This window comes from Nocardia aurantia, assembly GCF_009604425.1.
GTDB lineage: Bacteria > Actinomycetota > Actinomycetes > Mycobacteriales > Mycobacteriaceae > Nocardia > Nocardia aurantia.
Genome location: NZ_WEGI01000008.1, coordinates 403,700 through 451,059, shown reverse-complemented (window position 1 = coordinate 451,059; position 47,360 = coordinate 403,700). Strand labels below are relative to the sequence as shown.

Here is a 47,360-nt window from a genome sequence, read left to right as displayed (position 1 = left end):
GTAATCGCCGCCACAGACCGGCCTCGGTCCACACGCTGAACCGCCGATGCGCCGTCGGCACGGTCACCCCGAACGACGGCGGCAGCATCCGCCACGCACACCCGCTGGTCAGCACAAACACCACCGCGGTGAACACCGCCCGCTCATCGGCCGGGGCAGTCCCGCCACCTTGCGGACGCGGAACGAACCCGGGTAGCAACGGCTCGATCAGAGCCCACAACTCTTCCGGCACAAGACGTTTCGACAACCGGTCATCCACAAGTCGAACATCATGCCGCACAACCGATCACAGCACACCATGAACGAATCACAACCACGTAAGACACGTTCTTAAACCACGTCTCACATGGGTGTGATTTGTTTCCGGTGCGTTGAGATCGGTTGTGCTGCATGATGTTCAGTGGTGGATGCGTTGTCACCGCGGTTGGTATCGGACGAGTTGTGGAAGCTGGCCGAGCCGCTGCTGCCGGAGTTCCGCCGGCGCCCGCAGGGCGGCGGGGTGTCCCCGGTGGATCAGCGGGCGGTGTTCACGGCCGTGGTGTATGTGCTGACCAGCGGTTGCGCGTGGCGGATGTTGCCGCCGTCGTTCGGGGTCACGGTGCCGACGGCACATCGCTGGTTCACGGTGTGGACGAAGGCGGGCGTGTGGCGGCGGCTGCATCGAGCGGTGCTCGACGAACTGGGTGCGGCGGGGTTGATCGACTGGTCGCGGGCGGTGGCCGACGGGGCGAGTGTCCGAGCGAAAAAAGGGGCGGCCTGACCGGGCCGAACCCGGCCGACCGTGGCAAGCCCGGCTCGAAACTGCATGTCCTCACCGACCGAGCGGGAATCCCTGTGGCGGTGGCGGTTCCGGGCGCCAACGTGCACGACTCACAAGCGTTGAAACCGCTGGTGAAAGCGATCCCGGCAGTGCGGTCACGGCGAGGTCGTCGGCGGTGCCGGCCTGGCATGTTGCATGCCGACAAGGCCTACGACCAACTGGAGCTGCGACGGTGGCTGCGCGAGCGCGGGATCGCAGTGCGTATCGCGCACAAGGGAATCGAGTCCACCGAGCGCCTCGGCCGGCATCGATGGGTGGTCGAACGAACGATCTCGTGGCTGACCGGGCATCACCCTCAGTGAAATAAGGTGAGTTCTCGAGGTTTTCGGCGGGATCGGCGCCGAGGAAGCTCCCGAGCCGATCTGCCACACCGGTGTCGCCGGATGGTCTCCGGACGCACTGCACTGTCTTCGGGCAGCGAGATCAGCGCTGTGGTGGATCGTCAGGCGAGGCAGGTATCTGGATACTTCGAGTATTCAATACCTTGGGTATGCTAGTGTGGCTCGCATGACTGCGGCCGAAGACCAACCCCTGGAACCAATCCCGCGCATGCCGCGTGAGGAGGTGCGCCGTCGTCTGCTGGACGCGGCCGCGCGGATCTTCGCCGAACGCGGCTATGCCGACAGTCGGCTCGAGGACATCGCCCACGCGGCCGGCTTCACCAAAGGCGCCTTGTATTCCAATTTCGGCGGTAAACAGGATCTCTTCGGCGCCATCCTCAGCGAGCGCGCCCACACCGAACTCGCCACAGTGATGGTCGAGACCGAGGACATCGGCGATGCTTCCGCGATGGCCGCCCGGGTCGCGCACCTGGTGGCGCAACGGATCGTCGAGGACACAGCACGCGGGCGGCTCGGGCTGGAGTTCGCGGCCCGCGCCGCCCGGGACGAGCAGGCCAGGTCGGTTGTCACTCCCATGCGCCGCGCCCAGCGAGAGGCGGCGTCCCGGGCGATCGTCGAGGTCACGACTCGCTGCGGTGGCAGCCCGCCGGTCGGCCCTGACCTCGCCGCACTGATCCTGCACTGCCTGACCAACGGCCTGTCGATGGAACACCTCGCCGACCCTGAGGCGATCAGCGCGGATGTGGCCGAGCGTGCCCTGTCCGCTGTCCTCCAATGGTTGACAGCTGGCGCCCCGGAGAACTGATAACGAGCGTCAGCCGTCCAATTCGCGTAACGATGCGCCGCAACTGCGGCTGTTTCTCGGGTCGCTATCCTTGATATTTCAGGAGTCGCACATTTATGCGCAAAAACTACATAGACTGGCTAAGAAATCTCGGAATCCTATTCCTTTTCCCATATCACACAGCAAGAGTTTTCAATGACAACCCGTCGTTTTATGTGAAAGGCGTGGAGAACACCTTCTCGTCCGTTCTGGTGTACTCCTCGTCGTTCTGGTTCATGCCCCTGCTGTTCCTTGTCTCGGGGATGTCGAGTTTTTATGCGCTACGCAATCGGTCTGCGAAGAATTATATCCGGGAACGCTTATCCCGGTTGTTGGTGCCGTTCATCTTCGGCTGTATCTTCATTGTCCCGCCACAGGCGTACTATGCGCTGAAATTTCAAGGCGACTATCAGAGCGGCTACCTGGAGTTCCTGCAAAGATACTTCACCGACTTCTCCGGTTGGACGGAGACCACTGGAATCTCACCGGCCCACCTGTGGTTTCTCCTCTTCCTGTTCATCATCTCGGTCGCACTCCTGCCGCTGATGCGCACACTCATGACGAGGCGGTACTCGCCCACATGGCTGCGCCATCCCCTCCTTGCCCTGCTGCCGTTCGCGGCGCTGGCCGTCCTTTCCTTTCTTCCGGCGGTCGGCGGGCAGAACATATTCGTATACGGCATGTACTTCCTGCTCGGTTTCCTCATCGCAACCGATGATGAGATCGTCACCATGCTCGAAGAGCAGCGGCGAATTAATCTCGCAATCGCCCTCGCCGGGACCACGGGACTACTGATCGAAATCTACAGTATCGGGAAGCAGGCGGGCCCACTCTTCGCTACCTGGCACTATCTCTTCGCCTGGGCCGCGTTGCTCGCGATCCTCGGGTACGGCAAGCGGTATTTGAACAGGATGTCACGTTTCATGGACTATTTCGGTCCAGCAGCCTTTCCGGTCTACATAGTCCACCAGACCTTCCTGGTTGTCATCGCGTATTACGTCCTGCGTATCACCGACCACGGAATAGCGCCTTTCGCGCTCATCCTCCTGCTGTCATTCGGCTTCAGCCTCGCGACCTACGAGGTCATCCGCAGGATCAGACCGCTACGGTTCCTGTTCGGATTGAAATAATCGGACAGGCCCACTGCCCGTCCACCGAGGTCACCACCGATGATTGTGCCGGAAGCGTCCAGAAATGCATCGACCGATGGACGGGTGTTCCAGGTCGTCGGCGAACTCTGCGATCACCGCGCACCGGATGGTGTAGGCGAGTGCGGTGGTGGGGATGATGTGGTCGAGGTCGGAGGCGACGTACCAGGCCAGCTCGCGACCGCCATTGCTGATGATTGCGCTTCCTACCTCAGCGCACACCGAATCGTTCGAGCCCGGTCACGCGTAGCAGATCCAGCGCCGAGGCGGATTGCGTACCGGGGGCGGTGGAGTAGACGACGACGGCCTGGTCGGCTTCGGGCACCAGCAGGACATCGCAGTCGAGTTCCAGAGTGCCCAGGTCGGGGTGCGCGAGTGTGACGGCGCGGCTCCGCAGTTGCCCGGCGCGGCCGGCCCGCCACAATTCGTCGAAGCGCGAGCTACCCGTACGCAGTTCGGTGAGCAGCCGGACCAGACCGGGATCGTCCGGGTATTTCGCGTGCGCCGTGCGCAGGCATCCCACACAGTCGACAGCATCGGCTGCCTCGGCTTCCTGCGTCGTTACGAGCCGGTCGATTCCGGTGCCCAGAAATCGCTGCCACAGCAGGTTTCGTTCACCGGGTGGATAGCCGGAGAAATCGCCCAACAGCGCCGTTGCGAGCGAATTGCACGCCAGCACATCGGATTTGGCGGAAAGTACGAGCGCGGGCAGGTCGGCCATGCGGTCCAGCAGCCGCAGGACGCTGGGCCGGATCACCAGGGGAATGCGCCCGGCCTGCGGGGGCTCGACGCCGGCGAGCCGGAAGATCAGATCTCGATCGGACTCGCTGACCCGTAGCGCCCGCGTGAGTGCGCGCAACACCTGCTCGGAGGGTTTCGGCCCACGCCCCTGCTCCAACCGGACGATGTAGTCGACGCTGAGTCCGGCCGAGTGGGCGACCTCCTCGCGCCGCAATCCGGGCACCTGCCTGCGGTGCCCACCCGGCAGGCCGACGTCGGCGGGTGTGAGGCGGGAGCGCGCGGTGCGCAACACGATAGCCAACTCAGCCTTGTCCACCCTGCCCATCGTGCCGCAGGACCGCCGGCCGGGGGTGGTACCGGCGCTCCCATGCCGCACAGGCCCTGGAGGCGGCGGGCGATCGGGATCAGGGTCGGAAGCATGACGACATCGACAATCGCCCTGGTGACCGGGGCGAACAAAGGGTTGGGACGCGAAACGGTGCGTCGCTTGGCCGGATCGGGGTGGGAGGTCTTCCTCGCCGCCCGCGACGCCGATCGCGGCGCCCGGGCGGCGGCGGAGCTGTCCGCGGACGGCGCGACGGTGCGCTTTCTTCCTCTCGACGTGACCGCGCCGGAGTCCGTCGACGCGGCAGCCGAGCTCGTCCGGGCCACCGCCGGACGCCTCGACGTACTGATCAACAATGCGGCTGTCGCCGGACCGGACACGCATCCGGCCGAGACGCAGGCCTCGGACTTACGCGCGGTATTCGAGACCAATGTGTTCGGCCCGGTCCGCGTGGTCACCGCGTTCCTGCCGCTGCTGCGGGCTTCCGCCCATCCGCGCATTGTCATGGTGTCCAGCGGTATGGGCTCGATCGCGACGATCACCGATCCGAGGTGGAAAGACCTGGTGCGGCCGACGCTGGGTTATCCGGCGAGCAAAGCCGCCCTGAACATGCTCACGACCGTGTATGCCCAAGCCCTCGATGGAATTCGCGTCAACGCCGTCGATCCCGGATTCACCGCGACAGACCTCAACGGCCACACTGGAATTCAGACCCTGGAACAGGGTACCGATGCCATCGTGCAGCTGGCGACCATCGGTCCGGAAGGGCCCACCGGCGGCTTCTTCGATCGCAACGGAATTGTCCCGTGGTGAGAACCGCGGCCTTCATCCTCGTGCTCGCCGGCACGAGCTGGGCACTGCTCACATTTCTGTCGAAACCGAAGGATCATGTGATGGACCACCACGATTCGAACAACACCGTGCTATCGATCGGGCTGCATCCCGGTGCGGTCGACTACAGCCGCTACCCGGGGCTCGACGCGGCGATGCTGACCGCCCGCATCGAAGCCGGTGAGGCAGCACTGCGCGCCGCCGGATTCGACCTCATCTCGTGCCGGCTGCCCGCCGACGCCGATGCGGCTGTCACGACGCTGCGCGAGTGCGTGTCGCGGGGAACCTTCCGGGTCGCGATGATCGGTGCGGGGGTGCGCATGGCGCCCGAGCACACTCTGCTGTTCGAGCGGCTGGTGAACGCGCTCATCGATATCTCGCCCGGAATCCGGTTGTGTTTCAACACCTCACCGGAGACCACCATCGATGCTCTGCGCCGCTGGATCCAGCCGCGCTGAGCCCACTCAGTCGTGCAGGGTCCGGGGCAGGCCGAAGTGCCGCAGGCTGTCGGTGTCCATGAAATGGGTGATGGCGGTTATTCCGCGGTCGGCGATGGTCAGGACGTCCAGTCCGTGGGCGTGGGCCTGGCCGCTGTGCGGGTCGTAGGCGTAGACCCCGTATGCCGGTTGGCCGTTGGCGCGGGTCGGGATCAGCCGATAACGCGGCGCGCCGTAGAAAGCGATGGACCGCAGGAAATCTCGCACGGCTGCGCGGCCCTGGTATTCGACCGGCAGGGGCGGCATGCGCAGCCACACGTCCGCGGTGAGCAACTCGACGACAGCATCGACGTCGCCGCGGGTGAACGCCTCGGCGAACCGGTCGGCGAGTTCGCGTTCGCGCGCTTCCGGGACGGTCTCCTTGGTTGATTCGCCGAGCGTGGCGCGAGCGCGCTGCAGTGCGCTGTTGACCGAGGGCTCGGTGGTGTCGAGGGTGGCGGCGGTCTCACGGGCGCTGTAGCCCAGGACGTCGCGCAACACCAGCACGGCCCGCTGCCGCGGCGGCAGCACCTGTGCGGCCGCGACGAACGCCAGGGACACGGACTCCTTGCGCTCGAGCCGCACATCCGGTCCGGGATCGGTGGCGGGCAGATCGTCCAGCAGCGTGTCGGGATAGGGCTGCAACCAGGTCACCGCCGCTCGGCGGGTCGGCTCGGGCAGGCCCGACTCCGCGGCCGGTGGTGCGGCCGGGGCGCGGCGCCGGTGGGCGCGCAGCGCGTTGAGGCTGCGGTTGGTGGCGATCCGGTAGAGCCACGCCCGCAGCGACGCCCGGGCCTCGAATCCGGCCAGCCCGCTCCACGCGGCCAGCAGCGTCTCCTGGACCAGATCCTCGGCGTCCTGCACCGAACCGAGCATGCGGTAACAGTGGACGTGCAGCTCGCGCCGATAGGGCTCGACCAGCTGCCCGAATGCCGGGCCGTCGCCGGCTCGGGCGCGTGCCAGCAGGTCGTCGGTGCCGTATTGCTCGCCGGCCATCATTCGATCGTCCCATCCCTTCGGGTTCCGTCACTACCGCATATGCAGACACCGGGCGGCCGGCTGATTCAGCGGTGCCGGGCCGCTCGATTCGTCCCCGAACCGGTGTCTCGACAAGGGACAACAATCGTCACGAACCTGGAGGAATCCCATGCCCGATTCGAACACCACCGTCGTCGTCGGTGGGTCGCGTGGCCTCGGGCGCGGCATCGCCACCGCGTTCGCCGCACTCGGTGGCCGCACCGTCGCCGTGGCCCGCGACGCGACCCACCTGACGGAACTGACCGCAGCCGTACCCGGCCTCCGCACCGAGGTCGCCGACGCCGGGGCGAAGGGAACCGCGGAACGGCTGCTCGCGCAGTACGAACCGGACCGGGTCGTCCTGGTCGCCGGCGCGGCGCCACACATGGCGCCACTGGCACAACAGAATTGGGAGTCGTTCTCGGTGAACTGGGAATCCGATGTCCGCATCGCCTTCCTGTGGCTGACCGCGAGCCTGCTGCAACCGTTGCGGCCGGGCAGCCGGGTGATCGTCGTCAGTAGTGGTGCGGCCCTGGCCGGTTCGCCGCTGAGCGGCGGATACGCGGGGGCCAAGGCGACCCAGCGATTCATCACGACCTATGCCTCCGACGAGGCGAAGCGGGCCGGGCTCGGCATCGACTTCACCACCGTATTGCCCCGGCCGGTACCCGGCACCGCCATCGGCCGGGCCGCCGTGGCCGCCTACGCCGCCCACAGCGGCGTATCCGAGGAGGCGTATCTCACCCAACTCGGCGGCCTGCTCACTCCCGAGTCGGCCGGAGCGGCGATCACCGAACTCGCCGGGGTCGACTCCGCCGAACTCGCCGGCAGCTACCTGCTCAGCGCCGCCGGGTTGAAGCCGCTGACCTGATTCGGTGGGCCGACCGCTGTCCGGACAGCGAACGCCGGTACCCCCGGCGTGCATCCGGCCCGCACCTTCGTCGCGGAGGCGGAGGCAAGCGCGACACACCTACTGCTGTACCGAAATACGCGTACCGGTCTCGTCGGAGCGTCTGATCGCATCCAGCAATCGGTGTATCCGCACTCCGTCGGCGAAATCGGGGACCGTGTGCGCTCCGGTGCGGATGTCGTCGTGCAGTGCTGCGTACTGATGGAGCACGTTGGCGGGCTCGCTACCGAAAGATGCCGATTCCGAATGGTTTTCGATCGGCAGTTGCTCGAACCCGGCGCCGGTTCCGCGCGAACCCAGCAGCCGCAACTCGCTCATCTGGATGCCGCCGGGTCCACCCGCGCCCGATACGATCGCCAGATCGCCTTCGGTGCCGGCGATTTCGATCCGAGTCCGGCCGTCGGTGACCTTCGCGTCGTGAATGTGCGCGGCGACCGGGATCCCATCGGCCGCCGTCGCATTCAGGAGCAGATGATCCGGACTGCTGACCTCGAGTGCCGCACCGGTGTCCGCGACGACCATCCGCCGGTTGCGCACCGCCAGTTGCGCCGAGACCTCGGTGAGTTCGCCGATCAGGTACTGCACCGCGTGCAAGGTGTGGCCTCCGGCCACTTCGAGCAGGCCCGCTCCCTGAGCCTGATCGAGGGTGTATGCCGCCCACGCGGGGACTCGTCCCCCGGCACCCTTACCCCGCGCGGAATAGACCGTCGCCGAGAGGACTTGCCCCACATAGCCTTCCGTGAGGAGTTGCCGCGCCCGGCGGATCGCCGGTGCGTATCCGGCCTGCAGGCCGATGACATGCCGGACCCCGGCGGCGACAGCCTGGCGCGTCAGCGACTCGGCCTCGGCGGTGGCCGAGGCCAGCGGCCACTCGCAGTAGACATGTTTGCCGGCCGCCAGCGCGGTGCGGATCAACTCGGCGTGCGCCTGCGCCTTCACCGTGATCACCACCAGATCCACCTCGGGATCTTCGGCCAATCGGCGCGGATCGGTGAAGGCGCGAGCCTGGAACAGCTCACCGGCTCGCCGAGCGCTGTCGGGCCTGCTGGTGCCGACCGCCATGAGATGAAACTGAGGCAACGTGCGCAGCGCGGGGATGTGCGCGCGTACCGCCCACCCTCGGTCGGGGTTCGCGCCGATGATGCCTACCCGAATCGGGACCAAGACCAACTCCTGCCTAAGCGGACTACTGAAGTCCGATTATGCCCAACCGGACTCTGTGAGTCCAGTTTGTTAAGGTGTCGAGGTGACAGCAGTTGAACGCCTGCTGGCCGACGAATCCGGCCAGTCGCCGCGAGCCGATGCCCGGCGCAACCTGGAGCGCCTGGTCGACGCGGCTCGCTCGGCATTGGCCGAGGTCGGCACCGAGGTCACCGCGCAGGAGATCGCGCAGCGGGCGGGCGTCGGCAAAGGAACTTTCTATCGGCGCATACGCTCTCGCGAGGCGCTGTTGCAAGCCGTGCTGGAAGAGGTGCTGAGCGAAGCCATCACCGCCGCTGACCGCGCCCTGGCAGATCCCGACCCCTGGCACGGATTCGCCGGCTTCGCCGCGGTGTATGTGCGCCTGCGCGCGGAGAGTTGCGGGGTGAACGAGGCCCTCGGCGATGCGGGCAGTCCCGGGCTGGCGGACATGCTCGGTGAAATCCGTTCCCGCCTGCGGCAATTGGTCGAGCGCGCCCAGCGCGCCGGCGCGATGCGACGCGACATCACCTGGCAGGACGTAGCTTTCGTGCTGGCGGGGGTGACAACCGACAAATACACGATCGGCTTGAGATCCGATGTGCAGCAGTGGAATCGCAATCTGGCGGTGTCGCTCGACGGCTTGCGGGTTCACCCCGGACCGGCATCGGCTCGGGCTGCCGCGGAAGGCTTGCCCGGTAGTAGGTAGATTCGGTCCGATCGGTGAAGGCCGACGGGTCAAACGGCCCGATCGGCCGGGTCGAGAGCAGTGGTATCCGGGAACAGTCGTGCCACCGCGGCAGCACCACCGCCGGCGAGCCAGTCCGCGAATGTGAGCACGCTCGGATGGCGTCGACGGGTCTCGGCTACCGATGCCCGGTAGCCACCGCGGCGATCGAGGTACTCGATCGAGGCGGCGAAATCCGCGTTCCAGGCCCGCAGGGTGTCGATGGGCACCGGCGTGTAGGTCACCTTCCGGCCCACTGCACGGGTCAGTGCGTGCGCGATGTGCGCCTGAGTCAGCTCGTCCCCGGCGATCGCGACAGTGTGGTGCAGGTATGTGCCGGGAAGACCGAAGGCCAGGGAGACGAACGCTCCGATATCGGTTGCGGCGATGAGTTGTTCGGGGATTTCCGGCGCGAAAGCGGTGGCCAGTGTGCCCGAGCCGATACCGAAGGCGGGATCGGCATAGTTCTCCATGAACGACACCGGGCGCAGAATTGTCGCCGGGATGCCGGCCGCCGCGATGTGCTGTTCGATGCGGAGTTTCGGCTCGAGCGACGCGACCCCTTCGGCTGTTTCAGCGCCGGATACCGACGAGTACACCAGGTGTTCCACGTCCGCGGCAACGGCCGCGTCGACCACATTACGGCCCCAGGCGATTTCGTCGTCGTAGGCCACCGGATCAGCGCCGAGAAGTCCGGGCTGCACGCTGAAGACACCGTGCGCGCCGGTCATAGCGGCGATCAGGACCGCTCGTTCGTCCTGGCCCCCGACGACGAGTTCAGCTCCCTTGTCCCGCAACGCTTGTGCCGATTCGCTCGACGCATCGCGGGTCAGCGCGCGGACCCGCCAGCCGTCGGCCAGCAGCCGGGTCGCGGCCGCGCCGCCCTGGCGCCCGGTTGCCCCGGTGACGACGACGATCTTGTTAGCATGGTTCGCCATGAGTGTGCCCTTCATCGATTCGATCGGCCCGTGCCCCGAGCGTGCCGGAGCCCACGCGAACACGGCAGTGGCCGGCGCGCCAGGTATGCGGGAATTCCGGCCACACGGATCGCCCTCACTCGGCGCGGCGGACGCGGCCGCCGACCTCGATGACGCTGCCACGCACCGCCGTCACGATCTGCGAGCCACGCCCCTGCGTGATCGTCAACCCGCGCCGCAACTCCGCGGTGAGCAGCAGTGCCGCCGCCCCGGTCGCCTCGTCTTCCTCGATTCCGTCCCCGCGACCCGGGAACGCGCGGGCACGCACCGTTCCTCTGGTTTCCTCCTGCCACGCCCAGGCGTAGACCCACTCGCCCGGGGGCGGCACGTCGAGCGCGTCGATCTCGGCCGGAGAACCGTAGCGCCGCATGGTCCGTGGCGGCGCCCACTCGGCCCGGGCCTCGATGCGGGTGAATTCGCCGTCCCGGCGCACATCGACAGTGCCGGCGGGTGTCACGAGCCGATCGACACCCAGGATCCACGCAGCACCCACACAAGGATGTCCGGCGAACGGAAGGCGGAGGGACGGCGTGTAGATGTCGATGACACCGCCCACCGAGTCGTCGATGAAAACGGTTTCGCTGAGCCCGATTTCCCCCGCCAACCGCTGCCGGTCCACTTCGGCGGGGACGGCGCCACCGTCGCGAATCACCCCGAGCTCGTTGCCGTATGCGCCGTCGGGGTCGCAGAAGACCCGGACCACTTCATATTCGATCATCAAGGCATCATCCGGACTCGAAAAGTGCGTCACGACAGCAGGTCTCGGTTCGCTCATCGGCTCGGGAGAGCTCGGCGCCGGGTGAACGACGCCCGGTAGGCCGTCGGGGTCAGGCCGATCCGGCGAAAGAGGTGCTGCCGCAGGGATTCCGCGCCACCGAGGCCGGAACGGCGCGCGACCTCCTCGATCGGAAGGTCGCTGGTCTCGAGCAATTCGCGGGCGCGGTCGATCCGCTGCCGCAACAGCCACTGCAACGGGCTCGATCCGGTCTCGGCACGGAAGCGACGTGTCAGGGTGCGCTCGCTGACGTGCGCGTGGGCAGCGAGGTTTCGCAGAGTCAGTGGTTCGTCGAGGTGTTGCGTCGCCCACACACGTGTGGGCGCCAAGGTGATACCGGTCGGTGGGGGAAGGGGGTATTCGATGAATTGGGCCTGACCCCCTGGGCGGATCGGCGCCACCACAGTCAATCGCGCTGCGGCATTGGCGACGGCCGAACCGTAGTCGTGCCGAACGATGTGCAGACACAGGTCGATTCCCGCCGCCAGCCCTGCCGAGGTGAGTATCTGGCCGTTGTCGACGAACAGAACCTCCGGTTGCAGGTCGACCGCGGGGAAACGTTCACGCATCTCCTGGGAGTACAGCCAGTAGGTGGTGGCAGGCTGGTCATCGAGCAAACCGGCCTGAGCCAGGACGAAAGCTCCGGTACAGATCGATGCGATTCGCTTCCCGGCCGCTGCCGCGGCCGACAATGCCGCCAAGACCTGCGGATCGCTGTCATGGCGCGCACCGGTACCGGTGACGATGACGGTGTCGGCTTCGGAGATGCTGTCCAACCCGTTCTCGATCACGACGGGGAGTTTCCCGTGCGCGGGCACGATGCCGGGCCGCGCGGTACAGAAGGACACTTCGTAGCCCGGTTCTCCGCCCACCGTGGCCGCCGAGAACACCGTCTCCGGCACCGACAGGTCGAACACCGTGACCGGCGGCACCGCTACGACCGAAATCTTGTGCGCCGCGCTACCCATCCGGTCACGCCGTCCGCGTCCGGACTCGGCGCGACTGATCCACTGCCACAACGAACTTGCCGGTACCCCGCCCCTCGGCGAGTAATTGGTGCGCCTCCCGGACCTCGTCGAGCGATTCGATCGTGGTGATCGGCACGCTCAATTGCCCAGCGGCGACGAGTTCCAGTACGCGTCGCAGTGCGGCGGCAGCGCGATGCGGTGCGGTCGCGGTCAGCCGGCTCATACTGAACCCCACGATTCCCACGTTGCCGCCGATCAGTCGCGGTAACGGCGGCAGCGGGGCAGGCTTGCCGCCGGCGGGGTTGCCGAACAACACGATTCGACCTCCGGGTGCTGCCAGGTCGAGGTCCGGATCGAGCATGGCAGTACCCAGCGGGTCGAGCACAACGTCCACCGCTCCGCCGGCCACCCGGCCGACGGCTTCGGTCAACTCTTCGTCGCGAGCGAAGACATGCGGCCATCCACTGCGCCGGGCTTCGTCGATCTTCTGCGCCCGGCCTACCGTTCCGATGGCCGTCGCCACCTCGAACAGGGGCGCCAATTGTGCGACCGCGCTTCCGATTCCGCCCGCGGCCGAATGCATCAACAGACGTTCTCCGGCCCGGATCCGAGCCACGTCGTTCAGCAGCAGGAACGCGGACGACAACGCCAGTGGCGCCGCCGCCGCGAGTTCCGGTGCGGCCGCCGCGGGTAACGAGGCGACCAACGCGGCATCGGCGACGGCCACTTCCGCCAGCCCGCCACCGCGGGTGAACGCGACCACCCGCTCACCGACCGCCAGGCCGACAACGTCCTCGGCGAGTTCCCGGATCGCGCCGACGACCTCCAGCCCGGGCACATACGGCCAGGCCGGGGCATATCCGGGATCGCCGCGGCGGGCCATGATGTCGAGGAAATTGAGGCCGGCGTACTCGACATCGATGGCGACCTGGCCGGGCCCCGGCCGGGGCACCTCGATGTCGAGGACACGGGTGCGGTCGGGACCGTCGAACGGTTCGCTCATCACTACTGCGCGCATGGCAGGCTCCTGGTTCGATATTCGACGAACATAGTACAACTTGGGCGGTCCGGCTACTATGTACGTCGAAAGTGAGGTGAAATGCCGAGATCAGAACGCAGCCGGCCCCAGCTGGTGCACCCGGAGCCGGCCGAGCTGGACCTGCTCGATGTTCTGCACGCCCTGTCGGATCGCACGCGGATGACGATCGTCAGAACCCTGCGTGCGCAGCCGGAGCGGGCGTGTGGCACTTTCCCGGTCGATGTCGCGCCCTCCACACTGACCCATCATTTCCGGGTGCTACGGGAGGCGGGGGTGATCCATCAGCGCGAGCACGGCAACCGGCGGTGGACGAGCCTGCGTGCCACGGAACTCGAGAATAGGTTTCCCGGTCTGCTCGACACGATCCTGGATACCTACGAGCGTCAAGTGACTCAGAGTTTCATTGCCTCGGCTGGGTGATTCTTAGGACGCTATCTCGGCGATCACCGTATCGAGTGGTGTGGCGGTGAGACCGAAAGTGGCTGCCGTGACCGTCGAATCGAACAGATCCGGGCGATCGTACGAGTAGAACATCTCCACAAACTCTGCGGTGACGGAATCGTCGCAGCCGGCCCATGCCAGGTCCGTGAGCGACATGGATTCCAGGACCGGTTTTTCCAGTCCGGCGGCGGCGGCAATACGATCGGTCATGTCGCGCACCGAGATCTCGCTCGACGGCACATGCCAGGCACGTCCCCATGCCCGTTCATCCCGGGCGACTGCCGCGAGCGTCGCCGCCACGTCGCCGATGTAGGACCAACTCTTCGTCGCGTCCAAGTCTCCGGGGAACGCGACCCGCTCACCGGCGAGAAGGGCCGGCACCACCAACATGCTGTAAACCGATCCGGAATTACGGCCGATGAAGTCCGCCGCGCGCACTTCGGTGGCGCGGACACGGCCGGCTTCGTGCGCGGCCAGCGCATCCAGCCACATTCTCGCCCGAACAGCTCCCTTCACCGATACCGGCGCCATGGGCATATCCTCGATATACCGGCCGTTTACGATGCCGTATCCATAGTTGTTGCTCAACGAAACATATCCTGCGCCGGTGCGCTCAGCGGCCGTGAGCACTCCGACGCCTATCTGCGGAAATTCGGCCGGCCAACGATCGTAAGGTGCCCAACTGGTATTGATCAGAGTTTCGGCGCCCTCGGCGACCGCGGTCATGCGATCGATATCGGTGGTGTCGCCGATCACCAATTCGATCGACGGATGTGCGGGACCGAGCCCTCTGCGACTGACCAGGCGCACTTCATCTCCCGCGTCCGCGAGAATCATCGCCGTCCGGCTTCCGGTCGTTCCTGCTCCGGCAACCACATGCAATGCCATTTCAACTCCTCGTCCGCCGCGAATGCGCGGCCGTGCTTACTTTGCACAACGGGCGGACATCGCGAACAGTGGCCGGACGGACAGGTAACCCAAGAATCCGGCCGCCTGCCCACACTGGACAGGGAAATCATCCACGCCCGATTACTCGGGTCTGTGCGTTCATCGGCGGATGCGCGTCGCTGCTGTCCGCGCCCAAGCCCGCGAGCAGGCGCAGACCGTCCTCGGCAGGGCTGCCGGGGGCCGCCGACAGCACCAGCAGTTCCATGCCCGAGTTGTCGGGTAGCGCGAAGTTCTCCTGATGCAGTTCCAACGGCCCGACCAGCGGGTGCCGGTACGCCTTGGGCCCGTGCGTGCGGGCGCGCACGTCGGCGCGGGCCCAGAGGCGGCGGAAGCGCTCGCTACCCATCGCCAGCTCGCCGATGAGTGAGGCCAGGCGGGCGTCCTCGGGGTATCGGCCGGCGGCCAAGCGCAGGTGCCCGACCACGTCCAGAGTGCAATTCTCCCAGTCCGCGTACAGGCCGCGCTCGGCCTCCTCGAGGAAGAGGTGCCGGGCGGTGTTCAGGCCCGGCATCGGCCTGCCGTAGAGCAGTTTCGCGAGTCGGTTCCCGGCGAGCACGTCCAGACGGTGGTCCATGATCATCGCGGGCGCGTCGGTGACGAGGCCGAGTACCCGCAGCAACTCCGGCCGGACCCGCCCGTCCGGCGCCTTCGCGCGGCGCCGGCGCTGCCGCGCGAGCCGGTAGAGGTGACCACGTTCGGTCTCGTCGAGGCCGAGGACGCGGGCGAGCGCGTCGAGGACTTGCTCGGAGGGCTGAGTCGCGCGGCCCTGCTCGAGGCGCACGTAGTAGTCGACACTGACTCCGGACAGGTGCGCGACCTCTTCGCGGCGCAGTCCGTCGACCCGGCGGTGTCGTTCCGCGGGAATGCCCACCGCAGCCGGGTCGACCCGGGAACGCCGGGTCCGCAGGAAGCCCGCGAGATCGTCCATATCGCCAGTATGGCCGTAGCGGCACCGGCGAAGGTGGGCCTGCCATTACCAGGAAGGCCGGTCCGACGGACAACGCGCCCCTGAACAGCCGGGTGCCGCGACGCCCAGGATGAGGGCATTCGATCCGAAGGAGTTCTGATGAAGACGCTGATCGTCTACGCCCACCCGGAGCCCAAGTCGCTGAACAGCTCGCTGAAGGACCTCGCGGTGTCCACACTGGCGGCGGCCGGGCACGAGGTACAGGTGAGCGATCTGTACGCGATGAACTGGAAGGCCGTCGTGGACGCCGCCGACTACGGGCCCGACGTCTCCGATCCACTCAGAGTAGCGGCGGAGTCGGGCCGGGCCTTCGACGCGGGGACCCTCACCCCGGACGTCCTCGCCGAACAGGAAAAACTGCTGTGGGCCGACACGATCATCTTGCAGTTCCCGCTGTGGTGGTACGCGATGCCCGCGATTCTCAAGGGCTGGGTCGACCGAGTGTTCACCCTCCACTTCGCCTATGGAGTCGGCGAACACAGCGACATCAGATACGGCGAGCGCTACGGCGAAGGCACCCTCGCCGGCCGGAAGGCGCTGCTGTCGGTGACAGCCGGCGGCCCGGAGTCGCACTACGCCGCTCGCGGTATCAACGGCCCCATCGAGGACCTGCTGTTCCCGATCCAGCACGGCATCCTCTTCTTCCCCGGAATCGAGGTGCTGCCGCCGTTCGTGCTGTACGGCACCGACCGGATGACCGACCACGACTATCCCGACGTCGCCAAGGCTTGGGTACAGCGACTGCTCACCCTGGAGTCGACCGAGCCCATCCCGTTCCGCCGGCAGAACTTCGGCGACTACGACATCCCCTCGCTACACCTCAGGCAAGGACTGGAACCCACCGGCCGCACCGGCTTCGGGTTGCACGTGCGTGGCTGACCGCCGCCGGGTGCCGGCGCCGCGCCGGCCGAGCAACAAGACGCTCCCGGATCACCGGGAGGACCGGATCGGATTCGTTCGGAATCATCGAAACCCCAGGCTGCCGGCCCTGGCCACACTCACCGTCTGGACCCACCGGCCCTTCTTGCGAAAACGTGGTCGATTTCAGCCGAGTCGAATGCCGTCCCGCCTAGAACGTCCAGCGGGTGGTGCCGCCGGGTGCGACGGTGGACACCGACACCGCCGACCGGGGATTGATCCGGTAGACGTACCACGGCGCCGGACCGGTCGCGGGCGCGTTGAACGGGGCCGTCAGCCCCGTCCCGGACTCGTCCACTTCGCACGGCCAGCCGCCCTCGGCCCAGACAGCCGCGATGCGTCCGACCGTGGCGGGGTCGGAGATCTTCTCGGCCGTCCCGTTGACGACGAGATCGAATTCGTTCGCCGAGACACTCATCGAGCAGCGCGGGTCGCGTGCGACGTTCTTACCCTTCTGGGTGGCGTCCCCTGTTTGGAACCAGTACGTGCCGTCGACCCATACCGCGCCGACAGCGGTGACATGTGGGGTTCCGTCGGCGTTGATGGTGGTGAGCCAGGTCGTGTGCCGCGTAGGTCCACCGCTTTCCGGTGCCTGATCGATATCGCGGCCGAGTACCGCCGTGACGCTGTCCCAGTTCTGGATCTGCATCCCGTTGGAGTCGTCGAGATTCTTGGCTTTCATCGGTCATCCTTTCCGTGGTCTACACGGGTAGACGACTCCGGCCGGACGAACTCATCGCGGGACTCTCGGTGGCCGGAACGAACGGCTCACCGAGCGCATGACCGGGTTTCGCGGCACGATCACAGGGTGAAGCGTGATGTGTCGGCCAGTCTGGACGTCGAGATCCATGCTCCCGCCGTACTCGAATTCCAGATCACCGTCGCTCGGCAAGAGGGGCTCGAGGTGGCCGAGACCTTGTCGTTCGAACTCGACGGCAGATCCATCGATCCAGAGGAAATCCTCGGGCCGCACGGTACTCGCATACACAAGATCGATTGCGGCAGTGGGAGTTTGCGGGTCCGCTACGATGCGGCCGTGTACGGCAACGCGTTCGCCGTGCCCGCCTCCGGCTATGACCTGTCGGTCTATCTCCGGCCCAGCCGCTACGCCGAATCGGACAAATTCCTCGGTTTCGCGGCCGCCGAATTCGGTGCCGTCGCCAGCGCGGATCTGCCGGTGGCGGTGTCGAATTGGGTCCGGTCCCGGATCAGTTACGTCGCGGGGAGCAGCGAGCCCATCGACGGCGCCGTGGAGACGTTGCTCTCCGGCGCGGGCGTGTGCCGCGATTTCGCCCATCTGGTCGTCGCGCTGCTGCGGGCACTGAATGTCCCGGCCCGGCTGGTGGCCGTCTACGCTCCGGAATGTGTCCCGATGGACTTCCACGCCGTCGCCGAGTTCTACCAGGACGGCATCTGGCGTGCCATCGACGCCACCCGTTTGGCCCCACGGCTGACCATGGTCCGGATCGCCACCGGCCGCGACGCTTCCGACGTCGCCTTCCTCGACAACCACGGCGGCAACATCACACTCACCGGCATGAGCGTCACGGCGTCGGCCGACAGCCCGGCACTCCTCGACAACGGCGACGACTGGATCTCGATCTGGTGACACCTAGCGGACGGGCGGGCGGTGAACCCGCGCGCCCTCCGCTACGGAACCGGGGTTATTTCGCTCCGGCCGGTGCGGCCGGATCCACGCAGTACGTGCCGGGTGCGGCGCACGGTGCGAGGATCGTCGAGAAGTACTGGTACGCCGACCACAACAGGATCGGGCCCGCGACCAGGGCGCTGCCGGCGAGGGTGCCGACGGTGCCGACCGTCGCGACACCGGCGACGCAGCCGACCACCGCGCCGGGGAGCACGCCGCCGAGCAGCGTGGCGACGGCCACGGATACCGAGCCGACAGCGGCGCCGGCGACACAGCCGAGACCGGCGCCGACGATCGCGCCGATCACCGCGCCCACGACCGAGCCGATTCCGACCCGTGAGGCGAACATGCCCAGCGCGGTCTGATCGCGTGGGGTGAACGACTCGGCCACGGCGGTGGCGGAGCCGAGTTCCTGTCCGCGGGCGATGTCCGCGGGGGTGATCGGATCGGCGACCGTGTGCCCGCCGGTCGAAGCCGGGGTGAATCGCACACTGTGGTCGCCGATCTCGGCCGCGATCGGGTAGACCTGATCGTCGCGGCGGTACGACAGCGGCAGGGAATCGTTGAAATTGCCTGCCGGATCGCGGATTACGACACTGTCGCCGACGGTTTCGAAGAGGCCGTCGGGGGACGCCAGCACGACCGCGTCGCCCTGGCGGTCGACCGTGAAGTGAATGCCGTTCAGCTCCACCGCCCGGTGATCCGGATCGGCCGGGCCGGCATTCGAGGTGCCGCTCGCGACGATCAGGGCACCGGCCATCAGCACCGCGTACGCAGTGAATTTCCTCATCTGTGTTCACTTTCCGTGTCAAGGGGCACCGCTGCCTTTCGGTGCCCGGCGATCCGGCATCTCGGTGCCGGGTCGGTCCGACCGCGGCCGGTGGGGCCGCGGGACGTGTGTGGTTGTGTCGAAATCACTTGCCGGACAAGGGCTCCTGGTGTAGCGGATCGATCCAGTGCACGGTGTCCGGGTGTTCGACCGGTTCGATATCGAGCGCGACGACGACGGCTTCGCCGCCGCTGCGCACCAGCACGCATTCCAGCGGTTCGTCTGTGCTGGCGTTGATTTCCTGATGCGGGACGTACGGCGGGACGAAGATGAAGTCGCCGGGTTCGGCCTCGGCGACGAATTCGAGCCGTGCACCCCAGCGCATCCGCGCCCGGCCGCGCACCACGTAGATCACGCTCTCGAGGGAGCCGTGATGGTGCGCACCGGTTTTCGCGTCGGGATGGATCGTCACCGTGCCGGCCCAGAGGCGCTGGGCGCCGACGCGGGCGGCGTCGATGGCGGCCGCGCGGTTCATTCCGGGGGTCTGCGGGGTGTTCACATCCAGTTGGCGCGAGGTGACGACGCGTACCCCGTGGTGTCGCCAGTCGGTGTGCGGCGATGGTTCAGCGGTCATCACGAATCCTTTCGAAGGGCGGCGGATGCCGTCCCCGCTACTGCTGTGCGGTGGACAGCCCGTCGTCGATGGCGATCGATCGATAGTGCGCGGTGACGGCTCGGACCGCGGTGCTCTCGATGTGGTCGGCGAGTCCGCGCCGCGCGATCAGGCGGACGTCGACCGCGCCGGCCGGTGGCAGCGTGACGATCCGGTCGAGTTCGCACGGCACCGCCGACAGATACGGCAGCAGGGCCACTCCGAAACCCGCTCCGGCCGCCGCCAGCAGGCCGTCCAGGTTGCCGGATTCGGCGGTCACCGACACCTCGTAGCCGCGCTCACCGAGGATGCGCACCGCCAGTTTGCGCAGGCCGCAGGGCTCGGCGAACGCCACCAGCGGTATCGGCCCGGGTGGCGGCGGCACCTGCCAGCCGCGGGCGGCGAACCAGTGCAGGGCCAGCGCGGCCACCTCGGTCCCGATCGGTTCGGCGGTGTTGCCGCCGAGGACGAGCACCAGGTCCAGCGCACCCTTCAGGACCGCGTCGGCCAGGGTGGCGGATCGGTCGATCCGGAAGTGCAGGTTCGCCTCGGGGTAGGCCGCGCGCAGCACACCGAGCAGGTCGGCCAGCAGCCCGGCGGCGGCGTGTTCGGTCGAGCCGATGGTCATCTGCAACTTCGGTGATCGGGCGAACCGGGCGAGGACCTCGCCCTGAGCGGCGAGCAGCCGGCGCGACTCGGCCACCAGCCACTCCCCCGCCGGGGTGAATCTCGCTGTGCGACTTCCCTTCTCGATCAGCACGCAGTCGAGTCGCCGTTCCAGCAGGCGGATGTGCTGGCTGACGGTGGGCTGGCTCAGATGCAGAGCGGCCGCGGCGCGCCGGAAGCCCCCGGTCTCCGCGATGGTCACCAACGTGCGCAAGTGCAGCAGATCCAGCGGATCCGGCATACGGTCCAGCCACCTTCGATAGTGCGATACTGACCGCCCATTCAATGTCAACACGAATCCCGGTACCATGATTTGAATCTTCAAGATTAGAAGGTATAACCGGTTCCGGACGGATTCCGTTCGGCGGGATTGCCGATCCGGGGCTGTCACACAATTCGAATCATTCGTCCACCACCGGGCTCGCCGAAAACATCACGGCGGTGATAGTCCCCGGGAATAGAACTGTATCGGAAAAGCCGATCATACCGATAAGTCGTTGCAGCACAGCAGGTCGAGCGACGATACCGGGCAATGTGAGGTCGATCACGTCGAGTTGGCGGCGCTCCGCGAACAAACGCACAATGGCGTTGCCGGGAGTACCCGGGTGGAGGGTGTTCCAACGTTTCCCGTATCGAGGGAGATCAGATTCGTGAACAATTTTCGGCCTGTCGATAAACCGTTTCCGGTGGCTGTCGTCGGAGTTTCGTGCCGGCTTCCCGGCGCCCCCGATCCCCGCGCATTCTGGAATCTCCTGAAATCGGGGGGAAATGCGTTCGGCGCGCCGGCGGAAACCCGGTCGCGCCCGAATCCGCGTCTCGCGGGGCTCTGGGGTGGCTTCCTCGAACGGGTCGACGAGTTCGACGCCGAGTTCTTCGGGGTCTCGCCCCGGGAGGCGGCGCAGATGGATCCGCAGCAGCGCCTTCTGCTCGAATTGGCCTGGGAGGCAACCGAAGACGCGAACATCCCGATGACCGAGCTGCGGGACACCCGCACGGGTGTGTTCGCCGCAGCGATGGCCGCCGACTACGCGGCCGTCCTGCGGGAGGCCGCGGCCGTCACCCGGCACACCCTGACCGGGACCGGGCGCAGCATGCTGGCCAATCGGATCTCGTACGCCTTCGACCTGCGCGGCGCCGGTTTCACCGTCGACTCCGGGCAGTCGTCGGGGCTGGTCGCCACCCATCTGGCCTGCGCGAGCATCGCCTCGGGCGAATCGGAGGCCGCCTTCGTCGCCGCGGTGAATCTGAACCTCACTCGGGAGGGCGCGCTGATCGCGGAACGCTTCGGCGGGGTCTCACCCACCGGCCGCGCGTCGGTGTTCGACGCCGCGCGCGACGGTTACGTGCGCGGCGAGGGCGCGGTCGTGCTGCTGTTGAAACCGCTGGATCGCGCGCTCGCCGCCGGGGATCGGATCCATGCCGTGATCCGGTCGACCGCGGTGACCGGCGACGGCGCCGGCGAGGGGTTGACCGTGCCCACCGTCGCGGGCCAGGCCGCGGCCGTCCGCGAGGCTCTGCATCGCGCCGGACTGCGCCCGGCCGACCTGCAGTACGTGGAATTACACGGCACCGGTACGCGAGTCGGCGACCCGATCGAGGCGGCCGCGCTCGGCGACGCCGTGGGGCGGGCGCGGTCCGCGGACGACCCGCTGCCGGTCGGATCGGTGAAGTCCGTGGTCGGTCATCTGGAGGGCGCCGCGGGCCTGGCGGGACTGCTGAAGACCGTCCTGAGCATCCGGCACCGGGAGGTACCCGCCACGCCCGGGCACGACGAACCCGATCCCGCCCTCGATCTGACCGGGGCCAATCTCCGCGTGGTGACCGCCGCCGAGCCGTGGCCGCATCCGGATCGGCCGCTGGTGGCGGGCGTCAGCTCGTTCGGCATGGGCGGGACGAACGTGCATGTGATCGTGGCGGAGACGCCCGGCGGCGGGGCGGCGCATCCGGCTCCGGAACCCGATGGGGCCGTATTGCCGTTCGTGCTGTCGGCGCGTACCGGGGCGGCTCTGGTCGCGCAGGCGGCACGACTGGCGGAGTTCGCTGACGGCACCGGACCGGAGTTGCCGTCGCTGGCCTCGACTCTCGTCCGCGGCCGGGTCGGCTTCGACGAGCGCGCGGTGGTGCTGGCCCACGATCACGCCACGCTGGTGGCCCGTGCCGCCGGGCTGCCGCACGGCCACGCGGCCGCCGGAGTGATCACCGGTTCGGGCGCGGGCGGCGGTATCGGCCTCGTCTTCGGCGGGCAGGGCAGTCAGCGCGCCGGTGCGGGCAGGCAGTTGTACGAGCGGTTCGCGGTGTTCCGGGAATCCTTCGACGCGTCGGTCGCGCTGCTGGACCGGTATCTCGAAGGGGCCGTGCGGTATTCGGTACGCGATGTGGCCTTCGGCGCGCCGGGCACCGCCGGGCTGATCGATCGGACGGTCTACACCCAGGCGGTGATCTTCGCCGTGGAGGTCGCGCTCTACCGGGTGCTCGAATCGTGGGGACTGCGATTCGCCGCGCTCGCGGGGCATTCCATCGGCGGTGTGGTGGCCGCGCACCTCGGCGGCGTGCTGACCGCGGCGGATGCGGCCCGATTGGTCGCCGCGCGTGGCAGATTGATGGATTCGCTGCCTGCGGGCGGGGCCATGGCGGCGATCGAGGCGAGCGAAGCGGACATCCGCGTCGCCCTCACCGACATCGGATCGGCCGAGTTGTCCGTCGCCGCGGTGAACGGCCCACGCGCAGTGGTGGTTTCGGGGCCGGAACCGGCGGTCACGCGCTTCGCCGGGGAGATGACCGCGGCCGGAAGGCGGGTGAAGCGGCTCGGAGTGTCACACGCGTTCCACTCGGCCGCGATGGACCCGATCCTCGGCGACTTCGAGGCGGCGATCGCCGGAATACCCTTCACCGCACCGCGATCGGTGGTGATATCCGACGCGACCGGCGCCCGGCTGACGGCGGCGCAGGCCGCCGATCCGGGATACTGGTCCGCGCATCTGCGGGGCACGGTGCGCTTCGCCGATACGATCCGCGCACTGCGCGCCGAGGGGGTCGGGGTCTTCCTGGAGCTGAGCCCGGATGCCGTGCTGAGCCAGATGGTCACCGGCGTGCTCAGTGGCGAGGCCAGAGTTGCCGTCGCCGCCACTCTGCGCAAGGATCGCGACGAGGCCGCCGGGCTGTTCGCCGCCGCGGCCGTGGCATACACGAACGGGCATCCGGTCGACTGGACCGCGATCGTGCCGGAGGCACCGCGTCTGGACCTGCCCACCTATGCCTTTCAGCGGCAGCGGTTCTGGGTGGAGCCACCGGCGCGACGGGTCGGACCCGATCTGCTCGAATCCCCACGGGGCGAAGCACCGGCGGTCGAGTCGGTGGCGGTCGAGTCGGTGGCCGTGCCCCAACCGCCGGTACAGCAGGGGGCGGTGCAGCGAGAGCCCCTCCAACCGGGAGCCGTCCAGCCGGAGGCGGTCCAGCCGGGGGCCGTCCAGCAAGGAGCCGTCCGGTCAGGGGCTGCCCAGCAAGGGGCCGTCCAGCAAGAACCGCTCGCGCAAGAGACGGTCCAGCCAGGGGTGTTGCCCATTCCGTCAGTGTCGTTCGAGTCAGGGACTATTCGGTCGGTAGATGTCGACTCACACACTGTTGCAACATCTTCCGTTCGATCGGAGAATGTTCCAGCTGTCGTGCGCGACGCTGTGGGTGCCGTGCTCGGCTACAGCGATTCGCGGGAGTTCGACTCCGACAGTACTTTTCGTGACCTCGGCCTGGATTCGCTCGGGGCCAGCGAGCTGGCCGGTGTCCTGACCAGTCGGCTGGGGCTCACCGTGGCCCCGACCGCGGTTTACGACCATCCGACACCGGCGGCGCTGACAGCTCATCTCGATGGGCTTCTGCGGGCGGGTTCGCAGCGGGGGGAACCTACGGCCGCGCGCACCGGCTTCGCCGCCGACGGCGAGCCGATCGCGATCGTCGCGCTCAGCGGGCGCTTCCCGGGTGGATACGACTCCCCCGAACAGTTGTGGGATCTGCTCGCCGGTGGTGCGGAGGCGATCGGCGCGCTGCCGGCCGATCGGGGCTGGGACCTCGGCACGCTCGTCGACTCGACCGGCGACGGCGCTCGCCGTGGCGGATTCCTCCGCGCGGCAGGCGATTTCGATGCGGAGTTCTTCGGGATCTCGCCGCGTGAGGCGACGGTGATGGATCCCCAGCAGCGGCTGGTGCTGGAATCCGCGTGGGAGCTGTTCGAGCGGGCCGGGATCGTCGCGTCGTCGCTGCGCGGGAGCCGTACCGCCGTCTATCTGGGTGCGAGCCCGTCGGAGTACGGTCCGCGTCTGCACGAACTGGGTGACGCCGCAGCGGGTTTCGGGCTGACCGGCAGCGCACCCAGTGTGCTGTCCGGGCGGGTCTCCTATGCGTTCGGTTTGTCCGGACCTGCGTTGACGGTGGACACCGCCTGCTCGTCGTCGCTGGTGGCGTTGCATCTGGCGGTCCGGGCCCTGCGTTCGGGCGAGGCGGATCTCGCCGTCGCGGGCGGCGTGACCGTCATGGCGACCCCGGGGATGTTCACCGAATTCGCCCGGCAGGGTGGGCTGGCGGCGGACGGCCGCTGCAAGGCGTTCGGCGCCGCTGCCGACGGCACCGGCTGGTCGGAGGCGGTGAGCATGCTGCTGGTGGAACGGCTGTCGGATGCCCATCGGCTGGGGCACGAGGTGCTCGCGGTGGTGCGCGGCACCGCCGTCAACCAGGACGGGGCGTCCAACGGCCTCACCGCCCCGAACGGCGTCGCCCAGCGACGGGTGATCCGGGAGGCTCTCGCCGACGCCGGGGTTTCCGCCACGGAGGTGGAGGTGATCGAGGCGCACGGCACCGGCACGGCGCTCGGGGATCCGATCGAGGCGCAGGCGTTGCAGGACGTCTACGGACATCAGCGCGGCGAACCCGTCTGGCTCGGCTCGCTGAAATCGAACATCGGCCATACCCAGGCCGCCGCCGGGGCCGCCGGGGTCACGAAAATGGTTCTGGCCCTGCGCCGGCAGCTGATCCCGGCCACGCTGCACGCGGATCCGCCCTCACCGCACGTGGATTGGACGGCAGGGACGCTACGGCCGGTCACCGAGCCGCAGCCGTGGATCCCGTCCGGCCGCCCGCGCCGCGCGGCGGTGTCGTCCTTCGGGATCAGCGGCACCAACGCACACGTGATCCTCGAGGAGGCGCCGCAGCCGGAGCCGGTACCCCCGGCACAACCGGACCACGAGCCGAATACGTTGTCCCCGTTCGTGTTGTCGGCCCGAAATTCGGCCGCGCTCCGCGAGCAGGCCCGCCGGCTGGCCGAGCACTGGACGACGACCACCTATCGAGCGACAAGCGCCGATCCAGCGGCGATCACCAACCCAGCAGCGGTCACCGATCCAGCGACGACCACCAACCCAACGGCGATCACCGAACCAACGGCGACCACCAACCCAGCGACGACCACCAACCCAGCGACGGTCACCGAACCAGCGACGGTCACCGAACCAGCGACGACGACCGCCAACCCAGCGGCGACCGCCGATCCAGCGACAACCACCAACCCAGCGGCGATCGCCTCGGCCCTGATCCGGCACCGCGCGACGTTCGGCACCCGAGCGGTGGTGCTCGCGGCCGACGCCACGGCACTGAACGCCGGGTTGCGCACGCTGGCGGCGGACGGCACGGCGGCGAACGTCATCACCGGCTCGGGGTCCGGATCCGGCAGCATCGGTGTGGTCTTCGGCGGACAGGGCAGTCAGCGGACCGGCGCGGGGCGACAGTTGTACGAGCGGTTCGCCGTGTTCCGGGAATCCTTCGACGCCGCCGCGGCACTGCTGGATCGACACCTTGTCGGGACGACGCGATTCTCGGTGCGGGACATCGCTTTCGGGGCCCCCGGCACCGAGGGCCTGATCGATCGGACGGTCCACACCCAAGCGGTGGTCTTCGCGGTGGAGGTCGCGCTCTTCCGGTTGCTCCGGTCCTGGGGCGTCGAGATCGCAGCCGTCGCAGGCCATTCGATCGGTGGTGTGGTGGCCGCGCACGTGGCCGGCGTGCTGCCGCTGGCCGAGGCCGCGCGGCTGGTCGCCGCCCGTGGCCGGCTGATGGACTCGCTGCCCGAAGGCGGGGCGATGACCGCCGTCGAAGCCACCGAGGACGAGGTGCGTGCGGCGATCACCGCCGCCGGCCAGTCCCACGACGTGGCCGTCGCGGCGGTGAACGGTCCACGGGCCGTGGTGATCTCGGGCCCGGAGGACGCCGTGTCGGCGGTGGCCGACGCGGTGTCGGCAGCGGGCCGGCGGATGCGGCGGCTCACCGTGTCGCACGCCTTCCACTCCGCGGCGATGGATCCCATCCTCGACGAATTCCGTTCCGTGGCAGCCCGATCAGCTTTCGAAGCGGCCACCGGAATCCGGATCTTCTCCGATCACACCGGATCGGAGACGACCGGTGCGGAACTGAGCGACCCCGATTACTGGGTACGCCACCTGCGCGGCACAGTCCGTTTCGCCGACGCCGCCCGCGCGATGGCTGCCGCGGGTGTCGGCACCTTTCTCGAGCTGAGCGCCGATGCCGTCCTCGCCCCCGCACTGGCGGGCACCCTCGGCGACGGAACCGTCGTCACGACACTGCGCCGCGACCGAGACGAGGTCACCGGCCTGCTCACCGCCGCCGCGACCCTGTTCACGCACGGTCACCACGTGGACTGGACCGCCCTCGTACCCGCGGCGCACCGCGTCGATCTGCCCACCTATGCCTTTCAGCGCCAACGATATTGGCTGAACGCGCCCACCGCCGGGGCCCGGGCCGATCGCTGGGTCCACCGCACGCACTGGCAGCCGTGGTCCGGCGGGGCACCCGCCCACCCGGACGGTTCCCGCTGGGTGCTGGTCGTCCCCGAAGCCGCCGAGGAGTGGGCCACGGCACTACGCACCGAACTCATCGGCAGCGGCGCGGCGGTGACCGAACTGAACGTCGACCCCGCGACCGCGACCAGGACCTCACTGGCGACCGCGCTGGCAGCGATCCCCGGCAGCCCGGTGACGGTGGTCTCGCTGCTGCCACTCGCGGTGGACCCCGACCGCGCCCTCGACCTGATGGCCGCCACCGCCGCACTGACCCAAGCGGTCGCCGCCGCGCCCCAGGTCACAGCGCTCGGAGTGCTCACCGTCGGCGCCGACCTCGACGACTCAGCGGGCACGGTGGCGAACACCGACAGACACACCGTCGACACCAACCGAACAGCAGATGACACCGCCCGGCGCACTGCCGGGACCGACCTCGACCCCACGCCCGACACAACGGACGACCCCACCGGACGCATTTTCGGCCCCCGCTACGACCGTGCGGCAGGCACAAAAGACAACACCGCGCGACAGACCGCGGCCGACCTCGACCACACGGCAGACACAACAAACAGCACCGCCCAGCACACTCTCGGCGCCGACCCGGAGAACGCGCCGGACACCGCTCGGCCCGCCCTCAGCGCCGACCACGACCGTGTCGTAGCGGCGATGGACAACACCGCCCAGTTCACCGCCGAGCCCGACCACGACTACCCGGCCGCCGCGAACGAGCACACCACCCGGGACCACGTTGGCGTCGAGACCGCGTGCGAGAGCGGGCTTTCACCGCACACCGGCTCGGGTGCCGATATCGTCGGTCATGCCTGGCATGCCGCGTTCACCAGTGCGGCGGCCACCGAGGGCGGGCTCGGTCCGGCCGTTGTGGTGGATGTGCCCGCCCGGCCGGGTGCCGGGCTCGCCGGGCAGGTTCTCGCGGCGCTTCGGGCGCGGGGCGGGGAGCGCGAATTCGCGGTGCGGGCCGGGCAAACCTGGACCAGGCGGCTGCGGCCGGGCAGCCTCCGGCAGCGTGGTGAACCGTGGCGGCCACGCGGAACGGTGCTCGTCACCGGTGGTACGGGTGCGCTGGGGGCACACATAGCGCGCCGATTGGCCGGGCAGGGGGTCGCTGACCTGCTGCTGGTGAGCAGACGGGGACCGGACGCGCCGGGCGCGGCGGAGTTGATCGCCGAGCTCTCGGCGGCCGGCGCGCGGCCGGTGGTGGTCGCCTGCGATGTCGGGGACCGTGACTCGCTCGCGGCGGTCATCGCCGATATTCCGCCCGATCGCCCGCTGACCGATGTGGTGCATGCCGCCGCCGTGCTGGACGACGACCTGGTCGGCGGTCTCGACCGGTTCCGGATCGAGCGGGTGCATCGGGTGAAAGTCGGTGCCGCGCTGAACCTTCACGAATTGACCGCGTGGCACGACCTGTCCTCGTTCGTGCTGTTCTCCTCCGTCACGGGGGTGATTCCGGCGCCCGGACAGGCCAATTACGCCCCGGGGAACGCGGCGCTGGACGCGCTCGCCGCGCATCGCCACCGGCTGGGTCTGCCCGCCACCTCGATCGCCTGGGGCCATTGGGCAGGCGGCGGAATCGGCGGGCTCGCGGCGGAGCAGTTGCGGCGCAACGGCTTACGGCCGATGAATCCGGACGACGCGCTGGACGCGCTGGAACGAGCGGTCGGCAGTGGTGAGACGCGGGTCGTCATCGCCGATGTGGACTGGACGGCGGCGGATCCTCGCCACGCGCGACTACTCGCCGAATTGCTGCCGGCGCAGCGGGAATCAGCCGCGGAGGTCGATGAACCAGCCGAGGTGCTTGCGGCACTGAGTGATTCGGACCGGCGGACGGCGGTGCTCGATCTGGTCCGGGTGGAAACGGCGGCGGCGCTCGGGCATACCGATCGATCCGCGCTCGACGACGAACGCGGGTTGCGTGACCAGGGTTTCACGTCGCTGACCTCGGTGGAGCTGCGAAATCGGTTGCGGCAGCGCACCGGTCTGGAACTGCCGGCCACTCTGGTGTTCGACCATCCCACGGTCGCCGCGCTGACCGCGTATCTGCTCGAGTTGCTCACGCCGCCCGGGCTGTCCCCGCTCGACGGGCTGCTCGCCGATCTCGACCGCATCGCCGCGGATCTGGTGACCGCCGACCTGACCGAGCCCGATCGGGCGGTCGTGCTCGACCGGTTGCGTCATCTGGCGGCCGACTCCCCCGCCGGGCCTTCGGCCGAGCGCACAGCCGTCGCGGCCGTCGAGCGCACCGCCGCACTCTCCGACGCCGATCTGATCGACTTCATCGGCTCCGAATTCGGCATCTCCTGACCTCGCGAATCATGAAAGGCATTGCTGTGAACGCTGTGGACGACACCGCCGGCGAGGACAAGGTCCGGCACCTGCTGCGGCGGGTGAGCGAGGAGCTCTACCGGACGCGCGCACAACTGCAGGAGGTCACGGCGGCGGGACGGGAACCGATCGCGATCGTCGCGCTCGGCTGCCGGTTCCCCGGCGGCGCGGACACCCCGGAACGGTTCTGGGACCTGCTGTCCGGCGGCCGCGACGTACTGACCGACTTCCCCGCCGATCGGGGCTGGGATCTCGCGGGTCTCTACCACCCGGATCCCGATCATTCGGGGACCGCCTATACCCGCCGCGGTGGATTCCTCGACCGCGCAGCCGATTTCGATCCCCACTTCTTCGGAATCTCCCGCCGTGAGGCGCTCGCGATGGATCCGCAGCAGCGGCTGCTGCTGCACACCACCTGGGAGGCGTTCGAGCGGGCCGGTATCGATCCGCGGGCGCTGCGCGGCAGCCGTACCGGCGTCTACGTCGGAACCAACGGCCAGGATTACGTGCGCGGCGCGGGGCACGTCCCGGCCGCGGTCGAGGGGTATCTGGTCACCGGGACGGCGGCGAGCGTGCTGTCCGGCCGGATCGCCTACACCTTCGGGTTCACCGGTCCCGCGCTGACCGTCGACACCGCCTGCTCGTCGTCGCTGGTAGCGCTGCACCTGGCGGTGCGCGCGCTGCGAGCGGGCGAGGTCGATCTCGCGGTCGCGGGCGGGGCGACCGTCCTGTCGAGCCCGCAGATCTTCGTCGAGTTCTCCCGGCAGCGCGGGCTGTCGGTGGACGGCCGGTGCAAGGCGTTCGCCGACGGCGCGGACGGCACCGGCTGGGGTGAGGGCGCGGGAGTGTTGCTGCTGGAACGACTTTCGGACGCGGAACGACTCGGCCACGAGGTGCTCGCGGTCATCCGCGGCAGCGCCGTGAACCAGGACGGCGCCTCCAACGGCCTGACCGCGCCCAACGGTCCCGCACAGCAGCAGGTCATCCGGGACGCGCTCGCCGATGCCGGGGTCAGCGCAGCCGAGGTGGACGCGGTCGAGGCGCACGGCACCGGTACCGAATTGGGCGATCCCATCGAGGCGCAGGCCCTGCTGGCCACCTACGGCCGGGATCGGCCGGAGCCGCTGCTGCTCGGCTCGGTGAAATCCAATATCGGGCACACCCAGGCGGCGGCGGGGGTGGCCGGTGTCATCAAGATGGTGCTGGCGTTGCGGCAGGGGCTGCTGCCGCCGACCCTGCACGTGGAGCGGCCGACCACCCTGGTCGACTGGAACAGCGGCCGGATCGAACTCCTCACCGAGGCCCGGCCGTGGCCGCGGGCCGAGCGGCCGGCGCGCGCGGGCGTCTCGGCTTTCGGGGTGTCGGGCACCAACGCCCATGTGGTGCTCGAGCAGGCTCCCGCCCCGGCGGGATCGGAATCCCCGGCCGCTCGACGGGAGCCGGAACCCGTTGTCCCACTGCCGTTCACGATCTCCGGGACCACCGCTCCCGCACTGCGCGCGCAGGCCGCTCGGCTGGCCCGCCGGGTGGCCGAGGCCGGGGACGACGAGCTCGGCCCGATCGCCGCGGCGCTGATCCACGATCGTGCCGCCTTCGCGTCGCGAGCGGTGGTGGTGGCCGCCGACCGGGCCCACCTGCTCGCGGCGTTGACGAGCCTGGCCGACGGCAGCTCCGCGCCCGGGGTCAGCACCGCGGAACAACCGGCGACCGGCACCGTCGCGGCGGTGTTCGGCGGCCAGGGCAGTCAGCGCGCCGGCGCCGGGCGGCAGCTGTACGAGCGATTCCCGGTGTTCCGCGAATCCTTCGACGCCACAGTCGCATTGCTGGACGAATACCTCGGTGCGGCGGTCGCGCATCCGGTGCGTGCGGTCGCGTTCGGCGACCCGGGCACCGAGGGACTGATCGATGAGACCGTCTACACGCAGTCGGTGGTGTTCGCGGTCGAGGTGGCGTTGTTCCGGCTGCTGGAATCCTGGGGGATCGAGATCTCGGTCGTCGCCGGGCATTCCGTCGGCGGGGTGACGGCCGCCCATGTGGCGGGTGCGTTGTCGCTGGCGGACGCCGCCCGTCTGGTCGCCGCGCGCGGCCGGCTGATGGGTTCGCTGCCGCGCGGGGGTGCCATGGTGGCCGTCGAGGCGTCCGAAGCGGAGATCCTGCCGGTGCTCGCCGAGGACGGCGAGGTGGCCCTCGCCGCGGTCAACGGCCCTCGCGCGGTGGTGATCTCGGGTGCGGAGGAGCCGGTGCTCGCGCTGGCGGCGCGGCTCGCCGGCGCCGGGCATCGGGTGAAGCGCCTGGTGGTCTCGCACGCTTTCCATTCCGCCGCAATGGATCCGGTGCTCGGCGAGTTCGCCGCGGTGATCGCCGCACTGAACGTCACGGAACCGCGGGCCCGGACGCTCGTCTCGGATGCCACCGGCACGCCGGTATCGCGGGCGGAGCTGGCCGATCCCGGCTATTGGGTCCGGCACCTGCGTGGCACCGTCCGCTTCGCCGACGCGGTGCGCGCCGTGCGCGCGAGCGGGGCCGGTGTCTTCCTCGAACTCGGTGCGGACGCGGTCCTCACCCCGATGGTCGCCGCCGTGCTCGCCGACGACCCGCAGCCGTCGGTCGCGGTGGCCGCGCTGCGCTCCGGCCGGGACGAGAGTGCCACCGCCCTGGCCGCCGCGGCGGCGGTACACGTCCACGGCGGTTCCGTGGACTGGGCCGCGATCGTGCCGCCGGGACGCCGAATCACACTGCCCACCTACGCATTCGAATACGAGAGCTTCTGGGCCACGGTCACCGCCGCCGATGCCCGCCGGGGCGAGCATCCGCTGCTGGGCACGACGGTCCGGCTCGCGTCCGGGGACGGTGTGGTCGCGACCGGGCAGCTGTCGACCCGGACCCATCCGTGGCCGGCCGAACATGTCGTCGGCGGACGCGTCTACCTGCCGGGTACCGCGCTCGCGGAACTGGCGGTGCACGTGGCCGACGCGGTCGGGGCCGACACCGTCGACGAACTCGTGATCGAGGCGCCGCTGGTGCTGACCACGGAGACGGCGGATGTGCAGGTGAGCGCGCATCGTTCGGATGAGCACCACACCGTGGAGGTGCACGCGCGGCCGGCGGCGGACCCGCACGCGCCGTGGACCCGGCACGCCACCGGCCGCCTGGTGCGCAGCGCGGCGCCGCCGGTCGCGGTACCGGCGGCGTGGCCGCCGGGGGACGCCACGCCGGTGGATCTCACCGGCGCCTACGACCGGCTGGCGGCCCGCGGTCTGGACTACGGGCCGAATTTCCGTGGGGTGCGGGCACTCTGGCAGGACGGGGACCGGCTGCACGCCGAGGTCGCGCTGCCCGATTCGGAGGTGGTGGATCCGGCCGGCTACGTGGTGCATCCGGCGCTGTTCGACGCCGCACTGCATCCGGTGGCGATCGCCGACACCGGCCTCCCCCGTATTCCCTTCGCCTGGAGCGGTATTCGAGCCCACGCCGCCGGGGCCACCGCGCTGCGGGTGTCCTTCACCCGCACCGGCAGCGGACTGCGGGATCTGGTCGCCGTCGATCCGGCGGGGCGGCCGGTGCTCACCGTCGACACCCTGGCACTGCGGGCCGCCGGTGGCGGCGTTCCGGTCGCCGACGGATTGTTCGAACCGGTCTGGGTCGAACATCCGCTGCCGGAGGCCACGGTCGCGGAGCGATCGGTCTGGGATTGCGCCGGCACCGGGGAGCCGGTACCCGCCGCGCTCGCCGCGCTCCGGGAACCCGCGACGCGAATTCTGCTCACCCACAACGCCGTCGCCGTTCTGGACACCGACCGGCCCGACGTCGGGGCAGCGCCGATCTGGGGCCTGGCGCGGGTGGCGGCCACGGAACGGGCGGGTGAGATCGCGATCGTGGACACCGACGACGATCCGGCCTCGCTCGCGGTGCTCGACCGCGCGCTGGCCGCCGCCGGGGACGAACCCCAGCTGGCCGTGCGCGCGGGCCGCGCTTACGTGCCGAGGCTGGCGCACGGCGGTGGCACGACAGCCGCCGCGCCGCCGGCGTGGGATCCGGCGGGCACGGTGCTGATCACCGGTGGCACCGGCGGACTCGGCGCCCTGCTGGCCCGTCACCTGGTCCGCCGGCACGGGGTGCGGCATCTGCTGCTGGCCAGCCGTCGCGGGGCCGGTGCGCCGGGGGCCGCGGAACTGGCCGCCGATCTGCGTGCGCTCGGCGCGCACGTCCTGCTGGTGTCCGCCGATCTCACCGATCGCGACACCGCCCGCCGCCTGCTCGCGGCCGTGGCACCGGCGCATCCGCTCACCGCGATCGTGCACACCGCCGGGATCGTCGACGACGGTGTGCTCGATACGCTGACCGCCGACCGGCTGGCCGGGGTGCTCGGGCCGAAACTCGATGCGGCGCGGATCCTCGACGAACTGACCCGGGACCTGCCGCTGTCGGCGTTCGTGCTGTACTCCTCGATCGCCGGGCTGCTGGGCACGGCCGGGCAGGCCGCCTACGCCGCCGCGAACACCGGTCTGGACGCCCTGGCGGCACACCGGCGCGCCGCGGGACTGCCCGCGGTGTCGCTGGCCTGGGGCCTGTGGGCCGAAACGACCGGTGTGACAGCCCATCTCACGGACAGCGATCGGGCCCGGCTGGCTCGCCAGGGGGTGCGCGCGCTGTCCGCCGAGCACGGCCTCGACCTGTTCGACGCCGCGGTGTTCCACCGGGATCGGGCCCTGCTGGCGCCGGCGCCGCTGGACCTGTCCGTGTTCGCCCGCCCCGGCGCGGCGGTGCCGCCGCTGTTGCGCGGCCTGGTCCGGCCGTCCCGCAGACAAGCGGAAACCTCTGCCGCACAGAGTGATTCGTCGCTGTCCGCGGCACTGCGGGACCGGACGGCCGAGGACCAGGAGGCCGCGCTGCTGGATCTGGTGCGGCGCGAGGCCGCGGCGGCGCTGGATCATCCCGATCCCGTCGCGATCCGCGCCGATCGCGCGCTGACCGAATTCGGCCTGGATTCGCTCACCGCGGTCGAACTGCGCAACCGCCTGACGACCGTCACCGGATTACGTCTCCCGGCCACACTGACTTTCGATCATCCGACGCCGCAGGCCATCGCCGGACTGCTGCGCGCCAGGCTGGCCCCGGACACCGCGCCCGCGGCGGTTACCGCCCGCACCGTGAGCGGCGGCAACGATCCGATCGTGATCGTGGGCATGTCGCTGCGGCTGCCCGGCGGGATCGAGACGCCCGGCGCGTTGTGGCGGCTGCTCGAGCGCGGTGGCGACGCCATCGGCGAATTCCCCGCCGACCGTGGCTGGGATCTCGACGCCCTCTACAACGCCGACCCCGACAGTCCCGGAACCTCGTACACCCGGCACGGCGGATTCCTCACCAACGCGGCCGATTTCGATGCGGGACTGTTCGGGATCGCGCCCCGCGAGGCCCTGGCCACCGATCCGCAGCAGCGGCTGCTGCTGGAGACCACCTGGGAGGCGCTCGAACGCGCGGGCATCGACCCGATGTCGTTGCGCGGCAGCCGGACCGGTGTGTTCGCGGGCACCATGTACCACGACTACGCGCCGCATCTGCAGGACGCGCCCGCCGATCTGGAGGGCTATCTGGTCAACGGCAGCGCCGGCAGCATTGCCAGCGGCCGGATCGCCTACACCTTCGGATTCGAGGGGCCCGCACTGAGTGTCGACACCGCGTGCTCCTCCTCGCTGGTGGCGCTGCATCTCGCGGCGCAGTCGCTGCGTTCGGGGGAAAGCGATCTCGCGCTGGCGGGCGGGGTCGCGATCATGGCCGGCCCGGCGACGTTCGTGGAGTTCTCCCGGCAGCGCGCGCTGGCCGCCGACGGCCGGTGCAAGGCGTTCGCGGCCGCCGCGGACGGCACCGGCTGGGCCGAGGGCGTCAGCATGCTGGTGCTGCAACGGCTTTCGGACGCGCGCCGCGCCGGGCATCCGGTGCTGGCGGTGGTGCGCGGCACGGCGGTCAATCAGGACGGCGCGTCCAGCGGGCTCACCGCACCGAATGGGTCCGCGCAGCAACGGGTGATCCGGGAGGCGCTGGCCAACGCCGGCCTGCCCGCGGACGCGGTGGACGTGGTGGAGGCGCACGGCACCGGCACCCGCCTCGGCGATCCGATCGAGGCCGAGGCGCTCATCGCGACGTACGGGACCGGGCGCTCCCCGGACCGGCCGCTGTGGCTGGGGTCGCTGAAATCGAACGTGGGTCACACCCAGGCCGCCGCGGGCGGCGCCGGGATCATCAAGATGATTCTGGCGCTCCAGAATCGGACCCTGCCGAGGACGTTGCACGTGGACGCGCCGACCCCGCACGTGGATTGGTCGGCGGGCACGGTGCGCCTGCTCACGGACGCGCGGCCGTGGGAGCCGAACGGCACACCGCGCCGGGCCGGAATCTCCTCCTTCGGGGTCAGCGGCACCAACGCGCACGTGATCATCGAGGAGCCGCCGATCGTCGCGGAAACGACCGTGGCGCCGCAGGATCCGGCCGGACCGCTGGCCTGGGTGGTGTCCGGGCGGGACACGGCGGCGCTGCGCGAGCAGGCGGTGACCCTGGCGACGTACCTGCGGTCCCGGCCGCGACTGGCCGCCGCCGACATCGCCCGGACGCTGTGGGTGGGCCGGGCCGCGCTCGCCGAGCGCGTCGTGGTGATCGGCGCGGACGACGCCGGCCTGCGGGAAGGTGTGGAGGCGTTGACCTCCGGGAAGGCGCTGCCCGAGCATGTGGTCACGGGCACCGCCGACGTCACCGGCCGCACGGTGTTCGTCTTCCCCGGCCAGGGCGGGCAGTGGGCGGGGATGGCGGTCGAGTTGTACCGGACCGCGCCGATTTTCGCGCGCCGGCTGGACGAATGCGCTGCGGCGCTGAGCGAATGGGTCGACTGGCCGGTGCTGGACGTCCTGCTCGGACGGTCGGACCTCGATCCGGAACGCGTCGACATCGTGCAACCGACGCTGTGGGCCGTCATGGTCGCGCTCACCGATCTGTGGGCCGCGCACGGGGTCCGGCCCGACGCGGTCGTCGGACATTCACAGGGCGAGATCGCGGCGGCCGTGGTCGCCGGGGCCCTGTCGCTGCGCGACGGTGCCCGCGTGGTGGCGCTGCGCAGCAGAGCCCTCGCGGCGCACGCCGGTCACGGCGCGATGGCGGCGGTGGCGCTGTCCGCCGACGAGGCGGGCGAACTGATCGCCGGTTACGCGGGCCGGCTGTCGCTGGCGGTGGTGAACTCCCCCACCTCCGTGGTGCTGTCCGGGGCGGCCGAGGCCGTCGACGACGTCCTGATCCGGCTGGCGGCCGACGGGGTGCGCAGCCGGCGGGTCGCCGTGGACTACGCCTCGCATTCGGCGCAGATGCGGGAGTTGCGAACGGAATTGGCGGCGGCGCTGGAACCGGTGCGGCCGGAGCGGGCGGTGGTGCCGATGCTGTCGACGGTGTCCGGCCGGTGGCTCGACGGGCCCGAGGTGACCGGCGACTACTGGTACGAGAACCTCAGTGGCACGGTGCAGTTCGAGGCCGCGACCCGCACGCTGCTGGACTCCGGATACCGGGCGTTCGTGGAGATCGGCCCGCACCCGGTGCTGACGGCCACGATCGAGGAGACCGTCGCCGCGGCCGGGACGCCGGCCACCGCCGTCGTCGGCACGCTGCGCCGCGACGAGGGTGATCTGCGGCGCTTCACCGTGTCGCTGGCCACCGCGTTCACTCGCGGCGTCGGCATCGATCCCGGCGGGCTGCTCGGTGCTCGCGGTGTCCGGATCGACCTGCCCACCTATGCCTTCCAGCGCAGCCGGTACTGGATCGACGCCGACCGGTCGGCGTCGCGCCGGGAGGACCGCGCCGGACGCGCGACGGCCGTCGTCCCCGAGACCGAGGCATCGGCACCGGTGCGGCGGTTCTCGGGATTGACGACCGCCCAGCGGCGGGCGGCCCTGCTCGAGCTGGTGCGGTCCGAGACCGCGGCGGTGCTCAAACACGATGCCGCCGAGGATGTTCCACCGGCCCGCGCCTTCCGCGAACTCGGGCTGGACTCGCTCACCGCGGTGGATCTGCGTAACCGATTGCGGGTCGCGACCGGGCTCACGTTGCCCGCCACGCTGGTCTTCGATCATCCGGCGCCGGACGCGGTGGCGGACTATCTCGCCGCGGCGCTGCCCCGCGACGGTGACGACGGTGGTGGCGGCCGCGTCGACGTCGCCACCGCCCTGGACGCACTCGAGGATCTGCTCACCGGCGGCGACGCCGAATCCGAGGCGCTGGCCGAGCGGCTGCGGGCCCTCGCGGACCGGCTCGCGGCCCCCGAAGCGCGTCCGGACCTCGATTCCGCCTCCGATGACGAATTGTTCGACCTGGTAGACAGGAACTGATCGAGATGGCCACCGAAACACAACTCCGGGAATACCTGAAACGCTCGATCGCCAAGGAACAACGACTACAGCAGCGCCTCGACGAGTGGCAGGCCCGCTCCCGGGAGCCGATCGCGATCGTCGGCACCGCGTGCCTGCTGCCGGGTGGGGTGTCCTCACCGGATCAGTTGTGGGAGTTGGTGTCCGAGGGCCGCGACGCGGTCGGGCCGTTCCCCGCCGACCGCGGCTGGGATCTCGACGCGCTCTACGATCCGGACCCGGGCACGCCCGGCACCTCGTACGCGCGCCACGGTGGATTCCTCACCGGCGCTGCCGAATTCGATCCGGACTTCTTCGGGATCTCGCATCGCGAGGCGCTGGCGATGGATCCGCAGCAACGGCTGCTGCTGCGGGTCACCTGGGACGCGTTCGAACGCGCGGGCCTGGATCCGCATGCGCTCGCGGGTAGCCGCACGGGCGTGTACGCGGGGCTGGCGGGGCACGACTACGGCTCCCGGCTCGACCCGATTCCCGAGGATCTGGAGGGCTATCTGGCCATCAACAACCTCGGCAGCGTGGTGTCCGGCCGGGTCGCCTACACCTTCGGGTTCGCGGGGCCGGCCGTCACCGTCGACACCGCCTGCTCCTCCTCGCTGGTGGCACTGCATCTCGCGGTGCGGGCACTGCGCGCGGGTGAGGTGGATTTCGCCGTCGTCGGCGGTGCGTCGGTGATGTCCACCCCGATCGGGTTCACCGAATTCTCGCGCCAGCGCGGCCTGGCGCCCGACGGGCGGTGCAAGGCGTTCGCCGACACCGCCGACGGCACCGGCTGGGCCGAGGGTGTGGGAGTCGTTCTGCTGGAACGGTTGTCGGACGCACAGCGGCTCGGGCACGACATTCCGGCCGTGGTACGCGGCACCGCGATCAACCAGGACGGCGCCTCCAATGGCCTCACCGCCCCCAACGGCCCGGCCCAGCAGCGGGTGATCCGCGACGCGCTGGCCGACGCCGGGCTGGGTGTGGGCGAGGTCGACGCCGTGGAGGGGCACGGCACCGGCACCGTGCTGGGAGATCCGATCGAGGCGCAGGCGATCCTGGCGACCTACGGTTCGCGCACCGACGGCGAGCCGCTGTGGCTCGGTTCGCTCAAATCCAATATCGGGCACGCGCAGGCCGCGGCCGGGGTGGCGGGCGTGATCAAGGTCGTCGAATCCCTGCGGCACGGCCGGTTGCCCGCGTCGTTGCACCTGGAAACGCCCTCGACACTGGTGAATTGGGAGTCCGGGCGAGTGGGGTTGCTGACCGAGGCCCGGGACTGGCCGGAGACCGGCCGGCCGCGCCGGGCGGGCATCTCGTCGTTCGGTGTCTCGGGCACGAACGCGCACGTGATCATCGAACAGGCCGGCGAGACGGGCCCGCGTATCGCGGATTCGCGGCCGCGCCCGGCGGAGGTGCTGCCGTTCCCGGTGTCCGGCGCGGGGCCGGTCGGATTGCGTTCGCAGGCGGAACGACTCGCGGAGTTCGTGACGTCCGCGACGCCGGATCCGGCGGCCCTGGCGTCGGCGCTGGTCCGGACCCGCGTGCACCACGACACGCGGGCGGTGGTCCTCGCCGAGGACATCGACGGCGTGCGGACGGCGCTCGAGGCGATCGCCGCGGATCGGCCCACGCCCGCGGTACATTCGGCGACCGCGTCCACCGGCGGCGGTGTGGCCGTGGTCTTCGCCGGGCAGGGCAGTCAGCGGGCCGGTGCGGGTGCCGAACTGTACGAACGGTTCCCGGTCTTCACGGCCGCGTTCGACGCGGCCGTGGCGGCGCTGGATCGGCATCTCGGTGCGGCCGTGGCGTTCTCGGTGCGCGAGGTCGCCTTCGGCGAGCCGGGTACCGAGGGGCTCATCGACTCCACGGTGTACACCCAGTCGGTGATCTTCGCTCTGGAGACCGCGCTGTACCGGCTGCTGGTCTCCTGGGGTATCGAGATCACCGCTGTCGCCGGGCATTCCATCGGCGGTGTGGTGGCCGCGCACGTCGCCGGCGTGCTGTCGCTCGAGGACGCGGCCCGGCTGGTCGCGGCCCGCGGACTCTCGATGGGAGCACTGCCCGCCGGGGGCGCCATGGTCGCGATCGAGGCCACCGAGGACGAGGTGCTCGAGGTCCTCGGGGGGTCGGCCCGCACGGACGGAAATGATCCGACCGCAGCCGAATTCGAGCCGGGAGTGTCGATCGCCGCGGTCAACGCACCGCGCGCCGTCGTCGTCTCCGGCGCCGAGGAGGCGGTGCTCGCGGTGGCGGCGGAACTGACCGGCCGCGGCCGGCGGGTGAAGCGGCTCACCGTCTCCCACGCCTTCCACTCCCCTCTGATGGAACCCGCCTCGGCCGAATTCGAGAAGGTGGTCGCGGAACTGTCGTTCACCGACCCCGGCGAGGTGATCCTGGTGTCCGACACCACCGGAGCCGTCGTGGACGGCGCGGAACTGGCCGATCCGGGCTACTGGGCCCGGCATCTGCGCGGCACGGTCCGGTTCGCCGACACCGTGCGCACCCTGCGCGCCCGGGGCGCCGGTGTTTTCGTCGAGATCGGCGCGGAAGCCGTACTCACCCCGATGATCTCGGCGACCCTGGCCGACGAGGAAATCGCGGTGACGCCCGTGCTGCGCGGCGGACGGCCGGAACTCACCACGGCGCTGTCGGCGGCGGCCACCGTCTTCACCCATGGGCATCGGATCGACTGGCCCGAGATCGTGCCGCCGGCGCCGCGACTCGCACTGCCCACGTATGCCTTCCGGCCGCAACGCTTCTGGGCCGAACCGGTCCGGGACCGGCGCGCCGCCGCGGCCGCCGGTGCGACGCCGATCGAGCATCCGCTGCTCTCCACGGTGATCGCCGCGGCCGAGGGCGGACACCTGCTGCTGAGCGGGCGACTGTCATTGCGCACACATCCCTGGCTCGCCGATCACGCCGTGCTCGGCACGGTGATCGTGCCCGGTACCGCGATGCTGGAACTGGCGGCCCGCGCGGGCCTCGAGGCAGACCTGCCGCAGATCGAGGAACTGATCGTGGAATCCCCACTGGTACTGGGCGATTCCGCGGTCGACATCCAGGTCGTCGTGACCCCCGCCGACGACGGCACCGCCACGGCGGCGATCCATTCGCGACCGGCCGCCACCACCGGCGCGGTGTGGACCCGGCACGCGCGCGCCGTCCTCGGACCCGACTCGCCGCCATCGGCAGCCGATTTCACCACCTGGCCACCACCCGGCGCCGAACCGGTGGACGTCCAGGACATCTACCCCGCCCTGCTGGCCACCGGACTCGCCTACGGCCCCGCCTTCCAGGGACTGCGCCGCGCCTGGGAACGCGCGGACGACCTGTTCGTCGAAGTCGCGCTGCCCGATACCGAACGGCAGCGGGCCGGGGAGTTCACCGTGCATCCGGCCCTCCTCGACGCCGCCGTCCATCTGCCCGCGCTGCGGGCCCTCACCGAGGTGCCCGCCGGCGAGAACCGATTGCCCTTCGCCTGGAGCGGCGTCCGGATATCGGCGAGTGGCGCGACAGCACTGCGCGTGCGTGTCCGCCCCGGCGGACCCGACACGGTGACCATCGACGCCGCCGATTCGGCCGGAACACCGGTACTCGGCATCGACAGCCTGGTCGCACGCCGGGTGTCGACCGCACAATTGCGTTCGGCGCGACCGGAACTGCGCGACGCGCTGTTCACGGTGGCCTGGCACGAGATCGACACCCCGACCGGCCCGACCGCCTGGGCCGTCATCGGCGCGGATCGAACGGGAGTCGGCGCAGCCCTCCGAGCGAGCGGCCACCGAGTGACAACGCCGGATTCCGCTCCTGCCGCGGACTCGGCCGTGCAAACGCCTGGCCAGGCCGTGGATTCGGCCACGGCAGCCGTGCACTCGCTCGCAGGGGCCACGGATTCGGTCACCTCCGCCGCGGCCGTCGTCGCGGCGGCCGGCGCCGCGGAGTTGCTGCCGATGTTGCGGCGGTGGCTGTCGGATCCGGCGACAGAGGCGGTGCCGTTGGTGGTGGTCACCCGTGCAGCGGTCGCGGTCGACGAGACCGAGGTGCCCGACCCGGGCGCGGCCGCGGTGTGGGGGCTGGTGCGGTCGGTGCAGGCCGAGTATCCGGAGCGGGTGTTGCTCGCCGATCTCGACGATCGGCCCGAGTCCTGGGCCGCGCTGGCGGGTGTGCTGACCGCGGCCGCCGACGGGGACAGTCAGACGGCGGTTCGCGCGGGACGGGTGTCGGTGCCCCGGTTGCGCCGCTGGGATCCGCCGGCCACCGAGGCGAGCACCTCCTGGGACACCTCGGGCACGACGCTGATCACCGGTGGGCTCGGCGGGCTGGGGGCCGAGGTGGCCCGGCATCTCGTGCACACCCACGGGATCCGCTCCCTGGTACTCGCCGGCCGCCGGGGCGTGGCGACGCCCGGCGCGGCGGAACTGGCCGAGGAGCTCGAATCCGCGGGGGCCACAGTGGTTCTCGCGGCGGCCGACGTCGCCGACCGGGACTCGGTCGCGGCCACGCTGGGACGCGTACCGACCGATCGGCCGCTGACTACAGTGGTACACGCCGCCGGGCTGGGCGGGGACGGCTTGTTCGATACCGTCACCGGAGAGCGCTTGGCCGAGGTCGCCCGGCCCAAGGGCGGCGGCGCGCGTGTGCTGGACGAATTGACCCGGGACGTCGGTACCGTCACCCGGTTCGTCCTCTTCTCGTCGGTGTCGGCGCAGCTCGGCGGGCCCGGTCAGAGCGCCTACACCGCCGCCAACGCGGAGCTGGATGCCGTTGCGGCACAACGTCATGCGCGCGGGCTCCCGGCCGTCTCGATCTCCTGGGGTCTGTGGGAACGCGAAAGCGGAACCACCGCGGGGCTTTCCGCCGCCGACCGGGCCCGGATCGCCCGGACCGGCTTGCGCGCGCTGCCCACGCCGACGGCGCTGGCGCTGCTCGACGCGGCCGTGCACGCCGGCCCGGTCGTGGTGGCGGCGGGTTTCGACGCCCGTGCGCTGTCCCGCCGCACCGACCCGCTGCCGCCGGTGCTGCGTTCGCTGGTGCCCCGGCCGCGCCGGACCGCCGCCGGGGAGGAGGCGCCGGGCTCGGCGCTGCGCGACATCGCGGGCCGGCAGGGGGACGATCGCCGCCGGGCGCTGCTGGAGCTCGTGCGCACCACCGTCGGTGTGGCACTGGCACATCCGGCGGCGGAGACGATCGCCGCCGATCGGGCCCTGATCGAACTCGGCCTGGATTCCCTCAGCGCGGTGGAGTTGCGCAACGGGCTGGGCCGGGCCACCGGGCTGCGGTTGCCCGCCACCCTCACCTTCGACCACCCCACGCCGGCGGCGATCGCCGAATTCCTCGACGGCCTGGTCGATTCCGCCGCGCCGGTCACGGCCGCACCGGCGGCGACCGGACTGGCCGCGATCCATCGCCGGATGCACGACGCGGGCAAGCACGCCGAGGCGGCGCTGCTGCTCATCGCGGCGTCCCACGCGCGCAACACCTTCGGCGCGGACGACCGGGCCCGGCACGCGGTCGCGCCGATCCGGCTGGCCGAGGGGCCCGGTGACACGGTCGTGGTGGCGTTCCCCGCGGTCAGCGCGATCTCCGGACCACACGAATATTCGCGCATGGCACAGGAATTGCGGGGTGAACGAGATGTCGTGGTGATCCCCGCGCCGGGGTTCACCGCGGGCAGCGTGGATCTGCCCGATTCGGTGGCCACGCTGGTGCGGCTCGGCGCGGAGGCGCTGACCGCCGTCGTCGGCGACCGGCCGTTCGTGGTACTCGGGCGGTCCATGGGCGGGTGCATCGCGCACGCGGTCACCGCCGCGGTCGAGGCCGAGGGACTGCGTCCACGGGGACTGCTGCTCATCGACAGCTATCCGATCGAGGCCGCCGTGGAACCGGGCATGGAGTGGTGGACGGGCGCCATGATCGGCGGGATGCTGGCCCGCGTGGACCGATTCGACATGGCGGTCCAGGACGAGCGGCTGACCACGATGGGGACCTACAACCGCCTGTTCCTCGACTGGCGGGCCGAACCGGTGCGGGCGCCGATCCGGCTGCTCCGGTCCACCACACCGCTGGCCGGCACCCGGCTCGACGGCCCGCGCGACTGGCGGGCCTTCTGGCCCGTCCCGCACGACACCGCCGACATCCCCGGTGACCATTTCACGGTGCTGGAGGAGGACGCGCCGACGACCGCCGCGGCGCTGCGGGATTGGCTCGAATCCCTGGAGGCGGCCTCGTCCTGAGCTGCCCCGGCGGCGAAAAGCCATCGGCCGGCACGGATTCCGTGCCGGCCGATCAGGTTTGCGGGGCTGAGACCGACTCAGGCCAGCAGCTGCGCCACGATGCCGAAACGGTCGGGCAGCACCGAGTATTCGACGATCCGGCCGTCCCGGAACCGGATGGTGCTGATGCTGACGCCGGTGAACCGGCGACCGGCCCCAGAATCGGGCACGCCGAACAGCTCACCGCGCTGCACCCCGTCGATGGTCCAGTAGGCGACGACCCGGTCCTCCTCGGCGATCAGATCGTCCACGGTGGCGGTCACACCCTCGACATTGTCGCGCAGCCAGGTGATGTGCTCGACGAAACCCTGGCGGCCCACCACACCGGCGGCCGGGTTGGCGGTGTCACGGCCGTCGTCGGCGATGATCTCGTCGAGCACCTCGAGCCTGCCCTGCGACACCACCTCCTCGTAGAACCGGCGCGTGGCGGCCTTGTTGATCTCGACAGCGGACGTCGTCATGATGTGTCTCCTCGAATAGACCTGGAACAGTGCGAATTTCGGTCGGACAGCGCGTGTCAGAAGCCCTGGCCGGGCAGCGGCAGGATGCCCAGATTGGCGTCCAGGCCACCGTCGACGACCAGGGTGGTGCCGGTGATGTATCCGGCGGCGGGTGAGGCGAGGAACCAGACGGCCTCCGCCTGTTCGACGGGTTCGGCCAAGCGGCCCAACGGGATCCGGCGCTCGATCGCGGCCAGCACCCGGGGATCGCGATGCACCCCGGCGGTGATCCCGGTGCGGGTCAGGCCCGGTGCGAGCGCGTTGACCCGAACCCCCTCCGCCGCATGGTCGATCGCAAACGCCCGGACCAGATTGATCAGCGCGCCCTTGGCGGCGTTGTAGGCCCAGTTGCCCGGGTCGCCGCGCAGACCGGCGACCGACGCCGTGACGACCACCGAGCCACGGGTCTGCCGCAACGCCGGGATCGCCGCGCGCAGACCGTGAATCGGCCCGCGCAGGTTCACTCCGAAGATCCGGTCCGCGCGCTCCACGGCGCCGGGCGCCTCCAGCGGGAGAGTCCCGCCGATGCCGGCGTTCAGCACCAGGGTGTCGACGCGGCCGAACAGGTCCAGGGCCGTGCGGACGGCGGCCAGGTTGACCGGCTCGGTGGCCACGTCGCCGACGAGAGTCACCTGCCCACCGGTCAATTCGGCGAGTCCACGCTCGTCGACGTCGACGGCGAGGACGTGATGCCCGCGCTCGGCGAACAGTTCGGCGGTGGCGCGGCCGATGCCGGAGGCCGCGCCGGTGACGATCGCGACCCGCTGGTCGGCGGTCGAGGTCATGGGGTTCCTTTCGCGAGGGCCGGCGCTGCTGCTCGCGGCACGGCGGCCAGCAGGCGGCGGGTGTATTCGTGCTGCGGATCGGCGAAAACATCCGCGGTGGAGCCGGTTTCGACGATGCGGCCGTGCCGGATCACGGCGATCCGGGTGCACAGGCGGCGCACCACGGCCAGGTCGTGCGAGATGAACAGCAGGGCAGCGCCGCTGTGGTCCCGGACCTGCTCGAACAGGCCCAGGATCTGTGCCTGGATGGTGATGTCCAGCGCCGAGACCGGTTCGTCGGCGACGATCAGCTCGGGCGCCACGGCCAGCGCCCGCGCGATGGCCACCCGCTGGCGCTGGCCGCCCGACAGCTGCGCCGGTCGCCGGTCCCGCACCGACGGATCCAGTCCGACCTCGTGCAGCAGGGCGTCGATACGGTCGGATCGTGCTGCGCGAGAAAGCTTTCCGTCCAGCGCCGCGCCGATGATCGCCGCCGTCGGCTGCCGGGGGTCGAAGGCGCCGGCCGGATCCTGGTCGACGAGCTGTATCCGGCGCCGCAGCGGCCGGCGGTCCCGTTCGCGCAGCCGGGACCACGGTTGCCCGTCCAGCAGCACCTCACCCGCGTCGGGCGCCTGGTGGGCCAGGGCCAGCCGGGCGAGAGTGCTCTTGCCGGAACCGGATTCACCCACGATCCCGAGGCTCTCGCCGGGCCGCAGCGCGAGCGACACCGCGTCGAGTGCCCGGTTGCGGCTGCCGTCGGGCAGTCGATAGTGCCGCGTGACCTCCCGGAACTCCAGCAGCGGAACCCGATCCGGCGTCGGGGCCGCCGCCGGGACCGCACGGACCGGCGCCGCTAGTTCGATCCGCTCGCCCGGATGCACGCAGCGCACGGTCCGCCCGTCCGGCAGCGGCACCGGCTCGGGCAGTCGCGCGCGGCAGTCCGCGTCGGCCAGCGGACAGCGCGACGCGTACGGGCAGCCGCCGGCGGCCGGTGGCGCCCAGCGCCGGGTGCCGGCCGCCGCGATCGGGCCGTCGATTCGTGGTGTGGCCGCGAGCAGTTCGGCCGTGTAGGGATGCGCCGGTGCGGCGAAGATCGCCGCCGCCGGCCCCCGCTCCACCACCAGGCCCGCGTACATGACCGCGATGTCGTCGGCGGATTCGGCCACCACCGCGAGATCGTGGCTGATCAGCAGCACCGCGGTGCCCGCCGCCCGCAGTTCCCGCAACAGCGCCAGGATCTGCTGCTGGACAACGACATCGAGCGCCGTGGTCGGCTCGTCCGCGATCAGCAGTTCGGGCTCGGCAGCGATGGCCGAGGCGATCAGCGCGCGCTGGCGCAGGCCGCCGGACAGTTCGTGCGGGTACTGGTGCCAGCGGCGGTCCGGGTCGGGGATGCCGGCCCGGCGCAGCAGACCGAACACGGCCTCGTCGAGTGCGGCGCCGGTGGACAGCCGATGGATCTCCAGCGGTTCCGCGACCTCGTAACCGATGCGGCGCAACGGATCCAGTGAGGACAGCGCGTCCTGCAGCACGAAACCGACGCGGCGGCCGCGGATGCGCCGCCACTGCGCGGGCGTCGCCCGCCGCAGATCCGTTCCGCCGAGCGTAAGAGTCCGGGCCCGCACCTCGGCTCGCGACCCGGCCAGGCCCAGCAGGGCGCGCGCGGTCACGCTCTTGCCGGATCCCGATTCGCCGACGATCGCCAGACAGCCCCCGGCTGCCAGGTCCAGATCCACCGACACCACCGCGCGGGTGTCGCCGAAATCGACCGACAGCCCACGCACTTCGAGCAGGCGGTCACTCATCGAGCGCTCCGCCGACCCGCGCGCGCAGGGCGCGGCCCAGCACGCTGATCGCCATCACGGTCACCGTCACCGCCAGCCCCGGGAACAGCGCCAGCGTCCACGCGGCGCCCAGGTAGTTCCGGGACTGCGCCAGCATCGCGCCCCACTCCGGCGTGCCCGAATCCGGGCCGAGGCCCAGGAAACTCAGCGACGAACCGATGATGATCGCGGTCCCGATGTTGATCACCACCAGAACTCCCAAGGGCAGCAACACATTCGGCACGATGTGCCGCCGGGTCACCCGCCAGGGCGCGGTGCCCAGATCCAGGGCCGCACGGACGTAAGCGAATTGGCGGACCAGATGGGTGCGG

29 protein-coding genes and 2 pseudogenes (1 of these 31 cut by a window edge) are annotated in these 47,360 nt (G+C 70.1%); 13 read left to right on the top strand and 18 right to left on the bottom strand.

The genetic code is table 11. From position 1 onward, the window contains the following. Positions 1-259: transposase (locus NRB56_RS20145; RefSeq protein WP_319943252.1), on the bottom strand; the 259-nt coding region annotated here is incomplete at its 3' end. 141 nt (positions 260-400) lie between these two features. Here NRB56_RS20145 and NRB56_RS20140 point away from each other — a divergent pair. The 3 genes and pseudogenes from NRB56_RS20140 to NRB56_RS20130 all read left to right on the top strand — a co-directional run. Continuing rightward, a pseudogene (locus NRB56_RS20140) lies at positions 401-1,092 on the top strand (IS5 family transposase); the annotation flags it as partial. A gap of 235 nt (positions 1,093-1,327) precedes the next feature. After that, entirely contained in the window at positions 1,328-1,966 is a 639-nt protein-coding gene (locus tag NRB56_RS20135; protein ID WP_153344387.1) for a TetR/AcrR family transcriptional regulator, read from the top strand. 95 nt (positions 1,967-2,061) lie between these two features. Next, positions 2,062-3,114, top strand: coding sequence for an acyltransferase family protein (locus NRB56_RS20130; protein ID WP_153344385.1), 1,053 nt, complete (start codon positions 2,062-2,064; stop codon positions 3,112-3,114). 229 nt (positions 3,115-3,343) lie between these two features. On the opposite strand, the gene NRB56_RS20125 is transcribed toward NRB56_RS20130, so the two are convergent. Continuing rightward, positions 3,344-4,189: a helix-turn-helix transcriptional regulator gene (locus tag NRB56_RS20125; protein WP_319943251.1), complete on the bottom strand. Its 846-nt coding sequence runs from the start codon at positions 4,187-4,189 to the stop codon at positions 3,344-3,346. A gap of 102 nt (positions 4,190-4,291) precedes the next feature. On the opposite strand from NRB56_RS20125, the gene NRB56_RS20120 reads away from it, so the two are divergent. Next, positions 4,292-5,011 carry an SDR family NAD(P)-dependent oxidoreductase gene (locus NRB56_RS20120; RefSeq protein ID WP_153344381.1) on the top strand — a complete coding sequence of 240 codons (720 nt, stop codon included), beginning with the start codon at positions 4,292-4,294 and terminating at the stop codon, positions 5,009-5,011. Beyond that, positions 5,005-5,487: a hypothetical protein gene (locus tag NRB56_RS20115; RefSeq protein WP_227838024.1), complete on the top strand. Its 483-nt coding sequence runs from the start codon at positions 5,005-5,007 to the stop codon at positions 5,485-5,487. The genes NRB56_RS20120 and NRB56_RS20115 overlap by 7 nt, the downstream gene beginning before the upstream one ends. 6 nt (positions 5,488-5,493) lie before the next feature. Here the strand turns inward: NRB56_RS20115 and NRB56_RS20110 are convergent, their stop codons facing one another. Beyond that, complete coding sequence (locus NRB56_RS20110; protein ID WP_194290912.1) at positions 5,494-6,501, bottom strand: sigma-70 family RNA polymerase sigma factor; 1,008 nt, start codon at positions 6,499-6,501, stop codon at positions 5,494-5,496. Between the two features lie 151 nt (positions 6,502-6,652). Here NRB56_RS20110 and NRB56_RS20105 point away from each other — a divergent pair, with 151 nt between their 5' ends. Beyond that, entirely contained in the window at positions 6,653-7,393 is a 741-nt protein-coding gene (locus NRB56_RS20105; RefSeq protein ID WP_153344378.1) for an SDR family NAD(P)-dependent oxidoreductase, read from the top strand. Positions 7,394-7,492: 99 nt separating this feature from the next. On the opposite strand, the gene NRB56_RS20100 is transcribed toward NRB56_RS20105, so the two are convergent. Then, positions 7,493-8,596, bottom strand: coding sequence for a Gfo/Idh/MocA family protein (locus NRB56_RS20100; protein WP_227838022.1), 1,104 nt, complete (start codon positions 8,594-8,596; stop codon positions 7,493-7,495). An 82-nt stretch (positions 8,597-8,678) separates the two neighbouring features. On the opposite strand from NRB56_RS20100, the gene NRB56_RS20095 reads away from it, so the two are divergent. Beyond that, positions 8,679-9,320 (top strand): TetR/AcrR family transcriptional regulator, encoded by a 642-nt coding sequence (locus NRB56_RS20095; protein WP_319943250.1) that lies wholly within the window; start codon positions 8,679-8,681, stop codon positions 9,318-9,320. A 29-nt stretch (positions 9,321-9,349) separates the two neighbouring features. Here the strand turns inward: NRB56_RS20095 and NRB56_RS20090 are convergent, their stop codons facing one another. The 4 genes from NRB56_RS20090 to NRB56_RS20075 all read right to left on the bottom strand — a co-directional run bounded on the left by NRB56_RS20090 (position 9,350) and on the right by NRB56_RS20075 (position 13,076). Then, positions 9,350-10,276, bottom strand: coding sequence for an NmrA/HSCARG family protein (locus NRB56_RS20090; protein ID WP_153344375.1), 927 nt, complete (start codon positions 10,274-10,276; stop codon positions 9,350-9,352). Between the two features lie 115 nt (positions 10,277-10,391). Further along, positions 10,392-11,033 carry a PhzF family phenazine biosynthesis protein gene (locus tag NRB56_RS20085; RefSeq protein WP_153344373.1) on the bottom strand — a complete coding sequence of 214 codons (642 nt, stop codon included), beginning with the start codon at positions 11,031-11,033 and terminating at the stop codon, positions 10,392-10,394. A 53-nt stretch (positions 11,034-11,086) separates the two neighbouring features. Beyond that, positions 11,087-12,058, bottom strand: coding sequence for a GlxA family transcriptional regulator (locus NRB56_RS20080; RefSeq protein ID WP_153344371.1), 972 nt, complete (start codon positions 12,056-12,058; stop codon positions 11,087-11,089). Between the two features lie 4 nt (positions 12,059-12,062). Then, the gene (locus NRB56_RS20075) at positions 12,063-13,076 is read right to left on the bottom strand and encodes a quinone oxidoreductase family protein (protein WP_153344369.1); all 1,014 of its coding nucleotides are present in this window, start codon (positions 13,074-13,076) and stop codon (positions 12,063-12,065) included. Positions 13,077-13,157: 81 nt separating this feature from the next. On the opposite strand from NRB56_RS20075, the gene NRB56_RS20070 reads away from it, so the two are divergent. Beyond that, positions 13,158-13,517: an ArsR/SmtB family transcription factor gene (locus tag NRB56_RS20070; protein ID WP_153344367.1), complete on the top strand. Its 360-nt coding sequence runs from the start codon at positions 13,158-13,160 to the stop codon at positions 13,515-13,517. Between the two features lie 3 nt (positions 13,518-13,520). Here the strand turns inward: NRB56_RS20070 and NRB56_RS20065 are convergent, their stop codons facing one another. Together NRB56_RS20065 and NRB56_RS20060 are read right to left on the bottom strand one after the other, a co-directional pair. Continuing rightward, the gene (locus NRB56_RS20065) at positions 13,521-14,426 is read right to left on the bottom strand and encodes an NAD-dependent epimerase/dehydratase family protein (RefSeq protein WP_153344365.1); all 906 of its coding nucleotides are present in this window, start codon (positions 14,424-14,426) and stop codon (positions 13,521-13,523) included. A gap of 127 nt (positions 14,427-14,553) precedes the next feature. After that, positions 14,554-15,414: a helix-turn-helix transcriptional regulator gene (locus NRB56_RS20060; RefSeq protein ID WP_153344363.1), complete on the bottom strand. Its 861-nt coding sequence runs from the start codon at positions 15,412-15,414 to the stop codon at positions 14,554-14,556. 138 nt (positions 15,415-15,552) lie between these two features. Between NRB56_RS20060 and NRB56_RS20055 the strand changes: the two genes are divergently transcribed. Next, positions 15,553-16,332, top strand: a complete 780-nt coding sequence (locus NRB56_RS20055; protein WP_153344361.1) for an NAD(P)H-dependent oxidoreductase — start codon at positions 15,553-15,555, stop codon at positions 16,330-16,332. Between the two features lie 190 nt (positions 16,333-16,522). On the opposite strand, the gene NRB56_RS20050 is transcribed toward NRB56_RS20055, so the two are convergent. Next, positions 16,523-17,053 (bottom strand): pyridoxamine 5'-phosphate oxidase family protein, encoded by a 531-nt coding sequence (locus tag NRB56_RS20050; RefSeq protein ID WP_153344359.1) that lies wholly within the window; start codon positions 17,051-17,053, stop codon positions 16,523-16,525. Between the two features lie 126 nt (positions 17,054-17,179). On the opposite strand from NRB56_RS20050, the gene NRB56_RS20045 reads away from it, so the two are divergent. Continuing rightward, positions 17,180-17,980 carry a transglutaminase-like domain-containing protein gene (locus NRB56_RS20045; protein ID WP_319943249.1) on the top strand — a complete coding sequence of 267 codons (801 nt, stop codon included), beginning with the start codon at positions 17,180-17,182 and terminating at the stop codon, positions 17,978-17,980. A 55-nt stretch (positions 17,981-18,035) separates the two neighbouring features. On the opposite strand, the gene NRB56_RS20040 is transcribed toward NRB56_RS20045, so the two are convergent. The 3 genes from NRB56_RS20040 to NRB56_RS20030 form a co-directional block, all read right to left on the bottom strand. Beyond that, complete coding sequence (locus tag NRB56_RS20040) at positions 18,036-18,809, bottom strand: hypothetical protein (protein ID WP_153344357.1); 774 nt, start codon at positions 18,807-18,809, stop codon at positions 18,036-18,038. Positions 18,810-18,933: 124 nt separating this feature from the next. Then, a complete protein-coding gene (locus NRB56_RS20035) occupies positions 18,934-19,422 on the bottom strand; it encodes a cupin domain-containing protein (RefSeq protein ID WP_153344355.1) in 489 nt (162 codons plus the stop codon). Between the two features lie 37 nt (positions 19,423-19,459). Further along, positions 19,460-20,347 (bottom strand): LysR family transcriptional regulator, encoded by an 888-nt coding sequence (locus NRB56_RS20030; RefSeq protein WP_153344353.1) that lies wholly within the window; start codon positions 20,345-20,347, stop codon positions 19,460-19,462. A gap of 256 nt (positions 20,348-20,603) precedes the next feature. Between NRB56_RS20030 and NRB56_RS20025 the strand changes: the two genes are divergently transcribed. The 3 genes and pseudogenes from NRB56_RS20025 (at position 20,604) to NRB56_RS20015 (ending at position 43,902) form a co-directional block, all read left to right on the top strand. Continuing rightward, positions 20,604-29,267 (top strand): type I polyketide synthase, encoded by an 8,664-nt coding sequence (locus tag NRB56_RS20025; protein ID WP_153344351.1) that lies wholly within the window; start codon positions 20,604-20,606, stop codon positions 29,265-29,267. A gap of 62 nt (positions 29,268-29,329) precedes the next feature. Continuing rightward, positions 29,330-37,417 (top strand): annotated as a pseudogene (locus NRB56_RS20020) (SDR family NAD(P)-dependent oxidoreductase); the annotation flags it as partial. Between the two features lie 239 nt (positions 37,418-37,656). Continuing rightward, entirely contained in the window at positions 37,657-43,902 is a 6,246-nt protein-coding gene (locus NRB56_RS20015) for a type I polyketide synthase (RefSeq protein WP_153344347.1), read from the top strand. Positions 43,903-43,979: 77 nt separating this feature from the next. Here NRB56_RS20015 and NRB56_RS20010 read toward each other — a convergent pair whose 3' ends face one another. The 4 genes in view from NRB56_RS20010 to NRB56_RS19995 are tightly spaced (at most 56 nt apart) and all read right to left on the bottom strand, a layout consistent with a single transcriptional unit that may run on beyond the window. After that, entirely contained in the window at positions 43,980-44,402 is a 423-nt protein-coding gene (locus NRB56_RS20010; protein WP_153344345.1) for an ester cyclase, read from the bottom strand. 56 nt (positions 44,403-44,458) lie between these two features. Beyond that, entirely contained in the window at positions 44,459-45,226 is a 768-nt protein-coding gene (locus tag NRB56_RS20005; RefSeq protein ID WP_153344343.1) for an SDR family NAD(P)-dependent oxidoreductase, read from the bottom strand. After that, the gene (locus NRB56_RS20000; RefSeq protein ID WP_153344341.1) at positions 45,223-47,010 is read right to left on the bottom strand and encodes a dipeptide ABC transporter ATP-binding protein; all 1,788 of its coding nucleotides are present in this window, start codon (positions 47,008-47,010) and stop codon (positions 45,223-45,225) included. The genes NRB56_RS20005 and NRB56_RS20000 overlap by 4 nt, the downstream gene beginning before the upstream one ends. Continuing rightward, positions 47,003-47,360, bottom strand: partial view of an ABC transporter permease gene (locus NRB56_RS19995; protein WP_153344339.1) — the 3' portion only. 488 nt of this gene lie beyond the right edge of the window; the window shows 358 of its 846 coding nt (coding positions 489-846); its start codon lies off the right edge, out of view — the gene reads right to left on this strand; the stop codon is at positions 47,003-47,005. The genes NRB56_RS20000 and NRB56_RS19995 overlap by 8 nt, the downstream gene beginning before the upstream one ends.

What these genes read in the sequence shown, in the direction of transcription:
- NRB56_RS20135 (WP_153344387.1), top strand. Translation starts at nt 1,328, where the DNA reads ATGACTGCGGCCGAAGACCAACCCCTGGAACCAATCCCGCGCATGCCG.
- NRB56_RS20130 (WP_153344385.1), top strand. Translation starts at nt 2,062, where the DNA reads ATGCGCAAAAACTACATAGACTGGCTAAGAAATCTCGGAATCCTATTC.
- NRB56_RS20120 (WP_153344381.1), top strand. Translation starts at nt 4,292, where the DNA reads ATGACGACATCGACAATCGCCCTGGTGACCGGGGCGAACAAAGGGTTG.
- NRB56_RS20110 (WP_194290912.1), bottom strand. Translation starts at nt 6,501, where the DNA reads ATGGCCGGCGAGCAATACGGCACCGACGACCTGCTGGCACGCGCCCGA.
- NRB56_RS20105 (WP_153344378.1), top strand. Translation starts at nt 6,653, where the DNA reads ATGCCCGATTCGAACACCACCGTCGTCGTCGGTGGGTCGCGTGGCCTC.
- NRB56_RS20090 (WP_153344375.1), bottom strand. Translation starts at nt 10,276, where the DNA reads ATGGCGAACCATGCTAACAAGATCGTCGTCGTCACCGGGGCAACCGGG.
- NRB56_RS20085 (WP_153344373.1), bottom strand. Translation starts at nt 11,033, where the DNA reads ATGATCGAATATGAAGTGGTCCGGGTCTTCTGCGACCCCGACGGCGCA.
- NRB56_RS20080 (WP_153344371.1), bottom strand. Translation starts at nt 12,058, where the DNA reads ATGGGTAGCGCGGCGCACAAGATTTCGGTCGTAGCGGTGCCGCCGGTC.
- NRB56_RS20075 (WP_153344369.1), bottom strand. Translation starts at nt 13,076, where the DNA reads ATGCGCGCAGTAGTGATGAGCGAACCGTTCGACGGTCCCGACCGCACC.
- NRB56_RS20070 (WP_153344367.1), top strand. Translation starts at nt 13,158, where the DNA reads ATGCCGAGATCAGAACGCAGCCGGCCCCAGCTGGTGCACCCGGAGCCG.
- NRB56_RS20065 (WP_153344365.1), bottom strand. Translation starts at nt 14,426, where the DNA reads ATGGCATTGCATGTGGTTGCCGGAGCAGGAACGACCGGAAGCCGGACG.
- NRB56_RS20060 (WP_153344363.1), bottom strand. Translation starts at nt 15,414, where the DNA reads ATGGACGATCTCGCGGGCTTCCTGCGGACCCGGCGTTCCCGGGTCGAC.
- NRB56_RS20055 (WP_153344361.1), top strand. Translation starts at nt 15,553, where the DNA reads ATGAAGACGCTGATCGTCTACGCCCACCCGGAGCCCAAGTCGCTGAAC.
- NRB56_RS20050 (WP_153344359.1), bottom strand. Translation starts at nt 17,053, where the DNA reads ATGAAAGCCAAGAATCTCGACGACTCCAACGGGATGCAGATCCAGAAC.
- NRB56_RS20040 (WP_153344357.1), bottom strand. Translation starts at nt 18,809, where the DNA reads ATGAGGAAATTCACTGCGTACGCGGTGCTGATGGCCGGTGCCCTGATC.
- NRB56_RS20035 (WP_153344355.1), bottom strand. Translation starts at nt 19,422, where the DNA reads ATGACCGCTGAACCATCGCCGCACACCGACTGGCGACACCACGGGGTA.
- NRB56_RS20030 (WP_153344353.1), bottom strand. Translation starts at nt 20,347, where the DNA reads ATGCCGGATCCGCTGGATCTGCTGCACTTGCGCACGTTGGTGACCATC.
- NRB56_RS20015 (WP_153344347.1), top strand. Translation starts at nt 37,657, where the DNA reads ATGGCCACCGAAACACAACTCCGGGAATACCTGAAACGCTCGATCGCC.
- NRB56_RS20010 (WP_153344345.1), bottom strand. Translation starts at nt 44,402, where the DNA reads ATGACGACGTCCGCTGTCGAGATCAACAAGGCCGCCACGCGCCGGTTC.
- NRB56_RS20005 (WP_153344343.1), bottom strand. Translation starts at nt 45,226, where the DNA reads ATGACCTCGACCGCCGACCAGCGGGTCGCGATCGTCACCGGCGCGGCC.
- NRB56_RS20000 (WP_153344341.1), bottom strand. Translation starts at nt 47,010, where the DNA reads ATGAGTGACCGCCTGCTCGAAGTGCGTGGGCTGTCGGTCGATTTCGGC.